General features: G+C 62.1%; 47 protein-coding genes and 4 pseudogenes (2 of these 51 only partly in view). 33 read left to right on the top strand and 18 right to left on the bottom strand.

Going from position 1 to position 57,671, the window contains the following annotated elements:
* Positions 1 to 541 carry the 5' portion of an acyl-CoA dehydrogenase family protein gene (locus DV532_RS10700; RefSeq protein ID WP_056800881.1) on the bottom strand. The gene continues 524 nt to the left of window position 1, outside the view, so only the first 541 of its 1,065 coding nucleotides appear in the window; the start codon lies at positions 539 to 541; its stop codon lies beyond the left edge, outside the window.
* Between the two features lie 99 nt (positions 542 to 640).
* Positions 641 to 1,201: a carboxymuconolactone decarboxylase family protein gene (locus tag DV532_RS10695; protein ID WP_003259243.1), complete on the bottom strand. Its 561-nt coding sequence runs from the start codon at positions 1,199 to 1,201 to the stop codon at positions 641 to 643.
* Positions 1,202 to 1,303: 102 nt separating this feature from the next.
* Between DV532_RS10695 and DV532_RS10690 the strand changes: the two genes are divergently transcribed.
* The gene (locus DV532_RS10690; RefSeq protein WP_056800879.1) at positions 1,304 to 2,215 is read left to right on the top strand and encodes an AraC family transcriptional regulator; all 912 of its coding nucleotides are present in this window, start codon (positions 1,304 to 1,306) and stop codon (positions 2,213 to 2,215) included.
* Positions 2,216 to 2,251: 36 nt separating this feature from the next.
* Here the strand turns inward: DV532_RS10690 and DV532_RS10685 are convergent, their stop codons facing one another.
* On the bottom strand, positions 2,252 to 2,791 hold the full coding sequence (locus DV532_RS10685; protein WP_056800878.1) for an Rrf2 family transcriptional regulator: 540 nt from the start codon (positions 2,789 to 2,791) through the stop codon (positions 2,252 to 2,254).
* Positions 2,792 to 3,050: 259 nt separating this feature from the next.
* On the opposite strand from DV532_RS10685, the gene DV532_RS10680 reads away from it, so the two are divergent.
* Positions 3,051 to 4,253 (top strand): NAD(P)/FAD-dependent oxidoreductase, encoded by a 1,203-nt coding sequence (locus tag DV532_RS10680; RefSeq protein ID WP_056800876.1) that lies wholly within the window; start codon positions 3,051 to 3,053, stop codon positions 4,251 to 4,253.
* Between the two features lie 190 nt (positions 4,254 to 4,443).
* On the opposite strand, the gene DV532_RS10675 is transcribed toward DV532_RS10680, so the two are convergent.
* The gene (locus DV532_RS10675; protein WP_056800875.1) at positions 4,444 to 5,850 is read right to left on the bottom strand and encodes a cytosine permease; all 1,407 of its coding nucleotides are present in this window, start codon (positions 5,848 to 5,850) and stop codon (positions 4,444 to 4,446) included.
* 316 nt (positions 5,851 to 6,166) lie between these two features.
* Here DV532_RS10675 and DV532_RS10670 point away from each other — a divergent pair, with 316 nt between their 5' ends.
* The 9 genes from DV532_RS10670 to DV532_RS10630 all read left to right on the top strand — a co-directional run bounded on the left by DV532_RS10670 (position 6,167) and on the right by DV532_RS10630 (position 13,444).
* Positions 6,167 to 6,652, top strand: a complete 486-nt coding sequence (locus DV532_RS10670; protein WP_056800873.1) for a flavin reductase family protein — start codon at positions 6,167 to 6,169, stop codon at positions 6,650 to 6,652.
* Positions 6,653 to 6,727: 75 nt separating this feature from the next.
* Positions 6,728 to 7,768 (top strand): LLM class flavin-dependent oxidoreductase, encoded by a 1,041-nt coding sequence (locus DV532_RS10665; protein WP_056800871.1) that lies wholly within the window; start codon positions 6,728 to 6,730, stop codon positions 7,766 to 7,768.
* A gap of 272 nt (positions 7,769 to 8,040) precedes the next feature.
* Positions 8,041 to 8,637 carry an amino acid synthesis family protein gene (locus DV532_RS10660; RefSeq protein WP_023632164.1) on the top strand — a complete coding sequence of 199 codons (597 nt, stop codon included), beginning with the start codon at positions 8,041 to 8,043 and terminating at the stop codon, positions 8,635 to 8,637.
* A 68-nt stretch (positions 8,638 to 8,705) separates the two neighbouring features.
* The gene (locus tag DV532_RS10655; protein WP_056800870.1) at positions 8,706 to 9,539 is read left to right on the top strand and encodes an alpha/beta fold hydrolase; all 834 of its coding nucleotides are present in this window, start codon (positions 8,706 to 8,708) and stop codon (positions 9,537 to 9,539) included.
* A complete protein-coding gene (locus DV532_RS10650) occupies positions 9,536 to 11,017 on the top strand; it encodes an aldehyde dehydrogenase (protein WP_056800869.1) in 1,482 nt (493 codons plus the stop codon). Before DV532_RS10655 ends, DV532_RS10650 begins: the two co-directional genes overlap by 4 nt.
* A 13-nt stretch (positions 11,018 to 11,030) precedes the next feature.
* Positions 11,031 to 11,516 (top strand): flavin reductase family protein, encoded by a 486-nt coding sequence (locus DV532_RS10645; RefSeq protein WP_056800868.1) that lies wholly within the window; start codon positions 11,031 to 11,033, stop codon positions 11,514 to 11,516.
* A 129-nt stretch (positions 11,517 to 11,645) separates the two neighbouring features.
* The gene (locus DV532_RS10640) at positions 11,646 to 12,035 is read left to right on the top strand and encodes a carboxymuconolactone decarboxylase family protein (RefSeq protein WP_008100863.1); all 390 of its coding nucleotides are present in this window, start codon (positions 11,646 to 11,648) and stop codon (positions 12,033 to 12,035) included.
* A 90-nt stretch (positions 12,036 to 12,125) separates the two neighbouring features.
* Complete coding sequence (locus tag DV532_RS10635) at positions 12,126 to 12,878, top strand: GntR family transcriptional regulator (protein ID WP_012052005.1); 753 nt, start codon at positions 12,126 to 12,128, stop codon at positions 12,876 to 12,878.
* A 2-nt stretch (positions 12,879 to 12,880) separates the two neighbouring features.
* Positions 12,881 to 13,444 (top strand): NUDIX hydrolase, encoded by a 564-nt coding sequence (locus DV532_RS10630; protein WP_056800867.1) that lies wholly within the window; start codon positions 12,881 to 12,883, stop codon positions 13,442 to 13,444.
* 18 nt (positions 13,445 to 13,462) lie between these two features.
* Here DV532_RS10630 and DV532_RS10625 read toward each other — a convergent pair whose 3' ends face one another.
* Together DV532_RS10625 and DV532_RS10620 are read right to left on the bottom strand one after the other, a co-directional pair.
* Entirely contained in the window at positions 13,463 to 14,095 is a 633-nt protein-coding gene (locus DV532_RS10625) for a LysE family translocator (RefSeq protein WP_056800865.1), read from the bottom strand.
* Between the two features lie 66 nt (positions 14,096 to 14,161).
* On the bottom strand, positions 14,162 to 14,776 hold the full coding sequence (locus tag DV532_RS10620; protein WP_056800863.1) for a LysE family translocator: 615 nt from the start codon (positions 14,774 to 14,776) through the stop codon (positions 14,162 to 14,164).
* 112 nt (positions 14,777 to 14,888) lie between these two features.
* Here DV532_RS10620 and DV532_RS10615 point away from each other — a divergent pair, with 112 nt between their 5' ends.
* On the top strand, positions 14,889 to 15,341 hold the full coding sequence (locus DV532_RS10615) for an Lrp/AsnC family transcriptional regulator (RefSeq protein WP_056800861.1): 453 nt from the start codon (positions 14,889 to 14,891) through the stop codon (positions 15,339 to 15,341).
* Between the two features lie 298 nt (positions 15,342 to 15,639).
* Entirely contained in the window at positions 15,640 to 17,052 is a 1,413-nt protein-coding gene (locus tag DV532_RS10610) for a cytosine permease (RefSeq protein WP_056800859.1), read from the top strand.
* Between the two features lie 51 nt (positions 17,053 to 17,103).
* Here the strand turns inward: DV532_RS10610 and DV532_RS10605 are convergent, their stop codons facing one another.
* A complete protein-coding gene (locus DV532_RS10605; RefSeq protein WP_056800857.1) occupies positions 17,104 to 17,991 on the bottom strand; it encodes a LysR family transcriptional regulator in 888 nt (295 codons plus the stop codon).
* A 111-nt stretch (positions 17,992 to 18,102) separates the two neighbouring features.
* Here DV532_RS10605 and DV532_RS10600 point away from each other — a divergent pair, with 111 nt between their 5' ends.
* A complete protein-coding gene (locus tag DV532_RS10600) occupies positions 18,103 to 19,164 on the top strand; it encodes a YeiH family protein (protein ID WP_056800855.1) in 1,062 nt (353 codons plus the stop codon).
* 132 nt (positions 19,165 to 19,296) lie between these two features.
* Positions 19,297 to 20,670 (top strand): nucleotide 5'-monophosphate nucleosidase PpnN, encoded by a 1,374-nt coding sequence (ppnN, locus tag DV532_RS10595; RefSeq protein WP_056800854.1) that lies wholly within the window; start codon positions 19,297 to 19,299, stop codon positions 20,668 to 20,670.
* Between the two features lie 134 nt (positions 20,671 to 20,804).
* Here the strand turns inward: ppnN and DV532_RS10590 are convergent, their stop codons facing one another.
* Positions 20,805 to 21,947 carry a GGDEF domain-containing protein gene (locus DV532_RS10590; protein ID WP_056800852.1) on the bottom strand — a complete coding sequence of 381 codons (1,143 nt, stop codon included), beginning with the start codon at positions 21,945 to 21,947 and terminating at the stop codon, positions 20,805 to 20,807.
* 128 nt (positions 21,948 to 22,075) lie between these two features.
* On the bottom strand, positions 22,076 to 24,622 hold the full coding sequence (locus DV532_RS10585; RefSeq protein ID WP_056800850.1) for an EAL domain-containing protein: 2,547 nt from the start codon (positions 24,620 to 24,622) through the stop codon (positions 22,076 to 22,078).
* A 275-nt stretch (positions 24,623 to 24,897) separates the two neighbouring features.
* Between DV532_RS10585 and DV532_RS10580 the strand changes: the two genes are divergently transcribed.
* On the top strand, positions 24,898 to 25,218 hold the full coding sequence (locus tag DV532_RS10580) for a hypothetical protein (RefSeq protein WP_082476988.1): 321 nt from the start codon (positions 24,898 to 24,900) through the stop codon (positions 25,216 to 25,218).
* Positions 25,219 to 25,335: 117 nt separating this feature from the next.
* On the opposite strand, the gene pssA is transcribed toward DV532_RS10580, so the two are convergent.
* The gene (gene pssA / locus DV532_RS10575) at positions 25,336 to 26,664 is read right to left on the bottom strand and encodes a CDP-diacylglycerol--serine O-phosphatidyltransferase (protein ID WP_082476986.1); all 1,329 of its coding nucleotides are present in this window, start codon (positions 26,662 to 26,664) and stop codon (positions 25,336 to 25,338) included.
* 112 nt (positions 26,665 to 26,776) lie between these two features.
* Positions 26,777 to 29,035 (bottom strand): catalase/peroxidase HPI, encoded by a 2,259-nt coding sequence (gene katG, locus DV532_RS10570; RefSeq protein ID WP_056800845.1) that lies wholly within the window; start codon positions 29,033 to 29,035, stop codon positions 26,777 to 26,779.
* Positions 29,036 to 29,415: 380 nt separating this feature from the next.
* Between katG and DV532_RS10565 the strand changes: the two genes are divergently transcribed.
* On the top strand, positions 29,416 to 31,269 hold the full coding sequence (locus tag DV532_RS10565; protein ID WP_056800843.1) for an ABC transporter ATP-binding protein: 1,854 nt from the start codon (positions 29,416 to 29,418) through the stop codon (positions 31,267 to 31,269).
* A gap of 88 nt (positions 31,270 to 31,357) precedes the next feature.
* On the opposite strand, the gene DV532_RS10560 is transcribed toward DV532_RS10565, so the two are convergent.
* Complete coding sequence (locus DV532_RS10560) at positions 31,358 to 32,128, bottom strand: IclR family transcriptional regulator (RefSeq protein WP_056800842.1); 771 nt, start codon at positions 32,126 to 32,128, stop codon at positions 31,358 to 31,360.
* Positions 32,129 to 32,284: 156 nt separating this feature from the next.
* Here DV532_RS10560 and DV532_RS10555 point away from each other — a divergent pair, with 156 nt between their 5' ends.
* The 3 genes from DV532_RS10555 to DV532_RS10545 all read left to right on the top strand — a co-directional run bounded on the left by DV532_RS10555 (position 32,285) and on the right by DV532_RS10545 (position 35,248).
* Positions 32,285 to 33,094: a shikimate dehydrogenase gene (locus DV532_RS10555; RefSeq protein ID WP_056800840.1), complete on the top strand. Its 810-nt coding sequence runs from the start codon at positions 32,285 to 32,287 to the stop codon at positions 33,092 to 33,094.
* 117 nt (positions 33,095 to 33,211) lie between these two features.
* On the top strand, positions 33,212 to 33,532 hold the full coding sequence (locus DV532_RS10550; protein WP_056800838.1) for an NIPSNAP family protein: 321 nt from the start codon (positions 33,212 to 33,214) through the stop codon (positions 33,530 to 33,532).
* A gap of 42 nt (positions 33,533 to 33,574) precedes the next feature.
* On the top strand, positions 33,575 to 35,248 hold the full coding sequence (locus DV532_RS10545) for an FAD-dependent oxidoreductase (RefSeq protein ID WP_056800836.1): 1,674 nt from the start codon (positions 33,575 to 33,577) through the stop codon (positions 35,246 to 35,248).
* A 31-nt stretch (positions 35,249 to 35,279) separates the two neighbouring features.
* Here DV532_RS10545 and tssM read toward each other — a convergent pair whose 3' ends face one another.
* Both tssM and DV532_RS10535 read right to left on the bottom strand, forming a co-directional pair.
* Positions 35,280 to 38,885 (bottom strand): type VI secretion system membrane subunit TssM, encoded by a 3,606-nt coding sequence (tssM, locus tag DV532_RS10540; protein WP_056800834.1) that lies wholly within the window; start codon positions 38,883 to 38,885, stop codon positions 35,280 to 35,282.
* Between the two features lie 89 nt (positions 38,886 to 38,974).
* Positions 38,975 to 39,109 (bottom strand): hypothetical protein, encoded by a 135-nt coding sequence (locus DV532_RS10535; protein WP_236707520.1) that lies wholly within the window; start codon positions 39,107 to 39,109, stop codon positions 38,975 to 38,977.
* A 430-nt stretch (positions 39,110 to 39,539) separates the two neighbouring features.
* Between DV532_RS10535 and DV532_RS10530 the strand changes: the two are divergent.
* The 12 genes and pseudogenes from DV532_RS10530 (at position 39,540) to DV532_RS10480 (ending at position 50,950) form a co-directional block, all read left to right on the top strand.
* A pseudogene (locus tag DV532_RS10530) lies at positions 39,540 to 39,894 on the top strand (type VI secretion system contractile sheath small subunit).
* Between the two features lie 17 nt (positions 39,895 to 39,911).
* A complete protein-coding gene (locus DV532_RS30255; RefSeq protein WP_156675990.1) occupies positions 39,912 to 40,073 on the top strand; it encodes a hypothetical protein in 162 nt (53 codons plus the stop codon).
* A gap of 56 nt (positions 40,074 to 40,129) precedes the next feature.
* Positions 40,130 to 40,234, top strand: a pseudogene (locus DV532_RS30885) (type VI secretion system baseplate subunit TssE); the annotation flags it as partial.
* 2 nt (positions 40,235 to 40,236) lie between these two features.
* Positions 40,237 to 40,731 (top strand): annotated as a pseudogene (locus DV532_RS30880) (type VI secretion system baseplate subunit TssF); the annotation flags it as partial.
* Positions 40,728 to 41,333, top strand: a pseudogene (icmH, locus tag DV532_RS10515) (type IVB secretion system protein IcmH/DotU); the annotation flags it as partial. The pseudogenes DV532_RS30880 and icmH, both read left to right, overlap by 4 nt.
* A 67-nt stretch (positions 41,334 to 41,400) precedes the next feature.
* Complete coding sequence (locus DV532_RS10510; RefSeq protein ID WP_056800830.1) at positions 41,401 to 43,563, top strand: type VI secretion system Vgr family protein; 2,163 nt, start codon at positions 41,401 to 41,403, stop codon at positions 43,561 to 43,563.
* Positions 43,560 to 44,492 carry a DUF4123 domain-containing protein gene (locus DV532_RS10505; RefSeq protein WP_056800828.1) on the top strand — a complete coding sequence of 311 codons (933 nt, stop codon included), beginning with the start codon at positions 43,560 to 43,562 and terminating at the stop codon, positions 44,490 to 44,492. The genes DV532_RS10510 and DV532_RS10505 overlap by 4 nt, the downstream gene beginning before the upstream one ends.
* Positions 44,485 to 47,475 carry a T6SS effector BTH_I2691 family protein gene (locus DV532_RS10500; protein WP_120715328.1) on the top strand — a complete coding sequence of 997 codons (2,991 nt, stop codon included), beginning with the start codon at positions 44,485 to 44,487 and terminating at the stop codon, positions 47,473 to 47,475. Before DV532_RS10505 ends, DV532_RS10500 begins: the two co-directional genes overlap by 8 nt.
* 2 nt (positions 47,476 to 47,477) lie before the next feature.
* Complete coding sequence (locus DV532_RS10495; RefSeq protein WP_056800827.1) at positions 47,478 to 48,371, top strand: DUF6708 domain-containing protein; 894 nt, start codon at positions 47,478 to 47,480, stop codon at positions 48,369 to 48,371.
* On the top strand, positions 48,368 to 48,625 hold the full coding sequence (locus tag DV532_RS10490) for a PAAR domain-containing protein (protein ID WP_056800825.1): 258 nt from the start codon (positions 48,368 to 48,370) through the stop codon (positions 48,623 to 48,625). The genes DV532_RS10495 and DV532_RS10490 overlap by 4 nt, the downstream gene beginning before the upstream one ends.
* A gap of 290 nt (positions 48,626 to 48,915) precedes the next feature.
* Positions 48,916 to 49,311, top strand: a complete 396-nt coding sequence (locus DV532_RS10485; RefSeq protein WP_056800823.1) for a histone-like nucleoid-structuring protein, MvaT/MvaU family — start codon at positions 48,916 to 48,918, stop codon at positions 49,309 to 49,311.
* Between the two features lie 313 nt (positions 49,312 to 49,624).
* Positions 49,625 to 50,950 (top strand): MFS transporter, encoded by a 1,326-nt coding sequence (locus tag DV532_RS10480; protein ID WP_056800821.1) that lies wholly within the window; start codon positions 49,625 to 49,627, stop codon positions 50,948 to 50,950.
* Positions 50,951 to 51,058: 108 nt separating this feature from the next.
* On the opposite strand, the gene DV532_RS10475 is transcribed toward DV532_RS10480, so the two are convergent.
* The 3 genes from DV532_RS10475 to DV532_RS10465 all read right to left on the bottom strand — a co-directional run bounded on the left by DV532_RS10475 (position 51,059) and on the right by DV532_RS10465 (position 53,874).
* On the bottom strand, positions 51,059 to 51,874 hold the full coding sequence (locus tag DV532_RS10475) for a sugar phosphate isomerase/epimerase (RefSeq protein ID WP_056800819.1): 816 nt from the start codon (positions 51,872 to 51,874) through the stop codon (positions 51,059 to 51,061).
* Between the two features lie 30 nt (positions 51,875 to 51,904).
* Entirely contained in the window at positions 51,905 to 52,957 is a 1,053-nt protein-coding gene (locus DV532_RS10470) for a Gfo/Idh/MocA family protein (RefSeq protein ID WP_082476984.1), read from the bottom strand.
* A 140-nt stretch (positions 52,958 to 53,097) separates the two neighbouring features.
* Positions 53,098 to 53,874 carry an IclR family transcriptional regulator gene (locus DV532_RS10465; RefSeq protein ID WP_056800817.1) on the bottom strand — a complete coding sequence of 259 codons (777 nt, stop codon included), beginning with the start codon at positions 53,872 to 53,874 and terminating at the stop codon, positions 53,098 to 53,100.
* Positions 53,875 to 54,066: 192 nt separating this feature from the next.
* Between DV532_RS10465 and DV532_RS10460 the strand changes: the two genes are divergently transcribed.
* Positions 54,067 to 55,779, top strand: coding sequence for an FAD-dependent oxidoreductase (locus tag DV532_RS10460; RefSeq protein ID WP_056800815.1), 1,713 nt, complete (start codon positions 54,067 to 54,069; stop codon positions 55,777 to 55,779).
* Positions 55,780 to 55,841: 62 nt separating this feature from the next.
* Here the strand turns inward: DV532_RS10460 and DV532_RS10455 are convergent, their stop codons facing one another.
* Positions 55,842 to 57,671: the 3' portion of an HD domain-containing phosphohydrolase gene (locus DV532_RS10455; RefSeq protein WP_056800814.1), read on the bottom strand. It continues 1,053 nt past the right edge of the window; only the last 1,830 of its 2,883 coding nucleotides appear in the window; its start codon lies beyond the right edge, outside the window; the stop codon is at positions 55,842 to 55,844.

Below are 57,671 nucleotides of genomic sequence, written 5' to 3'. Positions count from 1 at the left end.
CGGACCGCGCCAGGCCCGGTACGTCAGAAGGAATGGCCAGCACGAACGGCGCGCCACCCGCCTCGTCGTCGATGGCCGCCGCCACCACGAAGCCGCTTTTACGCAGGTTGGTCACCCAGTGCAGGCGCCCTTCCAACTGCCAGCCATCGGCTGCCGGGCGGCCACGCACTTGCAGCGCTTCGATGCCAGACAGGAACTTCATGGCGTTGGACAGCCCAGTGGCGCCGGCCAGTTCGCCGCTCAGCAGACGCGGTAGCAAGCGCTCGCGCAGGGGCTGGTTGGGGCTGTGCAGCAGGTATTCGATGAAAGCGCGCTGGCCCCAGCAGACAAAGGCCGCTGCCAGCGAGCGGCTGGCAATGGCGGCGATGGCCTCGACCGCGTCGGTCACCTGCCCGCCCGTGCCGCCCTGGGCCGGGTCGACACCCATGCGCAGCAGCTGTGATTCGGCGATCTGCGCCAGAACCTGCTGCGGCTCGCACTGGCCCCGATCGATAGCTTCGGCATTGGCATCCAGCCAGTGTCGAAATGCGCAATCTTGCATGGTCTTGCTCCTTTGAAAACGCCAGGGCCGCCTGGCGGCCCATTCGCGGCACAGGGCCGCTCCGACAACGATCGCGGTAGGGTCGAGATCACCCGCGCATCATGCAGAAGGCTGCCAACGGTACTTGCCCAGCTCGTCATTGAGCGGCGTCTGGGCGAACACATTAGCAAAGTTGCACAGGGTGGCGAGGCTCACGCCCAAAATCACCTCCAGTGCGTTGCCTTCACTGAAGCCGGCCGCGCGGAAGGCCTGATAAGTGGCCTCGCTGACGTTGCCGCGGGTGGCGATTACTTCACGGGCGAACGCGGCCAGGGTTTCGTAACGGGCATCGGGCAGTTCGCCGCGGGCACGCAGGGCATCGACCACCTCTTGCGGCAGCTTGGCCTTGTTCAGGGCCACGGCGGTGTGGCCGGCCACGCAAAAGTCACAGCCATGCTGGGTGGCGGCAATCAGTTGCACCACTTCGCGCTCGGCCAGGCTTAGCTCGGCTTTGCCATTGAGCGCCGACACGGTTACATAGGTTTCCAGCGCAGCCGGGGCATTGGCCAGCACCCCTAACAGGTTGGGGATGAAGCCGGAATTTTTCTGCGCGTTTTCGAGGAACGGACGGGCCGCTTCCGGGGCGCTCTGCAGCGTGTGTAAAGTAATACGCGACGACATGCGGTGGTCTCCTTTGATGGGTGTCACTACAGTCTGTTGGTTATAAGAACTACCCTCCATATTCATCAGTCGCCTTTCCTTGCTTTTGAGTGTTTGCATTAGATGATTTCGTCCAGCCACCTTGTCGATTGGTTATTAGAGGGCCTGGAGCTCGACGCCAGCCTGTTTCACGTGGGCCGCTACTGCGGCGGCTGGCATGCCAGCACCCAGGGCATGGGCCGGGCCAGCTTCCACCTGGTGGTGCAAGGGCATTGCTGGCTGCACATCGACGGCCAGCCCGAAGCGGTGCGCCTGGAGGCCGGCGATGCAGTGTTCTTGCTCCGCGACCTTGGCTATCGCCTGGCCAGCGACCAGGACACCGCCAGCGCCTGTGCCCAGCCGCGCCAGCCCATGCAGGCACTGGACGCCACAGCAGTCGATGGCGTGGGGCTGGTGTGTGGTTTTTTCCACTTCAAGCCGGGCTTGTCGACGCTGATCGTCGAAGGCTTGGCCGACTGGATAGTGCTGCGCGCCGATGAACCGGCCGGGCATGCCGCGCGGGCGTTGTTCGAACTGATCCTGGAAGAATGCCAGCGCACCGCCGGGCCGTCGCAGGCATTGCTGGAACGGTTGACGCACCTGTTGTTCCTGTATGTGCTGCGCCAGCAGGTCCATGCCGGGCAATCGCTGGGTGGGTTGGTCGCCCTCGCCCGCCAGCCGGCGTTTGTTGGGCTGCTGGGGCTGTTGATCGAGCAACCGGGGCAAGCCTGGACACTGGAAAGCATGGCCGCCTGCACCGGCTTGTCGCGCTCGGCGTTTTTCAAACGCTTCAATGAACTGGCCGGGCAGTCGCCGGGGCAAGTGCTGCTGGCGTTGCGCATGCGCCATGCCAGCCAGCTGTTACGGGCGGGGCATACCGTGGAGCAGGTAGGCGCACAGGTGGGGTATCAGTCGGTGGCGGCGTTTACCCGGGCGTTTGCCAAGGCGGTGGGGGTGCAACCCGGCGCGTATCGGCGCCAACATGAAGGGCGTTGACCTGCACCGGCCCCTTCGCGGGTGCAGGTAGCAGGCTCAGACCTCGCTGACCGGAATGTCCCCAGCCCCTTTACCTTCGCGCCGCTCGCCCATCCAGGCATTGACCTTCTGCCCAAACTCGGCCGGCGCCTTGCGCCCGAAGCGCCGCGCCAGATCCAGGATGGTCTGCTGCGCCAGGGCCTCCTCCATGCGCTTCTGCGCCCCCAGCATCACCGCATGGATCGCGCAGGTGCCTTCGGTCGCCCAGCCCGGCGCCGAACCTTCGAACAGGCTGCAGCGTTCACGCACTTCGCGGCAGTCGAAGATCTTCTTCGGCCCGTCGATGGCATTGACGATATCCAGCACGGTGATTTCATCCGACGGCCGCGCTAGGCGGAAGCCACCGCGTACGCCCTCCGTGGCGGCCACCAGCCCAGCACGGGCCAACTTGGTGAAGACCTTGGCCAGGTATTCCTGAGGCACGCCCTGCAACTCGGCCAGGTCGCGCACGCTGGACTCGCGGGAGTCACCACGCTCGTCCACCAGGAACAGCAGGCAATGGATGCCGTATTCGACGCCAGCACTGTAGAGCGACATATCTATCTCCGACCAATCTTGTCGCAAATAATACGCTGACCGCCAGCGTGCAGCAAAGCACAAAGCTGCCGTCGGTCAGCGTGTTTTTTCTCTTAAGACCAATAAATACAGCGCCAAAGACCCGTTCTCGACGAAATGAAGCACGGGCCCGCCGAAAAAAAGACTTGCCGGACACAACTACGACCAATAGAGTCGTAGTTATTCGAGCGGCACCCCACTTGCCCTCGAAGGCCCCCTTTGAACCTTGCGGAGCACTTTCATGCAATCGAACATTCTGATCATTGGTGCCGGCTTTGCCGGTGTCTGGAGCGCCCTGAGCGCCGCACGCCTGCTCGACCAGGCCCAGCGCGCCGACATCAGCATCAGCGTCCTCGCCCCCCAGCCTGAACTGCGCATCCGCCCGCGCTTCTATGAGGCCGACGTACACGGCATGAAGGCCCCGCTGGGCGAGCTGTTCGCAGCCGTTGGTATTCACTTCATCCCCGGCAACGCCGAGAGCATCGATACCGAAGGCCGCAGCGTCAGCTACACCGACGCCCACGGGCACCCTCAACAGATTGTCTACCAACGCCTGATCCTCGCCGCCGGCAGCCAGGTCGCACGCCCGGCAGTGCCTGGCCTGGCTCAATACGCATTCGATGTCGACCAGATGGAGTCGGCCATGCGCCTGGAGCAACACTTGGTCGGCCTGGCCGCCCTGCCCGCTTCGCCAGCGCGTGACACTGTGGTGGTGTGTGGCGGCGGTTTTACCGGGATCGAGACCGCTACCGAAATGCCGGCGCGGCTGCGTGCCATTCTCGGCGCAGACAGCGCGGTACGGGTGCTGGTGGTTGACCGCGGGGCCAGCGTGGGCGCGGCGCTGGGTGCGGGCATCACGCCTTCGATTGTGGCAGCGTGCGAACAGGCCGGTGTGCAATGGCTGCTCGGTACCTCGGTGGTCGCGGTCGATGCCGCTGGGGTCACCCTGGACAACGGCGAGCATATCGCCAGCAACACCGTGATCTGGACCGCCGGCGTCAAGGCCAGCCCGTTAACTGCCCAGGTTGCCGGTGAGCGCGACAACTTCGGCCGGTTGAAAGTAGACGGCCACCTGAAAGTGCTGGGCCAGGAACACGTATACGCCACCGGTGATACCGCCTGGGCCGCGGTTGACGATGTGGGTAACCACGCCCTGATGACCTGCCAGCACGCCATTCCCATGGGTCGCCATTCGGGCAACAACGCCGCAGCCGATTTGCTCGGTCTACAGCCGGTGGTGTACCGCCAGCCCAAGTACGTCACCTGCCTGGACTTGGGTGACTGGGGCGCGGCCTTCAGCGAGGGCTGGGAGCGCGAACTGAAGCTGCATGGCCAGGAGGGCAAAGACCTCAAGCGCCAGATCAACACGGTGTGGATCTACCCACCAGCGGCTGACCGCACCCAGGCCCTGGCCGCCGCCGACCCGCAGATCGCGATCGCCTGACGCATGGGCCTGCGTAATTCAGTTAAAGGCTGATCTGCAATTGCCGGGGCTGCTAGTACCTATCTCATTTTGAATCAGCAAGGCCCTTGTAGGAGCGGGCTTGCCCGCGAATAGCGGCGCAGCCGGTGCCAGGCCGCGCGTTGGATTGTTCGCGGGCGCGCCCGCTCCCAGGGGGTACCTGGCGCCCCAATCAGTCGTTGACAGTCACAACCCGCCCCGCCTTCTCGGCAGCCTTGCCGCGCGTCGCCAGGCAGTAATACAGCGGCACCGTCACCAGCAAGCCGAACAGCCACGACAAGTCGGCCCCTTCGACGATGTTGGAGTACGGCCCCACGTACAGCGACGTATTGGCGAACGGCAGCTGCACCAGGATGCCGCAGGCATAGGCAATGATCGCGTGGTGGTTGAAGCGGCCATAGATGCCGCCATCAGCACTGAAGATCGAGGCAATGTCGTACTGGCCCTTCTTGATCAGGTAGAAGTCGATCAGGTTGATCGAAGCCCACGGCACCAGCACCAGCAGCAGTGCCAGGATCAGGCCGATGAACTGGCCGATGAAATCCGCCGAAGCATTCAGCGCCACCAGGCCGCAACCCAGCAGAATCACCGACGCCAACACCACCCGCACCTTGATGCTCGGTGTCCACGCGGCGACGAACGTTTGGATCGCGGTGACGATCGACAGCACCGCGCCATACAGGTTGAGGGCGTTGTGGCTAATGATGTTGAGCAGGAACAGCACCATCAGGATCGGGCCCAGCCAGCCGGTGGCCTGCTTGACCGCATCCATTGCATCGGTGCCTTCCGGCACGCACAGCACTGCCACTGCCCCGAAGCTGAAGCACAGGATGGTACCCACGGTGGCGCCGAAGTAGGTGGCCCAGAACGGCTTGGCAATGCCCACTTCACGTGGCAGGTAGCGCGAATAGTCGGAGGTGTACGGCGAGAAGCTGATCTGCCAGATGATGCCCAACGACACCGTGGCAATGAAGCCCGACAGGTTGAACGCGCCCCGGCTGAAGAAGTCGGCTGGCAGTGGCTGGACGAACATCATGATGAAACCAGCCAGCAGCGCGGAGCCCATCACCCAGGTCCCGATACGGTTGAGGATGTGGATGAAACGGTAGCCGATCACCCCGATGGCGGTGGCACTCAGCGCGCCAATAACAATGGCGCCAGGCATCGGCACGCTGGGGGCGATGCCGTGGATGGTCTTGCCCGCCAGCACGATATTGGAAATAAAGAAGCCGACATAGATCAGTGCGGTGAAGAACACGATCAGCAAGGCACCGTAACGGCCAAACTGGCCACGGCTTTGCACCATCTGCGGAATGCCCAGCTGCGGTCCCTGCGCAGAGGCCAGGGCGATGACCACGCCGCCGACCAGATGGCCCAGCACGATGGCGATCAGCCCCCACAACAGGTTCAGGTGAAACACCTGGACCACCATGGCGCCGGTGACGATGGGCAGTGGCGCAATGTTGGTACTGAACCACAGGGTGAACAGGTCGCGCGCCTTCCCATGGCGCTCGGCAGGTGGAACGTAATCGACCGTGTGGTTCTCGACAAACGGGTTTTGCGAAGACGCTTGGGACATAGGTATCAGCTCGAAAGGTCGTTTTTATCGTTGTAAGGAAACCGCATCTAGGCGGCCTCTCAGCTGCGGACCATATTATGGTATTCCAATCTTTTGACAACACTGATCCGTAGGAAAAAATGCCCACTGATCCGCTTGCAAAACCCCTGCGACAAACCGCCTCACCGCACAAGGCCACGGTATACGTGGCCTGCAGCCGTTCATCGTAAAAAACCACGCTTGAAAATTCCGCTTGCAAAATAGGTATTACGGTATACCATCAGACACATCAACGATAAAAACCGCGGACCACCGCAGCCCTTTAGAGGTACAGCAGATGATCGACGCAACCGTCTACAAGAACGTCCTGGGCTCCTTCCCGTCCGGCGTTACCGTCATCACTACCCTGGACGACGACGGCTCGGTCGTCGGCCTGACCGCCAGCGCCTTCTCCTCCTTGTCGATGGACCCGCCGCTGGTGCTGTTCTGCCCCAACTACACCTCCGACTCCTACCCGGTGCTGATCAAGCAGAAGCGCTTCGCCATTCACCTGCTCTCCGGTGAACAGCAAACCGAAGCCTATGCGTTTGCCAAGAAGGGCAAGGACAAGGCCAGCGGCATCGAGTGGTCGCTGAGCGAACTGGGCAACCCGATCCTGGCCGGCGCCACTGCAGTCATCGAGTGCGAACTGTGGCGCGAATATGAAGGTGGCGACCACGCCATCATGGTCGGCAAGGTGCACAACCTGATCGTCCCCGAGCAAGCGCCACGGCCGATGATCTACTGCCGCGGCAAGATGGCCAGCCTGCCAGCCTTTGCCTGAAGCCTATTCTGAATCGAGACCACTGGCGCCCGCCCTGCCAGGCGACAGACACTTTCAAGCGTTGAGGAAAGCCCCATGAAATTTTCGTTGTTCGTACACATGGAACGTTGGGATGAACAGGTCAGCCACCGCCAGCTGTTCGAAGACCTGACCGAACTGACCCTGATGGCCGAGAACGGCGGTTTCAGCACCGTGTGGATCGGCGAACACCACGCCATGGAATACACCATTTCGCCAAGCCCGATGCCGCTGCTGGCCTACCTGGCCGCACGCACCGAGAAGATCCGCCTGGGCGCCGGCACCATCATTGCGCCGTTCTGGAACCCGATCCGCGTCGCCGGCGAATGCGCCCTGCTTGACGTGATCAGCAACGGCCGCATGGAAGTGGGCCTGGCCCGTGGCGCCTACCAGTTCGAATTCGACCGCATGGCCAATGGCATGCCCGCCACCGACGGCGGTAAAGCGCTGCGTGAAATGGTGCCGGTGGTCCGCAAGCTGTGGGAAGGCGACTACGCCCACGACGGCGAAGTCTACAAGTTCCCAACCTCCACCAGCGTACCGAAGCCATTCAACGCCACCCCCCCGATGTGGATCGCCGCCCGCGACCCCGACTCGCACAACTTCGCCGTGGCCAACGGCTGCAACGTCATGGTCACCCCGCTGATGAAGGGTGACGAAGAAGTGCTGGACTTGAAAAACAAGTTCCAGGCCGCCCTGGACAACAACCCAGAGGTGCCACGCCCACAACTGATGGTGCTGCGCCACACCCACGTGCACAGCCCGGCCGAGCCGGAAGGCTGGAAGGTCGGCGCCCAGGCCATCTCGCGCTTCTACCGCACCTTCGATGCCTGGTTCGGCAACAAGACCGTCCCGGTCAATGGCTTCCTTGAGCCAAGCCCTGAATCGAAATTTGCCGAAGTGCCGGCGTTCCAGCTGGAGAACATCCGCAAGAACACCATGATCGGCACCCCGGAAGAGATCATTGCGCGCATCAAGTACTACCAAGAGCTCGGTGTCGACGAGTTCAGCTTCTGGTGCGACAACAGCCTGCCCCATGCCGAGAAGAAGAAGTCGCTCGAGCTGTTCATCAAGGACGTGGTGCCGGCGTTCGCCTGAATTCCCATTGCCTGAAACATTGCGGGACGCAGCCCGCTCAGGTGGGCCCCTGTGGCCTGCGTGAGCGGGTTTTTTTTGAGATTCAGTGACAGCCTGTACCGGCCTCTTCGCGGGTTCACCCGCGAAGAGGCCGGTACAGACAACGACAAAAACCCCGGTACAACGCACCTTTCGTCCCCTCGCAAGAGAAATTTCCAGCCCCCTCTTGCACAACAAATATTATGGTATACCATCAGACAACAAGAGCTGATAACCCTCACCAGGAGCCACCCATGAGTTTCGAAATCCGCAAGATCGTCACCTACTCCGAAGAGACCCGCATCGAAGGCGGCAAGGCCACCGACAAGCCGGTGACCATGGTCGGCCTGGCCGTGGTGATCAAGAACCCATGGGCCGGTCGCGGTTTCGTTGAAGATCTGAAGCCGGAAATCCGCGCCAACTGCTCAGCGCTGGGTGCACTGATGGTCGAGCGCCTGACCGCTGCCATCGGCGGTGCCGACAAAATCGAAGCCTATGGCAAGGCCGCCGTTGTCGGCGCCGACGGCGAAATCGAGCACGCTTCGGCGGTGATCCACACCCTGCGCTTTGGCAACCACTACCGCGAAGCGGTACAGGCCAAGAGCTACCTGAGCTTCACCAACAAGCGCGGCGGCCCGGGCACCTCGATCCAGATCCCAATGATGCAGAAGGACGACGAAGGCCTGCGTTCGCACTACATCACCCTGGAAATGCAGATCGAAGACGCCCCGCGTGCCGATGAAATCGTCGTGGTTTTGGGTGCTGCCGACGGCGGCCGCCTGCATCCGCGCATCGGCAACCGCTACATCGACCTGGAAGAACTGGCTGCCGAAAAAGCCAACGCTCAATAACAACAACCAAGACGGGCCGGGGCGTGGCGTGCTTACCCGCCGCGCCCGACCTTCAAGGAGCGCCCTCCATGATTCAGCCTGTCGCTGAACGCACACCTGCCGGCACCAGCTACCTGTCCGTCGGCCAGGGCCAACCCGTGGTACTGATCCACGGCGTGGGCCTGAACAAAGAGATGTGGGGCGGGCAGATCGTTGGCCTGGCCAATGACTACCGCGTCATCGCCTACGACATGCTCGGCCATGGGCAAAGCCGTGTACCGGCGGCCGACACACCACTGGAAGGCTATGCCGACCAGCTCGCCGAGCTGCTCGACCACCTGCAAATTGCCCAAGCCACCGTGATCGGTTTCTCCATGGGCGGCCTGGTCGCTCGTGCATTCGCCCTCAACTACCCGCAGCGCCTGGCTGCGCTGGTGGTGCTCAACAGCGTGTTCAACCGCACCCCCGAGCAGAGCGCTGGGGTTATCGCCCGTGCCGCCCAGGCTGCCGAGCTGGGCCCCGACGCCAACGTCGACGCCGCGCTCGACCGCTGGTTCAGCCGTGAATACAAGGCTGCCAACCCGGCCCAGGTCGCCGCCATTCGCCAAGTGCTGGCGAGCAACGACCCGCAGGGCTACCACACCACTTATTCGCTGTTCGCCACTCAGGACATGTATCGCGCGGGTGACCTGGGCAGTATCCAGGTACCCACGCTGATCGCCACCGGCGAACTTGACTCGGGCTCCACCCCGGCCATGACCCGTCAGCTTGCGGCCAGCATCCCTGGCGCACGCAGCGTGGTCCTCGCCGAGCAACGGCATATGATGCCGGTGGAAGCGCCGCGCGAAGTCAACAAAATGCTCATCGACTTCCTCAGCCACGCCCGCACCCTCACCGAATCCGCCAAGGGGATTGTTGCATGACCCTCGTTCGTTTCCAGATGTGCATCGACGGCCAATGGCGCGATGCCCAGAGCGGCAAGACTTTCGACAGCCTCAACCCGGCTACCGCCCAGGCCTGGGCACAACTGCCCGACGCCGACGAAGCCGATGTGGAGCTGGCCGTGCAGGCCGCCCAGCGCGCCTTCGACAGCAAAGAGTGGCGCAGCATCACCGCCACCGCGCGCGGCAAGCTGTTGCGTCGCCTGGGTGACCTGATTGCCGAAAACAAGGAACACCTGGCCCAACTGGAAAGCCGTGACAACGGCAAGCTGATCCGCGAAACCCGCGGCCAGGTCGGCTACCTGCCAGAGTTCTTCCATTACACCGCAGGCCTGGCCGACAAGATCGAAGGCGGCACCCTGCCGCTGGACAAGCCCGACCTGTTCGCCTACACCGTGCACGAACCGATTGGCGTGGTGGCCGGGATCATCCCGTGGAACAGCCCGCTGTACCTGACTGCGATCAAGCTGGCCCCGGCCCTGGCCGCCGGCAACACCATCGTGCTGAAGCCGTCCGAACACGCCTCGGCGACGATCCTCGAGCTGGCCCGCCTGGCCCTCGAGGCAGGCTTCCCGGCCGGTGTGGTCAACGTGGTCACCGGCTACGGCCCAAGCACTGGCGCAGCGCTGACCCGCCACCCGCTGGTGCGCAAAATTGCCTTCACCGGCGGCGCCGCCACCGCCCGCCACGTGGTGCGCAGCAGTGCCGAGAACTTCGCCAAGCTGTCGCTGGAGCTGGGCGGCAAGTCGCCGAACATCATCTTCGCCGACGCCGACTTGGACAGCGCCATCAACGGCGCCGTGGCTGGCATTTATGCCGCCTCCGGGCAAAGCTGCGTGGCCGGTTCGCGCCTGCTGGTGCAGGACGAAATTTTCGACGAATTCGTCGAGCGCCTGATCACCCGCGCCAAGCGCATCCGTATCGGCAACCCGCAGGACGACGCCAGCGAGATGGGCCCGATGGCCACCGCGCAACAGCTGGCCGTGGTCGAAGGCCTGGTCGCTGCAGCCAAGGCCGAGGGCGCCAAGCTGCACATGGGCGGCAAGCGTGCCGAGGTTGAAGGTGACGGCTGGTTCTACGAGCCGACCTTGTTCGAGTGCGACAGCAACTCGATGACCATCATGCAGGAAGAGGTATTCGGCCCAGTTGCCGCGGTTATCCGCTTCAAGACCGAGGAAGAGGCCCTGGCCATCGCCAACGACTCGCAGTTTGGCCTGGCTGCCGGCATCTGGACCCGCGACCTGGGCCGTGCCCACCGGCTGGCCCGCGACGTACGTTCGGGGATCATCTGGGTCAACACCTACCGCGCGGTGTCGGCCATGGCGCCGATTGGCGGGTTCAAGAACAGCGGCTACGGCCGTGAGAGCGGCATCGATTCGGTGCTGGCCTATACCGAGCTGAAGACCGTGTGGATCAACCTGTCCACCGCGCCCATGCCCGACCCGTTCGTGATGCGTTAAGAGGAAGCACGAGATGATCGAACCAGGCATCTACAAAGACGTGATGGGCTCCTTCCCGTCCGGCGTCACGGTGGTCACCACCCTGGACGCCGACGGCGGCATCGTCGGTATCACCGCCAGCGCCTTCAGCGCGTTGTCGATCGAGCCAGCGTTGGTGCTGTTCTGCCCCAACTACGCCTCCGACACCTACCCGATCCTGCGGGACAGCAAGCGCTTCGCGATTCACTTGCTGTCCGCCGACCAAACCGCCGAGGCCTACGCCTTCGCCGGCAAGGGCAAGGACAAGGCCAAAGGTGTCGAGTGGCACCTGAGCGAGCTGGGTAACCCGCTGCTGGCCAAGGCCACGGCGATCATCGAGTGCGAGCTGTGGCGCGAATACGACGGCGGTGATCACGCGATCATCGTCGGTGCGGTGCAAAACCTGGTGCTGCCGGCCGAGCCGGTGACGCCGATGGTTTACCACAAAGGCAAGCTGGGCGCCCTGCCGCCCTTGGGTTGACCTTGGGACTGCCGGGGCTGCTTGCCGGCAATGGGCCGCACAGCGGCCCCTGTTTCACCCCTTTTTTAGGGGCCGCGCTAATCGTCTCACCCTCGGTTGCGGCCCCTGTTTTATGCCGGAGTACTGCCCATGAGCAACGAGAAGTACGAAAAAGGCCTGCAGATCCGCACCCAGGTGCTGGGCGAGGACTACGTCAACCGCTCGATCCAGAACGCCGACGACTTCACCAAGCCGTTGCAGGAGCTGGTCACCGAATACTGCTGGGGCCACGTCTGGGGCCGCGAAGGCTTGTCGCTCAAAGAGCGCAGCATGATAAACTTGGCAATGATTTCCGCGCTCAATCGGCCCCACGAGCTCAAGCTGCACATTCGCGGCGCCTTGCGTAATGGCCTGAGCCGTGAACAAATTCGCGAAATTCTGCTCCAGGTCGGCATTTATTGCGGCGTGCCCGCGGCGGTGGACAGTTTCCGCCTGGCCCGCGAAGCGTTCGCTGAAGCCGATGCGGAGTCAACCCGTTAACACCGGGCTGTTCGAACCCACGCAAGGAGCACCCAAGGTTCGTGGTGCTGTTGCGGTTGCGGCCGGGCAGCCTCTTTCAGAGCGCACTTGATGAAACGCCAGCCACTCGACGACAGCTTCAAGGTCAACCGCAACCCCGTTACCCTACGCGAAATCGTGCTCGACAAGCTGCGCGCTGCGATCATGAACTTCCACCTGTTGCCGGGCGACCGCCTGGTCGAGCGCGATCTCTGCGACCGCCTTGGGGTCAGCCGCACCTCGGTGCGCGAAGCCCTGCGCCACCTGGAGTCCGAAGGCCTGGTGGAATTCGCCGACGCCAAAGGCCCACGTGTGGCCATCATCACCCTGGAAGACGCCCGCGACATCTATGAGCTGCGCTGCGTACTCGAAGGCCTGATCGTGCAGCTATTCACCCTCAACGCCAAGGCCAAGGACATCCGCGCCCTGGAACGCGCGCTGGAGGTCAACCGCGAAGCCCTCGAAGAAGGCGAGCTGCAGCAGGTGCTGGACTCGGTACAAGGTTTCTACGATGTGCTGCTGGAAGGTTCCGGCAACCAGGTGGCGGCCCAGCAATTGCGCCAGTTGCAGGCACGTATCAGCTACCTGCGCGCGACCTCGGTCTCGCAGGAAAACCGCCGGGGCGCCAGCAACCGCGAAATGGAAAAGATCGTCGAGGCGATCAAGAGCGGCGACCCACTGGTTGCCCACCAGGCCTCGGTCGATCATGTCCGCGCAGCCGCCAAGGTGGCCCTGGACTACCTGCGCCAGAAGCAGGATGACAACGCCAAGGTGCGCGATATCGTCGAGCCCTTGGCCCTGAAGGAACCTCGTATAGGCCGCTGACCATGCCCAACGCCCCGCGCTACTGCCCACACTGCACCACGGAACTGGCCCGGGGCGTTCCCACCGGCGACACCCACCAACGCCTGCACTGCACCGGCTGCGGCTACATCCATTACATCAACCCGAAAATCATCGCCGGCTGCATCATCGAGCGCGATGGCAAGTACCTGTTGTGCCAGCGCGCCATACCGCCGCGCCCGGGTACTTGGACTTTGCCAGCCGGGTTCATGGAAGCTGGCGAGACCACCGAGCAGGCGGCGCTGCGCGAGGTCTGGGAAGAAAGCGGCGTACGCGGCGAAATCGTCTCACCGTACTCGATCTTCAGCGTGCCGCAGATCAGCGAGGTGTACATCATCTTCCGCGCCATCGCCACCGAGGAAACCGGGCAGTACGGCGCGGAAACGCTGGCCTACAAGTTCTTCGCCCCAGACGAAATCCCCTGGGACGAGATCTATTACCCGGCGATTCGGCAGATTCTGGAGCGCTACATCCTCGAGCGGCAGGCCGGGGTGTATGGCATCTACATGGGCAATGACGATACCGGCAAAGTGCACTTCATTCGCTAGCCTGCTGCAAGCCAGGCGTCAACGGCGCCCTTCAGCCAGCATGCGTACGGCCAAACCGGCCAGTACCGTGCCCATCAGCCAGCGCTGCACTTGCTGCCACAGCGGGCGACCGGCAAGGAACACGGCGATGGACCCGGCCATGATCGCGATCAGTGCATTGACTGAAACGCTGATGGCGATTTGGGTCGAGCCCAGCACCAGCGATTGCAGCAACACGCTGCCATGCCCCGGCTCGATGAACTGCGGCATCAGCGACAGGTACATGACGGCAATCTTGGGGTTGAGCAGGCTGGTGGCGAAGCCCATGGTGAACAGCCGCCGCGGGCTGTCGGCAGGCAAGTCGCGCACCTGGAACGGCGAACGACCACCGGGCCGCAGCGCCTGCCAGGCCAGGTACAACAGGTACAGCGCGCCACCAATGCGCAGCGCGTCATAGGCAAACGGCACCGCCATCACCAGGGCAGTGATACCCAGCGCGGCGCAGAACATGTAGATGACGAAACCCAGGGCTATGCCACCCAGCGAAATCAACCCAGCCTTGCGCCCCTGGCAAATCGAGCGGGAAATCAGGTAGATCATGTTCGGCCCTGGGGTCAGGACCATGCCGAGGCAGATCAAGGCGAAGGTGAGCAGTTGCGTGGTTTCGGGCATGGGGCACATCCTGGTTGTGCGTTGAAGTCGTGCGAGTTTATCCGAAGCTATTGCAACCGGTGAACATCAGTTGAATTGCCCGGCGATCAAGCCAAGGGCCACCGTAATCATCGCCACCCCCGATACCCGCCCAACCAACTTCGCCGCCCCCGGCCGGGTGCTCAGCACCGCTTTGGCGCCATAGCCGACCAGTGAGTAGATCACCAACGAACTGCACAGGTGCACCAACCCCAGCAGCAGAATTTGCAAGGGCACTGGCCAACTCGACTGCGGGTCGGTGAACTGCGGCAACAGGGCCAGGAACAGCAGAAACACCTTCGGGTTCAGGCCACTGACGCAAAAGCCCTTCAACGCCCAGCGCGAACCCGACTCCCCCGCACCGCCCTGCCCGGCCGCCGGCAATGCCGGGCTCAGCAACAGGTTGCCACCCAGCCACAGCAGGTAGCTGCACCCCGCCAGGGTCAGCAGGGTCAGGGCCAGCGGGTGGCCAGCCAGCAGGCTGCCGACACCGGCCGCCACCACCAGGGTGGCAAGAAAATGCCCCGACAACATTCCCGCCACCGCGGGCATCACCCAGCGCCCACGCATGCCGGCCGAAATAGCGTAGGCCCAGTCTGCACCCGGGGTCATCACGAACAGCATCGACACGGCCCAGAACGCCGTCAGAACACTGAGAGCCACTTGAATCTTCCTTTTTCCACTGCGTTGGGATAACGAAAGATTACGGATTACGCCGGAGCATTTTCTTTCGTATATTCCCCCTCATCATTCAATTACTGGAAGATTCTTCTCAATGGACAGGACAGATCGCAAAATCCTTGCTGAACTACAAAAAGACGGTCGGCTGTCGGTGACCGAACTGGCCGACCGCGTCGGGCTTAGCCTGTCACCCTGCCATCGGCGCTTGAAGGCACTGGAGGACAGCGGGGCCATTCTGGGTTACCACGCCCGCTTGGCGCCGAGCGCCCTGGGGCTGAATTTTGCCGCGCTGGTGTTCGTGACCCTGCGCGAAGTCACCCGCCAACCAGTGGCGGACTTTGAAGCAGCGGTGGCCGAGATCCCTCAAATCGTCGAGGCGCAGCGGCTGTTTGGCGACCCCGATTACCTGCTGCATGTGGTGGCCAAGGACTTGCCGGCGTTTCAGAAGCTGTATGACGAGCACCTGACCAGCATTCCCAATGTGAAGCGCTTGAGTTCGACCTTGGTGATGAAAGAGGTGATTCAGGACCGGCTTTTGCCGATGTAGCTGGGTTGCCTGTGCCGGCCTCTTCGCGGGTAAACCCGCTCCTACAAACGCGAGGGCTTGCCTGACCTTGGAGCACCAGCCCGCCTACCTCAAGCCCTCCCGCGCCCTGGAACCCTCGTTGCTATCGTTCCCCGCTTAAGCTTTTGCCAGCCTTAGGTTTTTTAAGGCTTATGGGCACATATTTACTAATTTCTCGTTATCGCCGCGCCCCGCATCATCGCTCCAACAAGAACGCGTCGCCCTTCGCCGGCACGCCCCCGGGCAGTTCCCGCTGCCCTACCTTGCCTTGGAGTCAGTCATGACCAGTGCAGCCAATTCGGCACCCCTCATAGAAAAACACACGATCGGCTATGTACCGCCGGAAGACCGCCATGGAAAGGTAAGGGATTTGTTCACACTGTGGTTCGGCGGCAATATCGCGCCGCTGCCGATCGTCACCGGCGCGCTGGGCGTGCAGTTGTTTCACCTGAACCTGGTATGGGGCATTGTCGCCATTCTGGTCGGCCATTTGGTCGGCGGCGTGCTGATGGCGCTGCACTCGGCCCAGGGCCCGCAAATGGGCATCCCGCAGATGATCCAGAGCCGCGCCCAGTTCGGCACGCTCGGCGCGCTGCTGGTGGTGGTCATTGCCGGGGTCATGTACATCGGCTTCTTCGCGTCCAACATCGTCCTGGCTGGCAAGTCGCTGCACGGTGTGGTCGACGCCGTGCCGGTACCGGTGGGCATCGTCATCGGTGCGCTGGGCTCGGGCATCATCGGCATTATCGGCTACCGCTTCATTCACGTGCTCAACCGCATCGGTACCTGGGTGCTGGGCATCGGCATCGTGGTCGGCTTCGGCTACATCTTCAGCCATGTGCAAAGCGACGACTTCCTCAGCCGCGGCGGCTTCAACCTGGCCGGCTGGCTGGCCACCGTATCGCTGGCGGCGCTGTGGCAGATCGCCTTTGCGCCCTATGTGTCGGACTACTCGCGCTACTTGCCGGCGGATGTGAAGGTCAGCTCGACCTTCTGGACCACCTACCTGGGCTCGGCCTTGGGTTCGAGCCTGTCGTTCATCTTCGGCGCCGTGGCGGTGCTGGCGATCCCGGCCGGCATGGACACCATGGACGCGGTCAAGTTGGCTACCGGCAGCCTTGGCCCGGTCATGTTGGTGTTGTTCCTGCTCAGCGTGATCAGCCACAACGCCCTTAACCTGTACGGTGCGGTGCTGTCGATCATCACCCTGGTGCAAACCTTCGCCCACCGCTGGATCCCCACCGCCAAGAGCCGCGCGGTGCTGTCGCTGGTGGTGCTGACGGCCTGCTGCGTGGTGGCGGTGTTCGCCTCGGCAGACTTCATCGGCCACTTCGTCGACATGGTGCTGGTGTTGCTGGTGGTGCTGGTGCCGTGGACGGCGATCAACCTGATCGACTTCTACGCCATTCACAAAGGTGACTATGACATCCAGTCGATCTTCCAGGTCGATGGCGGCATCTACGGGCGTTACAACCCTCAGGCGCTGATCGCCTATGCCGTGGGTATCGCGGTGCAGATCCCGTTCATGAACACTCCGCTGTACGTAGGGCCGATTGCCGAGCACATCAACGGGGCTGACTTGTCGTGGCTGGTGGGGCTGGCGGTTACCTCGCCGCTGTACGGCTGGCTGGCCAGCCGTGACAGTGCCTATCGCCGTCGGCAGATGACTGCCAAGTTGGCCATGGGGCACTGATTCAGCCTGCACCGGCCCTTCGCGGGTTTGCCCGCGAAGGGCCGGTGCAAGTCAGCCCACCTCTTGCAGGCCAACACACAACTCTAGAAACCGCGCCGCCGCCCGCGACGGCGTTGCCGCATGCGGCACCAGAATGGAAAAGCGCCGCACCAACGCCTGCGGCCCAACCTGCAACCGCTGCAACGCACCATCCTCATGCCGGATCGACATCGCCGAGACAAAACCAATCCCCATCCCGGCCCGCACCGCCTCCTTCACCCCTTCTACACCGGCGATCTCCAGCGCCACGCGCATCGCCACGCCACTGCGCGCAAACGCCCGCTCGACGATCTGCCGCACACCCGAGCCGCTCTCGCGCAACACCAACGGGTAGGCCCCCAACGACGCCAGCGTCTGCCGGCCACTGCCCACCAGTGGGTGCCCACGCGGCACGATGGCAACGATCTCGTCCTCCCGCCACGCCGTCACCGCGGTACCCAACGGCAACTCCTGCCCGGGTGGCCCTTCGACCAGGGCAATGTCAACGCTGCCCAGCGCGGCGACGATTTCTGCCGTGTTGCCATTGGACGTGGTCACCAGCACATCCGGATAACGCGCATGGAAATCGGCAATCAGGTATGGCAATAGGTAGCTGGCCGGCGTGGTACTGGCACCAATGCGCAAGGTGCCGCGCTCCAGCCCGCGCAGGGCCTCGCGCAGCGCGTGGGCCTGGCGAAAGGTTTCACGCAGGCGCTCGGCGTAGGCCAGCAATTGTTCGCCAGCCGCCGTCAGCCGCACGCCACGGCCAGCGCGTTGATAGAGGGGCTCGCCAAAGGCCTCTTGCAGCAGCTTTAGCTGGCCAGACACCGCTGGCTGCGACAAGTGCAGAGCCTGGGCGGCGTGGCTGATGTTGCCGTGCTCGGCGACAGTGGCGAACGTTATCAGTTGTTCCGGGGTCATGAACTAAAAATATCAGCTAAGCGGATACCTGCCATCCTAAATTACGATTTTTTATAAGCTTATAACCCGATTAACGTAGGCCTTGTCGAAACACTTCTCCGGAGGACTCACATGGCCACGGTGCCTTCCAACCCCGCCTTTGTCCCTACCCTCTCAACCCGAGGGCGGCTCAATGGCATCCTGTTCGTCGCGCTGTTTGCACTTGCGGTCACCCAGTTGGCCGCACTCCCCGCCATCGCCAACCTCGGTATCAGCCCGCTGATCGTCGGTATTGTCGCTGGTGCGCTTTACGGTAACGCATTGCGCGACGGCGTCCCGGCGAGCTGGGCGGCGGGGATCAACTTTTCCGCACGCGGCCTGTTGCGCATTGCCGTGGCGTTCTTTGGCCTGCGGGTTAGCCTGCAGGAAATTGCCGAAGTCGGCTGGTCGGGGCTGACCGTGTCGTTGCTGATGGTGGTCAGCACCCTGCTGATCGGCCTGTGGTGTGGCATGAAGCTGTTCAAGCTGGACCGCGATACCGCCCTGCTCACCGCTGCCGGCAGCGCGATCTGTGGCGCTGCCGCCGTGTTGGCGTTTGAATCGGCGTTGCGCAGTGCCCCGCACAAAAGCGCCATGGCGGTCGGTAGCGTGGTGTTGTTCGGCACCCTGTCGATGTTCTTTTACCCGCTGGCGATCAATGCCGGCTGGCTGCACCTGGACACCCTGGGCGCCGGGCTGTTGCTGGGTGGCACCCTTCACGAAGTGGCCCAGGTGGTCGGCGCGGCCAGCAACGTCAGCCCCGAGGCCACGCACATCGCCACTATCGTCAAAATGACCCGGGTAATGCTGCTGGTGCCCGTGCTGCTGGTGGTAGGGCTGTGGATCAGCCGTGCACGCCAGCCAGGCCAGGCCCAAGGCAATGGCCGCATCGCCATGCCCTGGTTCGCCTTCGGCTTCCTCGCGCTGGTGCTGGTGAATTCGCTGCAGGTGTTGCCGGGCAGCGTGACCCAAGCGGTCAACAGCCTGGATACCTTTGCCCTGACCATGGCCATGACTGCGCTGGGGATGGAGACACGCTTCAGCCAGATCCGCCAGGCCGGGCCGCGAGCGCTGGCGACCGGGGCGATTCTGAACCTGTGGCTGGTGTTTGGCGGCCTGGCGATTACCCTCGGGGTGCAGAAGCTGTTGGCATGACTTGAAACCGAGGCGCCTGCTTCGCGGCGCCTCGGTCTGATGACGTTTTTGTTGCCCCCCCTCGTTGCCGCGCGCATTTCTCGGTATGGTGTTGTCAAAGAAGGATGTTTTACCCGCACAGGAAAGACTTAGATGCCTCAACGCCATGTCATCAATGCATCCGTCAGCCCCAAAGGCAGCCTGGAGACGCTGTCACAACGTGAAGTGCAGCAACTGAGTGAAGTCGGTACCGGTAGCCTTTACACCCTGTTCCGCCAGTGCGCCCTGGCCATCCTCAACACCGGCGCCCATGTCGATAATGCCAAGACCATCCTCGAGGCCTACAAGGACTTCGAGGTGCGTATTCACCAACAGGACCGTGGTGTACGCCTGGAGCTGCTGAACGCCCCGGGAGACGCCTTCGTCGATGGCGAAATGATCGCCAGCACCCGTGAAATGCTCTTCAGCGCCCTGCGCGACATCGTCTACACCGAAAGCGAACTGGCCAGCCAGCGCATCGACCTGGAAAGCTCCCAGGGCATCACCGACTATGTCTTCCACCTGCTGCGCAACGCCCGCACCCTGCGCCCAGGCGTGGAGCCGAAGATGGTGGTGTGCTGGGGCGGCCACTCGATCAGCAGTGAGGAATACCAGTACACCAAGAAAGTCGGCCACGAGTTGGGCCTGCGCAAGCTGGACGTGTGCACCGGCTGCGGCCCGGGCGTGATGAAGGGCCCGATGAAGGGCGCGACCATTGCCCATGCCAAGCAGCGCATGCACGGCAGCCGTTACCTGGGCCTGACCGAGCCGGGCATCATCGCTGCCGAGGCGCCCAACCCTATCGTCAACGAACTGGTGATCCTGCCAGACATCGAGAAGCGCCTGGAAGCCTTCGTCCGTGTCGGCCACGGCATTATCATTTTCCCGGGTGGTGCCGGTACGGCCGAGGAGTTCCTCTACCTGCTAGGCATACTCATGCACCCCGACAACCAGGGCCTGCCGTTCCCGGTGGTGCTCACCGGCCCGCGCAGCGCCGAGCCTTACCTGCAACAGTTGCACGCCTTCGTCGGCGCTACCTTGGGTGAAGCGGCGCACCGCTTGTACCAGATCATCATCGACGACCCGGCGGAAGTCGCTCGGCACATGGTCGAAGGGCTCAAGGCAGTCAAGCAGTTCCGCCGCGAGCGCAACGACGCCTTCCACTTCAACTGGCTGCTGAAGATCGAGGAGAGCTTCCAGCGCCCGTTCGACCCAACTCACCAGGCCATGGCCGACCTTGAGCTGCGCCGTGATCTGCCAGCCCACGAACTGGCCGCCAACCTGCGCCGGGCGTTCTCTGGGATTGTCGCGGGCAACGTGAAGGACAAGGGTATCCGCCTGATCGAAGAACACGGGCCGTATCAGATCCGTGGCGACAGCGCCGTGCTGGACCCACTGGGGCGGCTGCTGCAGGCGTTCGTCGACCAGCACCGCATGAAGCTGCCCGGCGGCGCGGCGTATGTACCGTGCTATCAAGTGGTGACCTGATCACTGCGCCTCCGCTAAACCCGGGCATGGATGCCCGTCAAGCGCTGGGCCCCAGGATGGGGCCCGCCGCGCGGCCCTCGCGAACGCACCACATAGCTTTGCTTTATGGCACGCCTAGAAGCACACGCACACTATCAACCAAGGTCAGCCATCGGCCGCTCGACAAAACGAATACTGTCGCGGCCACCCCGTTTGGACTGGTACAACGCCACATCCCCCTGCTCAATCAACGCCGCCAGGCTCGCCGGCGGCTGGTCGAACAGGTTGGCGCCGATGCTCAAGGTAACCGGCTGCGGCGTCGGCGCCATCTTGCCAGCAAACTGCTGAAACTGCTCACGCAACAGCCCGCCCAACTCCATCACCCGCTCGCTGCTCGCCCCACACAGCAAAATGACGAACTCATCCCCCCCCAAGCGCGCCGCTAGCGAGCGCTCGGGCAGTACCGTGCGAATCATCTCGCTTAGGGCAATCAACAAGCGGTCGCCCGCCACATGCCCATGCAGGTCGTTGACCAGTTTGAAGTTGTCGATGTCGATCAACAGCAAAGCCCCAGGTTGCCCCGGGCTCACTTCCTTGAAGAAATGCGCAGCCCGCACCTCCAGCGCACGCCGGTTGTACAGAGCGGTCAGCGGGTCGCGGGCGGCCAACCGGGCAATCCGCTCCTCGCGCCGATAGCGCACGGTGCCGGTCATCGACAAGGCAATCAGCATGATTGCCATCGCACCTTCGACCAACGAAACCTGAATGATCAGCCCCCCAAAGGTGGCCAGGTCAATCAGCGTGCCCGGGGTGATGGCAATGATCGCCTTGGCCACATAGAACAGCCCATGAATCAGCAACACATAGCGCAACTGCACCGCACCCACACTCAGCGACTTGCCATGCGGCCGCAGCAGCCAGCTAGCCTTGAGCGTTAGCGACGCCACCAGCAACGAGTTGACCATCAGCATCACCTTCGACCACTGCGGCCCCACGGGCAACAGCAGCAAGGCAAACCACACCCCCACGATCAGCAGCCAGGTACGCGACAGCCGGCTCTGGGTGAAGCGCAACACCCCCATCAGGAAAAACCAGTGCGCCACCACTAGCAAGCCGTTGGCGAACCAGATACCGATCAGCACCAAGCCGATGCCCCGTAGCAAGGCCAGCGTGGAGCCGACGGTGATGGTGGCAAAACCTGCGCTCCAGAACAGTAGCGATGGTTCGCGAACGCTGCGCCACTCGATCGCCAGGTACAACGCAGCCGCAGCAGCCAGGGCGATAGTGATCGTCAGCATCGTGGATGGATCAAGCGCCATAAACGGATTGGCCTATCTGGTTAACGAGGGAAAAGGCCTGATTGTATGCGCTGGTGATGGCTTTTCAGAGGGGCCACACACACTTGTTTGAAAATCAGCCTGCGCCGCTAGGACATTCCCCCAGGTTCAGGCTCGCCTGGCTCCATCAAACGCACCAACACCCGGTTTTCCACCGGCCGGCTCAGCAGGTAGCCCTGCACTTCATGGCACTGGTCGTCGCTGAGCAAGGCCAGCTGTTCCGCGGTCTCTACCCCCTCGGCAGTAACCGTCATGCCCATCGCATTGCCAAGGTTGATGATCGCCTGCACCACGCTGCGGTCACTGTTACTGGTGCCCAACGACTGCACGAAACGCTTGTCGATCTTGATACTGTCGAACGGATAGGTGCGCAAGTAGCCCAGGGAAGAATAGCCCGTACCAAAGTCATCCATGTTCAGCCGCACCCCCAACTCCTTCAGCGCGTTCATGGTCTGCAGGGCGCCCTCGACATCATTGAGCATGACGTTCTCGGTAATCTCCAGCTCAAGGCGGTGGGCAGGCAGACCGGTGTGGCGCAGTGCTTCTGCCACGTCACGGACCACGTCACTGCGGCTGAACTGCGCCGGAGACATGTTGACCGAGACCATAACCTCCAGCGGCCAGCCACGTGCCAGGGTGCAAGCCTCATGGATCACCCAGTTGCCCAGTTGCACGATCAGGTCAGACTCCTCAGCCAAGGCGATGAAGCGATCTGGCCGCAGCAAGCCAAGCCGCGGATGTTGCCAGCGCACCAGCGCCTCGGCAGAGGCCAACGTCACGCCGTCCACCTTGAAACGCGGTTGAAAATGCAACCGCAGTTCGCCGCGTGGGATGCCTTCGCGCAGCTCACGCTCCAGTTCGCGTTTTTCCAGCAATGCCGTGTTCAACTGTGCCGAGAAGTAGCGCCAGGTATGCTTGCCGGCCTGCTTGGCGCTGTACAGGGCAACATCGGCATAACGGATCAGGTCGCCTGGGGGGCCGGGGTACTCCGCCGACAACACCACCCCAAGGCTGCCGCCAACCTGTACCTTGTGCTGCTCGAAGGTGATCGGGCGCTTGAGCGTTTCGATCAGCCGTGCGCAAAAGCGGTCCACTTCATCATGCTTGCCTGGCCGGCTCAATACGATGACGAACTCGTCACCGCCCAAGCGTGCCACCAAGTCGGTGTCACGGGTCACCTGCCCTAGCCGGTGGGCCACTTCGACCAGCACGGCATCCCCGGCCGGGTGGCCGAGGCTGTCATTGATGGGCTTGAAATTGTCCAGGTCGAGCATCAGCAAGGCCAAGTCCCCATGCCTGGCCTCTTCCAGGTAGCGGAACAACTTGTTGCGGTTGGGCAGGCCGGTGAGCGCGTCGTGTAGCGACAGATGCTGGATATGCGCATGAGCGGCCACTTCATCGGTGATGTCGGTGCAGGTACCGCGGTAACCTTGGCAGGTCTTCTGCGCGATGATAGCCCTGGCGGCGATCCGGCACTCGCGCCGTTGCTCAAGACGATCGTGGTACTGGCAGCGCAGGCTGCCGGTGGCCTCGCTGCCGGCAAGGCCGTGCAGCCAGGTCTCGACCTGGCCGGTTTCGCAGTCGAACAGATCACTGATTGGGCGTTGCAGCCAGCGCTCCAGGGTGTGCCCGGTCAGCTCGGTAAAACGCGGTGAAAGGTAGGTCAGGTGCTGCTGCGCATCTGCTTCCCAGATCCAGTCCGACGCCGCTTCGGCCACTGCCTTGAAGCGCGCCTCACTGGCCTCCAAGGCGAACTTGGAAGCGGCCAGTTCACGGTGGCTGCGGTCAATACCGGCACTGGCACGCAGGGCATAGCGGGCGCAAAGGGCCATGACCATGGCGATAATCAGCCACGCGAATGCCAGGGGCATAAACACGGTGTGAAACAGCTCGGTCCCGGGCTGTTCGATAGGCCAGGTCAGGGCGTACCCAGTCTCCCCCAGCGGCAAATGCCCCTTACCCGTGGGTAGTTGCGACGCGGGTATGACAGCGAAGCCTGGCAGCCCAGCAGCCTGGCCCAGTTGGTTGAGCATGGTTGGGTTCATGACCCGGACAAACACCAGCACCGCACCAGCGGCCGGCAGCGGCTGCGGGACCGAGGGCGGGCGGATGACGGCGGCGGCGAACAGTGCCGGCTGGCCGTTGTACAGCAGGTAACCTGACGCTGCTTGTTGCTGCTGCACCGCCTGCCGCGCCTGCTGCAAAACCTGAGCACTGCTGCCGCTGTGACGGTCGAACCCCTCCTCGCTGAGGCGCCCTTCTAGCATGGCATAGTGGGTGCCATCATCGTCGAGCACAAACACGCCTTGGTAGCCGTCGTCGCTGTACAGCGTCGCGCCCACGTTATCTTCGTCGTACGCCCAGTGCCGATCTACGCGCCTGGCCAGGTGGTCGTACGCGGCTTGCCACACGGCATAGGCGACCAAGTAGCTGCGCTCGTTCTTGTGCATTTGGGCCAATGCCGCCTCTGCGTGAAAATGGCTCTGGACCCGCTCGCGTTCGTCCAACGCCTGGGCGATGCGGTACAGCGAGACCAGGCCTAACGCCAATGCCAACAACAACAAGCCGGAAAACACCAGACTCAACTGCCGAACCACCTGCCTGCGCGGCGAATTATTGCCGAGGGTTGCTTCCATTCAGTGGGCGCCTTTTGCCGGGGACATGCACAGGGATGGACCAGCAGTGGCGCTTGATGATCGATTTACCTGACGACCGGCCACTGCAGCCAGGGAGTCATGAAGACCCGAATGAGTCGTTCTGACCACCGCTTCGCATGGTCATGAAGACTATTGCCGCGCGCAACTGCCGCGTGGCAAAGGTCCCCTACCTGGCATGAAACCTGAACCATTCGCTTTCGCCATTCCTTGCCTTGCGGATAACCATCATGAAAACCCTCCTCCTACCTTTGGCGATGACCTTGTCCATCTCCCTGCCCACCTGCGCCGACCAAGTGCTTTCGGAAAGCTCAGACAACACCGTGGGCTATGGCGCCGGCGGCGTCAGCGGCCTGATGGTCGGTGCCGCCCTCGGTGGCCCGTTCGGCGCGATCGCCGGTGCGGCATTGGGCGCGTTTGGCGGGGCCGCCGTGCAACAAGGCAGCGGGCATAGCGACCCGGCCTACGTGGTCCGCCATGACGACGGCAGCACCCAGCGCTATCGCTCGCCCAATGCCCGCTTCAAGCCCGGCGATCAGGTGCAAGTGAGTGGTCTACGCCTGGCGCCAGCGCAGTAAATTTTAACCAGGATAGCAGGCTCACCCTTGGCCTGTGGGGTGATGGAATGATAGAGCGCCGTCTAGCGCAGCGCTCTATCGATACAAGAAACGCGCAGGGCTTTGTGGTGCAACCCCTTAGAGCACGCGCTTGATCAACGGCTCCAACCGGCTATAGCGCAGCCGACGCAGGAACTTGCGCACTTCCTTGGGGTGCTCGGCCTTGACCCCCAGGGCCTCTGCCGAACCAATCTTCGGCGCATGCTGGCGCAGCGCTGCCAACTCTGCCTCCCGTGGCGCCAGCCACTGCCCTTGTGGGTCATCGATCAGCAGGCCGTTTTCCAGGTCCAGGTTGAAACCGCGCGGGTTGAGATTGTTGCCGGTCAGCAGCGAATAGCGCTGGTCGACCCACACGCCCTTGGCATGGAAGGTATGCCCAGGGTCGTTCCAGATCCGTACCTGCAACTGGCCGCTTGCAAGCGCGGTGTGGCGACGACGGGTGAAGGCACGCAGGTTGTCTTCGTACAGGTAAGGCAACGCACCACTGGCACTGAACGGCTCGCCGGGGGCGATGTAGAAGTCATTTGCCGTACGGTCACCGACGATCAGCTCCACCTGTACGCCGCGCTCCAGCGCCTGATCAAGCTCGCGCATCAGCACCCGTGGCGGGTTGAAGTACGGCGTGCTGATGATCACCTGGGTACGCGCCGCCGCCAGCAAGGCGCACAGTGCCCGGTTCAGCGGGTTGCCGCGGCCCACACCCAACAGCGGAATCACCCGCAGGCCTTGCCCCGTTGCACTGGCCGGCGCCTCATAGGCCATGCGCCGCAGCCGCGCGCGCAAGCGCCGGATGTCACCCCGCAGGCTACGGGTGGAAGGGGGTGCCGGCAGGTCGAGACGCGGCGTGGCGCTGTGATGCAACAGGCGCCGCACCAGGTCGACCATGGCGTCGGCCAGCGCCGGCGACTGGAACAAGTGGTAGCGGTCCAGGCGGTAGCGGTCGAAGCGGTGCAAGTACACGTTGTTCAGGCTGGCACCGGTGTAGATCACGCAGTCGTCGATGATGCTGCCCTTGAGGTGCAGCACCCCGAACAGCTCCCGAGTTTGCACCGGCACCCCATGGATGACGATGTCCAGCCCGTGGTGCTGGCGCTGGGCCTGGTACCAGGCGGCGTTCCCCGGCTGGCGCCCTGCCCCCAGCAGGCCGCGCCGGGCGCGGAACCAGTCGACCACGATGGTGATTTCCAGGCCCGGCCGCGCGGCCTTGGCCTGGTACAAGGCATCCAACACCTCCTGGCCGGCCTCGTCTTCCTGCAGGTAGAGCGCAACGATGACGATGCGCCGGCTTGCCGCGCGGATGCGCTCGAGCAGGCAGGCGCGGTAGGCCTTGGCATCGGGCAGCACCTGGATCGACTCGGCGGTCATGGCGTAGCCTGGCAATGCCGCCAGCATGGATTCGGGGTTCACTAACGATCACCTTCTGTGTGCAATCACTGTCGTACACCAGCTTGCACAGGAAGAGCGAAATGGTCCAGCCCTGGCAAGCATGGGGCGCAAAGCGCCCCAGTGCCCGGTGCCGTTATTTCAGGTCAAAACGATCCAGCTCCATCACCTTCTCCCAGGCCGCCACAAAGTCGCGGACGAACTTGTCACCGCCATCATCACTGCCATACACCTCGCTCAACGCCCGCAACTGGGCATGCGAACCGAACACCAAGTCAACCCGGCTAGCCGTCCATTTCACTTGCCCGGTCTTGCGGTCACGGCCTTCGAAGGCCTCGTTGTCCGCCGAGGTCGGCTTCCATTCCACCCCCATGTCCAGCAGGTTGCGGAAAAAGTCGTTGCTCAAGGTGCCGACCTTATCGGTGAACACACCTTGCCGGTTGCCGCCATGGTTGGCGCCAAGCACGCGCAGGCCGCCGACCAGCACGGTCAGTTCAGGCGCGGTGAGGGTTAGCAACTGCGCCTTGTCCAGCAGCAGCTTCTCGGCCTTGACGCTGTAGCGGGCCTTGGTGAAGTTGCGCAAGCCATCGGCCAACGGTTCCAGCACGGCGAAGGACTCGACGTCGGTCTGTGCCTGAGAGGCATCGACACGCCCCGGGCAAAACGCCACGCGAAGGTTGTGCCCGGCGTCCTTGGCAGCCTTTTCCACGGCGGCTGCACCTGCCAGGACGACCAGGTCGGCCAGGGAGATTTTCTTGCCACCGGCATTGAACTCGCCCTGGATCTGCTCAAGTGCCGCCAATACCTTGCCCGTGCCCTGGTTCGCAGGCCAGTCCTTCTGCGGTGCCAGGCGCAGGCGGCCACCGTTGGCGCCACCACGCTTGTCTGAACCGCGGAAGGTCGATGCCGCCGCCCACGCGGTGGCAACCAGCTCGCCAACGCTCAAGCCCGTCGCCAGCACTTTGGCCTTGAGCGCGGCAATGTCCTGCTCGCCCACCAGCGGATAGTCGGCTTTGGGCAGCGGGTCTTGCCACAGCAATTCTTCGTTGGGCATTTCCGGGCCCAGGTAACGCGCCAGCGGGCCCATGTCGCGGTGGATCAACTTGTACCAGGCGCGGGCGAAGGCGTCCGCCAGCTGCTCAGGGTTGTCTTTGAAGCGGCGGGCGATCGGCTCGTAGATCGGGTCGAAGCGCAGCGCCAGGTCGGAAGTGAGCATGGATGGCGCATGGCGCTTGGCCGGGTCGTGGGCATCGGGCACGGTCCCTGCCCCTTTGCCTTCTTTGGGCCGCCACTGGTGCGCGCCCGCCGGGCTCTTGGTCAGTTCCCACTCGAAGTTGAACAGGTTATTGAGGTACTCGTTGCTCCACTGGGTGGGGGTCGAGGTCCAGGTCACTTCCAGGCCGCTGGTGATGGTATCGCCACCCTTGCCGCTGCCGAACGTGTTGGCCCAACCCAGGCCTTGCAGCTCCAGGCCCGCCGCCTCCGGCTCGGGGCCGACGTTGTCAGCGGGGCCGGCGCCGTGGGTCTTGCCGAAGGCGTGGCCGCCGGCGATCAGGGCCACGGTTTCTTCATCGTTCATGGCCATGCGGCCGAAGGTTTCGCGGATGTCCTTGCCCGAGGCGACCGGGTCCGGCGTGCCTTCAGGGCCCTCCGGGTTCACGTAGATCAGCCCCATCTGCACGGCGGCCAGCGGGTTTTCCAGGTTGCGCTCGCCCCCCAGGTCGCGGCTTTCCTCTTCTGGGTGCTTGGCCGGCTCGGCTACCAGGTCACCCTGGCCTGGCGGCTGGGCCTTGAGTTGTTCCTTGCCGTACCGGGTGTCTCCGCCCAGCCAGACCTTTTCCGAACCCCAGTACACATCTTCGTCCGGCTCCCACACATCGGCACGCCCGCCGGAAAAGCCGAAGGTCTTGAAGCCCATGGATTCAAGGGCGACGTTACCGGTGAGCACGATCAGGTCGGCCCAGGAGATCTTGTTGCCGTACTTCTGCTTGATCGGCCACAGCAGGCGCCGGGCTTTGTCCAGGCTAACGTTGTCCGGCCAGCTGTTGAGCGGGGCGAAGCGCTGTTGGCCGGAGCCCGCACCACCCCGGCCATCGCCGATACGGTAGGTACCGGCGCTGTGCCAGGCCATGCGCACGAACAGCGGGCCATAGTGGCCGAAGTCGGCCGGCCACCAGTCCTGCGAGTCGGTCATCAACGCTGTCAGGTCTTTTTTCAGGGCCTGAAAGTCGAGGCTCTTGAACGCCTTGGCATAGTCGAAATCCGGGTCCATCGGGTCGGACTTGGAAGCGTGTTGGTGAAGAATTCTCAGGTTGAGCTGGTCAGGCCACCAGTCACGGTTGGTGGTGCCGCCACCTGCGGTTTGATGGAACGGGCATTTCGATTCGTTCGACATCTGCGGGTACCTTTGGGTCGGTTATCCAGATTTCCGGTCTATGCCAGGTGTTCTTTCAGCCGAGCGGAGGCGCTCGTGCTACCCCTCATCAGGTCTACACGGGCTTGCGATACTGTCACGGCGGGTGCCTGCGCTCTTGCACACAGGTGCTCAAACGCTGCCCGCTCGCGGAACTCGCGGGGCCAGGGGAAAGACTAGCCGAGCTTGGGCAGAGTTCTAATAGAGTGGCTGTTACGGGCTGATAGGCTGGCTCTGTCAAGCGCCACTGTGGGGTTGTCGGCAACATTCTCGCCATCAAAAAACGCTACGAACCCACGCAGGCCTGAGTGTTCTGTATGGTTAGCGACTGGGCAAACGCTGACCTTGGGAGACAAGCAAGCATGCTGGGTATTTTTGAACGACGGCTCGACCCCTTCCCCCCCGACGAGGCCCCGCCGCCACCGGTTGGCCTAGTGCGCTTCATGTGGGCCTGTACCCGAGGGGCGCGCGGCTACATCCTGGCGCTTGCGCTGCTCAGTGCCGGAGTGTCGATTTACGAAGCCTGGCTGTTCGCCTTCCTCGGCCAAGTGGTCGACCTGCTCGCGGCCTGGCAGGCCGGCGGCACCGCGAGCGCCCAGGAAAGCCATGTGCTGTGGGCGATCGCTATCGTCCTGCTGACCAGTATCGGGTTGGTGGCGCTGCGCACGATGGTGCAGCACCAGGTGCTCGCGATCAATTTGCCGCTGCGCCTGCGCTGGGACTTCCACCGCCTGATGCTGCGCCAAAGCCTGTCGTTCTTTTCCGATGAGTTCTCTGGCAGGGTTACCACCAAGGTGATGCAAACGGCACTGGCGGTGCGCGAAGTGCTGTTCACGGTCATCGAAATCCTGCCCGGCATCGGCGTGTACTTCATCGCGATCATCGCCCTGGCCGGTGGCTTCGCCCTGAAGTTGATGCTGCCGTTCATTGCCTGGATCGTGCTGTTCGGGCTGGCCATGCTGTATTTCGTGCCACGCCTGGGCAAGGTCGGCCAGGAACAGGCCCATGCGCGCTCCTCGATGACTGGGCGGGTGTCGGACGCTTACACCAACATCACCACGGTGAAGCTGTTCTCGCACTCCAAACGTGAAGCGCATTTCGCGCGCGCGGCCATGGAGGACTTCAAGCACACCGGCTTTCGCCAGATGCGCTTGGTCAGCCAGTTCGAGATCGTCAACCAGGCGCTGGTGGTGGGCCTGATCTTGGCTGCAGGCGGCTATGCCTTGTGGCTATGGCACCAGGGCCAGGTCGGCACCGGCGCCGTGGCGGCGATCACCGCCATGGCCTTGCGCATCAACGGCATGTCGCACTGGATCATGTGGCAGATGACCTCGCTGTTCGAAAACATCGGCACCGTGCAAGACGGCATGGCCACCCTCACCCGCGGCCCCAAGGTGCAGGATGCACCGGGTGCCACCGAGCTGGTTACCCGTGGCGGCGCGGTGACCTTCGACCAGGTCTGCTTCAACTACAACGGCGAGCGCCAGGTGCTCAACGACCTGAGCCTGCACATCCATCCCGGCGAAAAGGTCGGCCTGGTGGGCCGCTCGGGCGCGGGTAAATCCACGCTGATCAACCTGCTGCTGCGTTTCTACGACGTGGACAGTGGGGCAATCCGCATCGACGGCCAGAACGTCGCCCAGGTTACGCAAGACAGCCTGCGCAGCGCCATCGGCATGGTCACCCAGGACACTTCGCTGCTGCACCGCTCGATTCGTGACAACATCGCCTATGGCCGCCCCGATGCGACCGAGGCGCAAATCCGCAGCGCCGCGGCCAATGCCCAGGCCGATGGTTTCATCAGCCAGCTCAGCGACCGCCAAGGCCACAGCGGTTACGACACCCTGGTGGGCGAGCGTGGCATCAAGCTGTCCGGCGGCCAGCGCCAGCGCATTGCTATCGCCCGGGTAATGCTGAAGAACGCGCCGATTCTTTTGCTTGACGAGGCCACCAGCGCGCTGGACTCGGAAGTCGAAGTTGCTATTCAGGAAAGCCTGGATGAAATGATGCAGGGCAAGACCGTCATCGCCATCGCCCATCGGTTGTCGACGATCGCGGCCATGGACCGGCTGATCGTGATGGATGAAGGGCGCATCATCGAACAAGGTACGCATGCCGAACTGCTGGCGAAAAATGGCACCTATGCGCGTTTGTGGCAGCACCAGAGTGGCGGCTTCCTAGGGGAAGACCAAGGGGTGGCCGAGGCGGTGGAGTAGACGTGTTGAGCACCATGTCGGAGTGGGGGTTGGTACGGGCTTCGCCGGTGTTCGCAGGCAAACCCGCTCGCACAAAACGCCATTGCGTTCAATCCAGAACCGGCCGCAACAACGCCTGCGCCTCATACAAGGTCGGCAAATAGCGCAGGCGTATCTCATCCACACTCAACCGCGAAGCATGGGTAGTGATGGTCAGCGTCGCTTGCAACCGGCCAGCCCGGTCCAACAGCGGCACCCCCAATACACGCATGCCGATTTCATATTCCTGATCAACGATACAGAACCCCTGCCCCTTCACCCGCAGCAACTCCGCCTCCAACTGCGCCCGATCCGTCTGCGTATAAGGCGTCAATGCCCGTAGCGGGTTGCGGGCGAAATAGTCATCCCGTTGGTCCTCATCCAGCCAGGCCAACCAGACCCGCCCGCCCGCCGTGCAATACATCGGCACTCGCGAACCCGGCCTGATCGACAACGAAGTCACATGGCTGTAACGGCTGCGCACCAAGTGGATGATCTCGTCACCATCACGGGTGCCCACCGACACATGCTCCTGGGTTTGCCGCGCCACCTGCTCGACGATCGGGCGCAGCATGCGCGGCAGCTGCGCCGAGTCCACATAGGCCTGGCCGAGGCGCAAGGCCTTGGGCGTCAGCCAGTACTCGCGGCTGTCGGTTTCGGCAAACCCCTCGTGCACCAAGGTGAGCAGAAAGCGCCGGGCGGCACTGGGGGTAAGGCCGGACAACCTCGCTGCCTGCGGTACGCTCAAGCGCGGCTGATCAACGCTGAACAGCTGCATCAGGGCCAGGCCTTTCTGCAAGCCGGCAATCAGGTCACGGGGATGGATGTCTGGCGTGTTCATGCGTTCGATTCTCAGGCTGAAACCAAAAACGCCCGATTAGTGCGATAACCGGAGTATGGCTGCGATTATCGCACTAACTCACTGACAAGCGCATTGTTCCGCCAAGCCCGCCTGCATCACGCTTACCGCCACTACAACGCCAATAAGGAGGTCAGCATGATTCGTGGTGCTACGGAACTGGTCGCCATCGTCGGGTCGCCCATTGCCCAAGTGAAGTCGCCAGAAAACTTCAACACTTGGTTCGCCAACAACAATTGCAACCTCGCTATGCTGCCCATCGACCTGCACGAAGCCGCGTTGGACGCCTTTGCCGGCACCCTGCGCGGCTGGCAGAACCTGCGCGGTTGTGTGGTCACCGTGCCGCACAAGCAGGCCATGGCCTGCCGCCTGGACAGCCTTAGCCAACGCGCAGCTGCCGTCGGCTCGGTCAACGTAATACGCCGTGAGCGTGACGGGCGCCTGCTGGGCGACAACGTGGATGGCGCCGGTTTTCTGGGCGCCGCACGCAAACATGGCTTCGAGCCGGCGGGCAAGCGTGCGCTGGTGATTGGTTGTGGCGGGGTCGGCAGTGCCATCGCCTATGCCCTGGGCGAGGCTGGCATCGCCAGCATCACCCTCAGCGACCCCAGCGCAGCACGTATGGGCGCTGTACGCGAACTGCTCGGCAAGAGCTTCCCCAAGGTCGTAATCGCCACCCGGGTCGACGGGTTGGAAGACTTCGACCTACTGGTCAACGCCTCCCCTGTCGGTATGGGCGGCAGCGCAGAGCTGCCCCTGTCTGCCGCCCTGCTCGCCACCTTGCAGCCCGACACCTTGGTCGCCGACGTGGTCACCTCACCCGAAATCACCCCGCTGTTGAACCGCGCACGACAGGTTGGTTGCGCGGTCCAGACCGGCCCGGAAATGGCCTTCGCCCAGTTGGGCCACCTGGGCGCCTTCATGGGCGTCACGCCGCTGGAGATCTGACGCCATGCCGACCCGGCCCGGTATTGCCGTGGGCCCTGCCCTCACGTTCGGCTGGCTTGCTGCCAGCCACCTTGCCCCGCGCCTGCAGGCGCCGACCACCCACATGGAGACTCCCGCATGTACTACGAACTGAGAACCTACACCCTCGACCCGCTGAAAATGGCCGACTGGCTGGCGCTGTACCAAAGCCACGCACTGGAGGTGCAAAGCGCGCACCTGGGCAACCTGGTCGGCTTTTTCACCAGCGAGTTCGGCGAGGTAAACCAGGTGGTGCACATCTGGGGTTATGCCAGTCTCGACGAGCGCATGGCACGGCGCGCCGCCATGGCAGCGGACCCGCGCTGGGCGGAGTTTTCGCGGCGCAACCGCGAGCTGGGCGCGGTGCTGCACCTGCAGTCGCGGCTGCTGCGGCCCACCGCTTTTTCGCCGCTGCAGTAAGCCACACACCACCTCCCTGTAAAGCCTGAGCGGACCCCAACAATGCAACCCCTCGAATGTGACGTACTGGTCATCGGCTCCGGGGCCTCCGGCCTGGCTGCCGCCGTTACCGCCGCGCATCACGGCCTGCAAGTGATCGTCGCGGAAAAAGCCAGCCAACTGGGCGGCACCAGCGCCTGGTCGGGGGGCTGGCTGTGGATACCGCGCAACCCGCTGGCCATCACCGAAGGCATCGTCGAGGCTGACGATGCCCCAGAGCGCTACCTGCGCGCGCAAACCCACGCCAGCGAGCTGGACCCACGCCAGTGCGCATTCCTGCGCCATGGCCCGGAGATGGTGGCGTTCTTCCAGCACCACACCGCCGTGCAGTTCCAGTCCGGTAGCCGCATGCCCGACATGCGCGACGGCGACGGCAGCGCGCGCGGTGGCCGTTCGCTGTGCGCACTGCCCTACGACGGCCACCTGCTCGGGCCCTGGCTGCACACACTTCGCCCACCGCTGGGCATTGTCAGCTTGGCCGGCATGGGCATTGCCGGCGGTGCCGACATGGCCGCCTTCTTCAACGCCACGCGCTCGCCCAAGGCCGCGCTACATGTGGGCAAGCGCCTGCTGCGCCACGGCCGCGACCTGCTGCTGCACCGGCGCGGCCTGCAGTTGGTCAACGGCAACGCGCTGGTGGCACGCCTGCTGCGCAGCGCCCTGGACCTTGGCGTGACACTGCTGACCGACAAGCCGGCCTGCCGCCTGTTGGGCGAAGGCCGGGTCGGCGGCGCGCTATTTGCCGACGGCCAGGTGATCCACGCCCGCCGCGGCGTGGTGCTGGCCTGCGGTGGTTTCCCGCATGACCGCCAGCGCATCGCCCAGCTGATGCCGCATGCGCCAGACGGTGACCGGCATTATTCCGCTGCCCCCAGGGAAAACAGCGGCGACGGCTTGCGCCTGGGCGAACAGGCCGGTGGCCTGGTTTCTACGACTGCCGCACAAGGTGGTGCCTGGGCCCCGATTTCGCGGGTGCCACACCGCGATGGCAGTGTCGGCCACTTCCCGCACTTGATCGACCGCGCCAAGCCTGGCTTCATCGCCGTGCGCCGCGATGGCCGGCGCTTCGTTAACGAAGCCGATTGTTACCATGACTTCATGAATGCCCTGTTCGCCGCCACGCCGCGGGGTGAGCCAGTGCAGGCCTGGCTGATCTGCGATCATGCCGCGCAACGCCGCTATGGCATTGGCTGGGCCAAGCCCTTTCCCTTCCCCACCCGCCATTATCAACGCTGCGGTTACCTGCACAGTGGCCGCACACTGGCGCAACTGGCACAGCACTGTGGGATCGACGCCGAGCAGTTGCAGCGCACGGTAGACAGCTTCAACCGCCATGCCGCCCAAGGTGAGGACCCGGTTTTCCAGCGGGGCGTATCGGCCTACAACCAGGCCCAGGGTGAACCGCTGCAGGCCCCCAATCCCTCGCTGCGACCACTGCTGCGTGGGCCGTTCTACGCCGTGAAACTGCTGCCAGGCAGCCTGGGCACCTTCGCCGGCCTGGGTACGGATGCCTCGGCCCGGGTACTCGACCGCCAGGCGCGGCCGATACCCGGTTTGTATGCGGTGGGCAATGACATGGACAGTGTGATGGGTGGGCATTACCCGAGTGGCGGTATTACCCTTGGACCAGGGATGACTTTTGGGTATTTGGTGGGTAAGGCGTTGAGTGACTCATAGTCGTTGCAAGGCTTGCGCAGAAACCGACCCTTCATAATGGCTGCTCGTCCGGTTGCCTCAGCTGCGCCAACTTGGGCGGCTGTTGCAGCAACCCTCGTGGCAACTGGAAGCCTTTGAAAGGCTGCTGGGTAATGGGATTGAAGGCTTTTTCAGCGTTGAGCCGGTAACGCATCACACCATCACCTGTATTGAAACTTAGATCCACGCTGGTTGCCGTCCGCCCGTTGAGCGAGCCGCGGCTGAGCAAACGGAACATCGACCAAGGGCCGCGGTACTCCAGGCTGCTGCTATTGCCGTTTTGCCTGAGCAAGGTGAGGTTGCTGCGCACTTGCTGCCCCTGAGTGTTGGGCCAGAGCACGCCGATAATACGCCGAGGCCCATGGGTGTAGGCTATAAGCTGACCATCCAGATCCAGCAGGCTGGTGCGCTGATTTGCACTGAGGCCCAACGGCTCGACACTGAAGTACACGCTGAGGTTACCTCGCTCATCGAAGAACGTTTCACGTATCCGGTCCGCTGCCGCCAATTGCTCGATTACATCACTGCGGATCAACGAACCACCGTGCTGGTCGCTATGCAACGCCTCAACGTTGTCCCTCAGGAACACTTGCAAATACTGCTTCTGAAACTGTTGCAGCCGGCCACTAGGCCCGAAGAAGGCTTCGAAGTCATCCAGCGAAGCATCGGGTGCCCGGACCACGAACGGATAGCGCCCGGCCAACCGCTGCTGGAAAAAGCTGTACACATCTGCATCCCAGCGCCGCTCCAGTTCTCGCAACGCTTCTATGTTCAACACTTGGGCAGTCTGATCTGCGAGTTTTCTGACCTGTTGATTCAGCGGCTCAGGCAAACCAGTTGCCACGCGTTGCAGCGTACCGATCGGATCAGGGCCAGTCAGCGCGAAGCGCTGAAGTACCGCGTGCAATGCGGCTTTGCCAGGATCTGGGCTGTCCTGCACCACTTTCGCGTACTCGTATACAGCACTTATCGCCACGAGCGTTTCTTCGTAATAACTTGGCTGCTCCCCTTTTGCTTCCAGCAGCGCGTTCAAGCGTGCGAATGCCCGGCGTATGCCCATCGCCTGCGGTTGCTCTTCGCTGACAACATCCCCCAGCGCCACCCGCACATCGGGCACCATCGCCGCCGCGTTCACGGGCTGCATTGCGGTGTTATCGCGTACGGTTTCCAGCAGCCTGTGCAACGGTGCTGCTGGCCCAGCCATTTGCTCCAGAACCGACACGCCATGGTTCAAGTCCTGGAAGTCTGTTATCGCGAAGGCATGTAACGCCCGGCGCCAACTATCGATGTAATCCGCGCTGTACAGCTGGTGAATCCGCTGCGTCAGGGCTCGGCGATCAGCCTCGGAGTAATCCAGTTGCGCGCGCTCGCCCAATGCCCACTGATCGATCATGGCCATTTCAGTGATGTGCCGGCTTTGTGGCTCGAAGTACTCCTTGAAACCTTTGGCCGTGAGCAACGGCGCCAGCAGTGTGTCCCGGTACACCCGACCGGGGCCTGAGGCGGGCTGGTAAACGACATCGAATGCCGGTCCGACCTGGTTGCGGATATCCAAGCCGACATGCAGCTGATCCCCAGCCTGCTGCTTGAGGCTGGCATATACGCGTTGCGCCAAGGGGACTTTGCGCAAGGCCTGTTGCACCTCGCTTACGCGTTGACGGTACTGTGGCAGGTCGGTATCAGCGTAGGCCAAAGCGTATTTCAAGTGCTGCATAAGGTCGCGCTGCAGTTGCCCCTGGCCCGGAAACGCCTGCTGCCAATACCGGGCCAGCCAATCTTCGACCCACTGCGGGCGCCGGCTCGGGCGATCCTCGATCATCCGGTAAACCCTCAGCGCGGCCATTTGTTGCTCACTGCCGGGTGGCACTGCGTTCATGGCTTCGATCAAACCGCTGGCCAAAGCCGGCAAGAAGCGCCTGGATAGCAAGCTCAAATAGGCCTGATCGACCAGCGGGCCAATAATACGGCCCTGATAAAGGCCGAAATCCGCGACACTCGGCCATGCGGCGCGGTAGTTGCCAAACACCGAGACCGCATCACGTATCTGGTCTAACGGCCCCAGCAGGTTGCGCCCGGTGGGGTCCAGGTGCTGGTCCACTTTGTGCTGGCTGTATTCCCGACTCTTGGCAAGCACACTGGTGGCCTGGGTGCCGTTGATGTCAAAGTAGCGCTGCCAGCTGGCAATAGCGATAGCGAAGGCCAGAACGCCGACGCCAGAGCCCACCCACAGTAACTGGCGCTTGCTACGTGCAACCCTGAAGTTGTCCCCGGCAAGGTCTGCCTCCTTGTGAACGATCCGCCGGAAAACGTGTTGGATGAAGTAGACCACCGCCTTGCCATGCACCTTGCCTTCACTCAGCGGTAGCTCCGTTTTGTACGGCTGTGCGGCCTCGCGGATGAACGCATTGCGCATTTCCCCTTGCTGCATGACCGAGGACCAATAGACTCCTCGCACCAAGGCAGGCGTGGTAAAGCGATCGCTGGCCAAGGTTGCGCGCAGAAAACCCAGCAGTATCGGTCGCAATCCGGTCAATTGTGTATGTAACGACTGAAGTCGAGCGCGCTGAAATGGATCAGTCAGCAAATGCAACTGGTCCAAAACCTGCTCATATTGCTCGTTGACCATCCTGTCATAGTGATCAATGAACTCATCCAGCCAAGCATCGAAGGTATCCACAGCATCCAATTTGAAGGTAAACCCCAGCATCTCTTCGCGCTTGGAGGCCGGCAGCCTGGCGTAGAACTGGTCAAATCCATCCAGCAGATCGAACTTGGTCAACACGACATACAGCGGCAAGCGCGAGCCCAACTGGCTACTTACCTCATGCAAACGCGTACGCAACACATGAGCAAGCGCAGTCCGTTGCTCGAGCGTGCCATGCAGCAACGCCGGCAGGTCAACAGCCAGCAACAGGCCATTCAGACCTCTTTGGCTTCGATTGTGCAACAGCCAGCTCAGCAGGTGGCTCCATAACCGGGCCTGGGTTCCGCGCGGCACTGAAGACAACGCCCCATCTGCTGGCCCATCCTGAGTGATGAATGCCCCCGGCGGGTCGATGATCACCGCATCGTTGCTTATCCACCATCCCACCGGGTATTCAAGCTCGTCTACCTGCCGGCCACGGGCCTGAACTCTATCGATGCGGGTAAGGGAAAAGCGCTGATCAGTGTGGTCGATCAAGCTGCTCTTGCCCGCATGCGATTCACCTAGCACTAAGTACCATGGCAGGCGATACAAGGCGCGCCTTCCTCCGCCATTGTTCAGGTACCTGGCAAGCCCTTGGTTCAAGGCCTGCTCCTGCCTGTGAACAATGGGCAGTACAGGGTCCGCTGCGGCGGCAGCATCCTGCCGGTGTTCTGCCTGCAGCTGGCGAAAGCGCGCGCGGAGCAGCATGAGCCAGCACACTAGCGGCACCAGCACGAGCACCAGGCTTGCCACGCTGCGATGAGCCACACTTGCCAGCGGTTGTTGCTCACGCCATGCCCATTGCGGACCAAGCCACCATATCGTAACCAGCATCAGCACCGCGCCAAGCCCAAGCAACAGTGGCAGCGCCAGGCCAATACGCACGGCCAGCGGCAAGACCCCGCGCTTGAATTGCTTCCATATTTGAATCATGAGGGATCCTGGTCCTTGTTCTGTTCGGCCAACGTCGAGGACATCGCGTATTGCTGGAGCAGCTGAAACACATCAGGCTCCCTGCTCGATCACCGGAAGCCCCCGGCCAGCATCGAGCAACTGACCGTTTCCATCACCTGCCAGGACGTTGCAACAGTGGATCCACGCCCTCCCAGCAACTGAACCGTGACCCTTCTGGCGTCGAGGGGCTTTGCAGTGATCAACGGCAGCCTGGAAATGCTCTCAATGCAGCTACGTCAGCGAGCACCGGCGGTGGAAATAACAACAACGAAAGACCAGCACCACGTGCACAGCGGATAATCATCCCGCGTTCACCCTCTGCGAATAGTACAAAAGGCCCACACGGCAACGCGCACTTTCACACAAGCGATAACCAACTAACGCCAATATACGCACCGCCATAGCAAGCTAAACCATCACGAGCCTAGTACATAGCGAGCCAGGCACACAAACAAATATTTACTTACACATTTACACTCGACCCGGAAGGACTTTCCCGCGCATGGTTTTATAGAAACCTGACAACTAACCACGCCACATAGCCATATCTAAGAAATTTCCTACAAACACAAATATAAAATAAACGCGTCTTGTACGAACCATACTACAAACACCGCAGAGAGTTAGACGCCAATGTCAAATAATACGGGATCCGTCGCACCCAAAGAACGCATAAGTGTGCCTGCCACAAGTGACGAGAAGGGTGAAGTTGAGCTACCTCACAAGATGCTTGTACTGGGTGACTTTGGCCTGGAGGACGACCGCGCACTTGAAGACCGCCCGGTCATGCGCATCGATAAACACAGCTTCAACAACGTGTTGAGCGACGCCAATGTCAGCCTGCAGATGCTTGTACCGTCCTTGCCCAGCGCTGCTCCCGACGCTGAACTGGCGTTCGCAAACAACTGCAACACTGTTGAATGAGCAAGCACGTAAACAGCTCGCCAAAGAACTGGACCTGGTGCTTGAGGCACTACAAGCAGACTGAGACAGCGGAGCGTCCCCATGCCAAAGCACAACACTACTACCGTCACCTTTGACACAACGACCGAGTCCTTGAGCAATAACTTATTGGATCAGATCATGGCGGAAGCCAAGTTGACGCCTACTCAAGAGGGTTATACAGATGGACACCATCTTGCATCAACCGGCATTCCAGCAGCTTGAATATTCGCCCGTCACACAGCGTTGATCGAGCCGCGATTCATGGTCAGGTCCGCCTACTGCACTTCAAGTTGGCTTGCCAGGTCGAGGTCAACAACCACACGGAACAGCTGCAACTGGAGCTGCTAGTCAACGGCCACAACCGCTATATCCGAGTGAGGTGACCATGTCGCTAAAGGACCGTTTCAGCGAAGAACTCCGCTACCTGCAAGAACTGGGGATGGACTTCGCCAAGGACAAATTACAGCTTGCCCGGTTTCTCGGCAACAGCAGCAGCGACCCCGATGTCGAACGCCTTATTGAGGCATTTGCGTTCCTGACTGCCAAGCTGCGGCTCAAACTGGAGGACGACCTGCCAGAGCTGACGCACCCCATGCTGCAGATACTGTGGCCCAACTACCTTCGGCCTCTGCCGAGTGCAACGATTATCCAGTTCACGCCACGCAAGCAATCGCTCAGCCAATCACACAGCATCCCGAAGGGTTCGCGCCTGTTCTCCAGGCCCGTAGATGGCACTGCCTGTGAATACCGCACCTGCGCAGAAGTGAAGGTGCACCCTTTCGCCATTTGCGGTGTCGGCGCAACACAAACACTGGATAGCTCGCGGGTGCGTGTTGATCTCGAAACGCTAGTCGAGCGCCCGTTGAATACCTTGGGCTGCCAAACATCCAGGACGTGCACCAGCAAGTACGCAACCAGATCGGCAATATCCAGGAAGAAATGCGCCAACACGCCTATGAACCCGCTCAGCTGCTGGCGTACTCGTACGGCCTTTGTCTGTACATCGATGAAGCCGTGATGGATAGGCCCTGGGGCAAGAACTGCTGTTGGAGCAAGGAACCGCTGCTGAGCATCTTCCATGACGAGACCTGGGGCGGCGATAAAATCTTCACCGTGCTCTCGCGCTTGATGCAGGAGCCTCAGCGTTATCAGGACGTGCTGGAATTCATGTACCTGGCGCTTTGCCTAGGCCTAAAGGGCAAGTACGCAATTGCACCGAAGGGCGACGAAACGCTGAACGCCTTGATCAAGCAACTTCACGGGCTTATCCGGAAACTTCGCGGCCCCACCCCCGAAACAGTCTGCGACCCCTACACCAACGTTGCCCCGCGTAATTATCGCGTGGGAAGGCAATGGCCATGGTGGAGCCCATTGGTAATTTCCGCCGTCGCCATGGCAGTAGCCTATGGAATCTACAGCTATCGCCTACACCTGATTACCGCCGAGGTGGTGGAGTCACTAAACAGCATCCTGCAGCAATAAGAAGCCGGAAGACGGCAGGTCCTCCTGCCCGGACTCCAGCAATTTAATCGGCGGAGAACAACTTCATATGCCTAGCCAATCTGATTTGCATTACAGCTTCGAGGCGCTCGTTGGCAATGCAGATTTCGAAGTAGTGTCATTCACGCTCGAGGAGGCGATCAGCAAGCCATTCGAGTTAGACCTGAAACTGGTCAGCTACCAAAACGACATCGACTTCGGTCACCTGCTCGACAAGCCTGTGCTGTTTACCATTTGGGATGGCGAACGCCCGGTTCGTTACGTGCACGGTCTGGTCAGCCGCTTCAGCCAGGGCGAGAGCGGCTTCTACCGCACCTACTACCACGCACTGGTCGAACCGCAGCTGGCCCGCGCCAAACTACGCTCGAACTGGCGCATCTTCCAGCAAAACACTGTCCCGCAGATTCTCGAACTGATGCTGAAGCGCCAAGGCATCACGCAGTTTGAACTGCGCGCCAGCCTAAACCACCAGGTACGCGAGTTCTGCGTACAGGCCGGTGAAACCGACCTTGATTTCATCGCTCGCTTAGCCGCCGAAGAAGGCTTTGTTTATCGCTTTGAGCACAATAAAAAACAGCACAAGCTAATCATTACTGACCGCCTGCTGTCACTAGGGTTGATCAGCCCTGGTGACTTAAAAGGCGCTGACCAAGGCGTCTACCAAGACAACGATCCAGTCGATCGCAACACGGTGTTGTACCGTTCCAACAGCGGCGGCGACCAGGCAAAGCCCTGCCTCTGGCGCTTGCACTACAGCGAACAGGTACGTACCGCCCGCCAGGTACAGCGCGATTACACCTTCACCAACCCGGCGTACCGTCAGGAACACAGTGCTTTTGGTCCTTACCTTGAGCACCAGTCGACAAGCTATGAATGCTTCGATTACCCCGGCCGCTACAAACGCGATGTTGTTGGCGAGCCATTTACTGAAAACCGTATCACCGCATTGCGCCACGATGTTCGCATTGCCGAGGTCAAGGGTGACGATGTACGCCTGCAACCAGGCCTGAGCTTTACACTCACAGGCCACCCGCGTGCAGACCTGAACGTACATTGGCGAGTAGCAAGTGTCACCCACGAGGGTAGCCAGTTCACCAGCCTGCAAGAAGAGTCTGCCGGTGCTGACCAAAGCACACGCTATGAGCAGGCCGCACAGCTCGTCCCTGGCAGAACCGAGTGGCGCCCAGCACCTCTGGATAGGCCCCGGATCGATGGCCCCCATATGGCCACCGTTGTCGGTCCACCGGGTGAGGAGATCTATTGCGATGAGTGGGGCCGGGTCAAGGTCAGTTTTCCTTGGGACCGCGAGAGCCAGAACAACGAATTCAGTTCCTGCTGGGTGCGCGTATCGCAAACCTGGGCCGGTGGCAGCTGGGGCTCGATGGCCATCCCGCGTATCGGCCAGGATGTGATTATTCAGTACGTCAACGGCGACCCGGACCAGCCGATGATCACCGGGCGTACCTACTGCGGTAACCAACTGCCACCTTACGACCTGCCCCAACACAAGACACGCATGACGATCAAAAGCCAGACCCACAAGGGCGATGGCTTCAACGAACTGCGTTTTGAAGATGAATTGGGGCAGGAAGAAGTCTTCATCCACGCGCAGAAAGACCAGAACATCGTGGTCAAGCACGATGAGACTACGCAGGTCGGCAATGACCGTAAGGAACAGGTCAATAATGACGAATCGATTCTGATTGGTCGTGACCGCACTGAAACGGTTGGCAACGATGAACGCGTCAGCATTGGGCATGACGCCGCTCTCGATATCGGTCGAAACCAGACAATCAAGATTGCCAAGGACCGAGTTGAAACCATCGGCAATCACCGCCACGACCAGATCACAGCCAACCACCACACCAGCGTTGGCGGCAACCTCGAGCAGCAGGTTGAAGGCGATGCCGAGCTTGAAGCCCGCGGCGAAATCCGCAGGCGCACCCGCCGCTATGAGCTGCACACAGCGGAAGCGGTGATCATTCAAGGCCCTGGCGGCTCTATCCAAATCGATGAGACAGGCATAACCCTGGACAGCCCGACAATACGCATCAATGGCCAGCTGCTCAAATCGGCAGATGGGGCAAGCAACTTGTTTTCCATCAGCGGCGCTGCAGACAGTGGCAAACCCTTGGATCGCCAGTGCGGACGCCGTCCGGATGGCTCCTGCCCGTTGCCCGACTGCCGATGCCTCAGAGGGCCAGGTCGATGAAAAAAGCACCCTCAAACATGCCGCCAAGTGTGCATTTCGGGAACGACGCCCGCTTTCTGCTGCTCATGACCATCGTGCTCGAGCACTCGGCCGCCCGGCCAGTATCCCAGATACTCCCGAATGGCGAGCTGGTCCCGGCCTATGCCCCTTCGGTAATTGAACTTATCAATGAAGTCAGCCGCAACACCCAACATGCGTGGCTGTGGCGGGGCAGTGCTGTGGATGACCGTTATGACTTTGGGCCGTTGCTGGTAAACGTGTCAGACGCGCCCGAACTGCTTGCCCATGCAGTTTCTACCTGGATGCCCATTGGCGGTGCCATCGCGCTGAATGCCGAAATGGGCTTTGCCGCGCTGGCAGACCATTTCTCCAGCCTTGTCCAGATCTCGCTTCCGGATCAGGGGCTGGCCACTTTTCAGTTCAAGCCAGACCACCTTGCAGCCTGGCTGGATGCGCTGGATGACGACCATCGGGCCACCTGGCTTGGGCCGGTGTCTTCGCTGGCCTGGCGAGTCAACTGGGGGCCGGCTTACGAGTGGAAAACACTTGAACGCAGCCCGACCACTGCCCGTTCCTTTTCGCAAGCTCCACTGCCCTTGCGCAAACTTGAACTTGAGCGGCTGCAAGCAGGCATGCATGAGCACTTCGTGCTCACGCTGGCACACGAGGTGTTAGCGCTGCCACAACATGGCCGCCACACACTGTCCGACATCAGGCAATGGATTGAAAGCCTGCTGCCGCAACTGAAAGCCCTCAACTTTCGCGACGAGGAAGTCGCCGGGCAGTTCATCAGGCTGATCGCCAGGCACATGTGGCTCATGAGCAACGAAGAGGCCGGAAAGATCTACACCAACCTCGAGGACTCACCTCAGAGCCGCCTCCACGAACTGCGCGTACTGCTCGAAAGCAAGGAGCCCGCCCATGAATGACGCCAGTGTCAGCAGCGCCACCTCCGGCCCGGCCTGCAGTGCACGTATCCCCATCCTGCCGGTGCGCTATGCCATCGTCCCACGCACCGGCGATAGCCCCGCCTGCCGCTACGCCGCTGCCGGCTTCAACCTGGAACAAGGCTTCGCCCCACTGCAGCACTCCGCCTACACCCTGCGCGCGCTGCGACCGGGCTATGTCTACGTGTTCATGCAAGGCGCCCGGGGCCAAAAACTGGTCATTCATGAGTACATCGGCGCCGGCCTCTACAAGGAACTGCGCTACCGCGGGCTGGACGACTACCACCGGCGTGATCGCTACCTGTCCAGCCGCACCTTGGGCTGGGTCTGGGCCGATACCTGCCCCGATACCGCCAGCGAGGTATGGATCGGCTACAGCCCGCACCTGTGGAGCAACGCCATGACCACCCGCATCAGCGGTTCGCCCGCCCTGCGCAAACGGCATATGCGCCAGCTGGACATGGCCGAACTCATCGCCGGCAACCCGGCCCCATCACACCAGCCCCATGTGTTGCCGGTCAGTGCCCTGCAAACCTGGGTCGAAGACTTCAAGCCCACCGAGCGGCGCATGCCCCTGACCTGGAGCAGCGACCCGGTCACCGAAACCTTGCCGATCGGCAACCTCGTGGCCATCGGCCGGCACTACCCCTACACCCAGCCGAAGGTGCCGGTCGTGGTCGCCCTTGCCGACGCCGAAGGCATGGCCCTGGACCTGAGCCTGTCGGTGTCGGCCTACCAGCATCAACTGCGCGACCTGATGCCCGCCGAGCAGCTGCAACACCTGAAACCCGCAGAGCGGCCCGAGCAGGAGCGCGTGCCGGCCTGCTACCGGCTGGATGCCGAACAGCTGAGCCTGCAAAGCCGTGATTTCCACCACCGCAACCTGGTGGCCATGTTGCTGAACAAGACGCTGGAAAGCCTGTACCCGGCGGATGCCCCTTCGCCGGAACTGGCCGCGTTCAGGCTTGGCACGGCACGCAGGGGGCCCGCCCTGTCTCCAGCCGAGTCACAGTTCCAAGCCCTCACCCATGAAGATTACTCCCCCAGCGGCGCGCGCCTGGCACAGCGCCTCGATCTCGACAAATACCGGCGTTTCCTTACCGAACGCGATGCGCTGGAACGACGCCTCGCAGCCCTGCGCAACCAGGCCTTGCAAGCCAGCAACGATCATGACGCCTGGCTCGCGACGGCCGAACCCCAACATGTCGATAACCCCTACAGCCTGGCTGCCGCCCTCGCCTGCTACGACCGCGACGAACTCATGTCGGCCCGCGGGCTGGAAATCTCCCTGGCACTGCTGATTCAGCCAATGGGCCAGCCGGCCCCCGGCACTGAAGAACAGGATCGGCGCTTCAAACGTCTCGAACAGTGGCTGGACCAGCACGACAGCCCGCTCTACACCGCCTTGGCACCGTTCAACCCGTTCAAGGACAAAGCGGATTCGATCGGCAGTTTGTTCGGCGCCAGCGACAACGTGATCGAAGGGTTGGCGGGCCGTTTTCCGGCGATGGCCGACATTACCGACCTCACCGCCCAGTCGGTCAATACCGTGGTGCTCAAGCGCCTGCGGGGCCAGACCCGCTGGGATGCCAGTCATGGCCTGCGTCAGCAGGTGTTGTTGGCGGCGCGTGAAGCCAATGCCGAGAAAGCGCTGGGGCTGTTGGCGGCGCGCTATCAGATTACCGGGCAGGCCATCGCGGAAAATCCGTTCAGCCAGGAGGTGGAGAAGTACCTGAAAAGCGGCATGGCGCAGGTTGAAGAGATGAAAGCGCTGCGCGTCTCTGGAAGCCGAACTGTGTCAATCGAATTGACCACCACCGCGCGGGTGAAACCCAATTTTCTCGGGTTACTGACATCGGGTGTTGGCGGTGGATTGAACGCAGGGATGCTGTGGTTCAACGTGATCTCGCTCAAGACCGCCTACAACAGCCTGCAGCAGAGCAATGCACCGGAATACACCATGGGGTTCGCTTCATCGATTTTCGGGGTCATGGGTGCGGCGGCAGCGACGCTGGTGAGCGTGCGCGCAACGCAGAAAGCCGTGATGCTGAGGTTGAGTTCAACAGCACCTGGAATGGCTTTTGGCAACGGGGTTATAAAATTCTTAAGCAGTAATTTGTTTGCGCGCTTAGCAGGATACCCGGCAATAGCATTCAGCTTGTTTTCTGATGTCTCCAAGGCAAGGCGTCAGCGAGCGAACGGCAATCTAGCAGCTGGCGCATACACGCTGACGGGTGGCTTAACCATGGCGGTTGGTTCAGCCGTCGTTCTTGAAGCTGGACTTGCAATTGCGGGCGCAACCTCGGTAGTACCCTTCGCTGGATGGGCCGCAGCGGCGCTTGTACTCGTAGGGGTAACAATCATTGCAGGAGGTCTCTACCTTCACGCCAAGGCACATGAACACCTTCACAGCCCTATTGAATTTTGGGCAGCACGCAGCATCTTCGGCAATCGCAATAACGATGGCGAGGTCCGTCCTGAAATCACCTTGGACCATGAGAACAAACTGCCTGCATTCTCGTCAATGCACGCGGAAATCAAAGCTTGGCACAACGAGCATTACGGGCCAAAACTCCTTTCAGCTGAGCAGGCCGTCTCACTCGGTGTAAACAACGCCGACACTCGATGGCACCATAACAACCACTGGGCACCGCCAGACTGGACAGCGATAACGCGCAATGAAGTAGCCACGCCTCAGCCAACTGCAGAGTTCACAGTGCTACTACCAGGTTTCGTGTTAGGGGTAAGTGAATGGTCAGGAAGCTTAAGCACATTTCGTGACGACCACGGGTTGGACGTATTCCCAATTGCATCCACTGGACATCTTGTAGCTGCAGGTTTGATTCTGCACTTCGAGAACAGGCTATCCAACCAAAACCATGTCTCTTTGCATCTAGCTTACGGTGTCAATCAAGGGCTGGACGAAGACAATGACATCCATTCAGTTTTCCGTATTGAGCGCTGATCATGGCAACCATTTGGATATTCAACACCACATCCGACTCAGGTCCTAAACCTGCTATTGGCGGGCAGCTATTAAATTTATCTAACAATACCTTATGCCTAAGAAACCCATGGGTAACAGACTCCGTTTTCATGGGAAAGCTGTACTGCGCAATGATCATCATATTGATGATGGGTATTTACCCTGATCTGTTTTCCAGCGAAGCCTGGGGCCCATATACCTTCAGCCCCATCTTGATCGCTGGAACAGTAATTGGACCTTTTATCTTCCTTCCTTTTCTGGCCTATCGAATTTATCTCATAAAAGGACTATCAACCTTCTGCCTCAACCGCAATGCCAGAAAAATCTACTATCGACGTTTGAGCAAGGTATTAGTTTTCGACTGGAATAATACCGGCGGAGGTATTTTCAAACGCACTGAGTTCGGTGGTTCATCCTTCAGCACCAGCTACGCCCTTGCCTTCGCCCCTCGCCGGGAAGACGGCAGCCTCCACCAAAAAGATTGCCTCTGGGTTGACAGCAACGAACCCACAGAACCCGGCGTCAAGCACGTGGCGGAAGTCTGGGAATACCTCCGCCACTTCATGGACCACGGCCCGGACAAACTCCCCCCACCCGGCGAACCCAACTGGTGGCACAAGCCGCTGCACGCCATCTGCCTGACTCCGGCAGAAGCCTGGCGCCACTATGCTCCCTGGCGAACCGGCGAACCCGGTGAAATGCAGGGCAAGAAGAACTGGCAACTGCCGTTCTGGGCCGTGCTGTTCCCCTACAACCTCATCGTCGCCATCTGTTGGTACTTCGTCTGCAAACTGTTCAAGGTCCGTGCGGCACCACCGCCTCCAGCAGCCTTCGAAGAAGCCCCGGTTAAACCAAGCAAAAGGAAGCGCAAATGAAACCCATCGTACTCGTAGGTCATCGCCATAGCTGCCCGATCCATGGCGAAGGGATCGTGGAAACTGGCGCAAGTGCAACATTCGTGGACGGCCGGGAGGTCGCGCGCGTGGGCGACCGTGTCAGTTGCGGCGCCATCATAGAAAGCGGTGCTAGCTGCACAATCATCGAGGGCCAATCCGCGGCTAGGGAGGGCGACACAACCAACCACGGAGGAACGCTGGTCGAGGGAGACCCGGGTTGGCTCGTTGACTAGCGGCAAAAGCCAACTATCTGGACGAAGTAAAGTCTGTCAGACAAACGTTTTGGGCCGTCTGCGGCCCAACGTCGTCGGGCGCCCCAAAGGCACAACCTCATTAGCAACTTTATTAATACACCAAATTTCCATTGTAAGAAGATACTTACACCCTCAACTAAAAAACAAACAAAATCACGGACTACGACACCAGCATTACCCGCCAAGAAAATTTTCACAAATTATTTCCCTGCTTGCATTCTCCCCCAACAGCCACTAACACTACCCCCATCAACCGATGGAGAAACACCATGTCCCGCCTCGCCGAATATCGCGCACTCGAGCGCTTGCTCGCTAGCAAAAGGTCCGAACTGTCCGTCATAAAAATCGACCCCCGCCTAAGACGTGAATTCGAGTTCGAGAGCAAACTCCATGATTTGCTTGCCGAATACCAATTCGGCCTATCGGAAGTACTGGCCCTCAGCGAAAGTGAGCGCAAGAGTAAGAATAACGGTGACAAAACTCGAAACTATTGGTTACCCCCTTCACCACTCCCACGTTTCACAGCGCGGCAAAGCAAATATTACAGAAACCCATACACCGGTGAGGTAGTAGAAGCAAAAAGCACGTTGCATAAAACCGTCAAAATATGGATTCAGCAATACGGCCGGGTGGAAGTCGAACGCTGGGCAACTGTGTGGATGTGATTGCACTTAAAACAGTTAATGCCCTGCCCAAAACACTCTCCACTATCAACCCTCACCTCCCACTTACCCTGCACCGGCCTGCCGCATCGAGCAACGAGGGCCTACGCCGTCTACCCTCAATGTACGTTGCCCGCCTATCGCACCCGCAGGCCAACGCTACCGTTCGATAACCGAACACTAGCCCCTCCCTTGAATTGACGCTGCTGTTTTCACTGCTCACCATGCACCGGCCTTGCGTGCCCCACCCTGCCTGGGAACCGGCCACGTACCGGTAGCACCGCAGCTGAATACAATTTCAAGAAATGAGCAGTCTATGAACCATTCCAAGACCATCCCCGCCGCCCCTCGGATGCCCCAGGGTTCAATCGGCGACAAGCTTCGCGGCGCCTTCGGCGTCGGCAAGACCCGTTGGGGCATGCTCGCCCTGGTGTTCTTCGCCACCACCCTGAACTACATCGACCGTGCCGCCCTCGGCATCATGCAGCCCGTCCTGGCCAAGCAGATGAGCTGGACGGCGATGGACTACGCCAACATCAACTTCTGGTTCCAGGTCGGTTACGCGATCGGCTTCCTGCTACAAGGCCGACTGATCGACAAAGTCGGGGTAAAACGCGCGTTCTTCTTCGCCGTGCTGCTATGGAGCCTGGCCACCGGCGCCCATGGCCTGGCCACCTCGGCGGCTGGTTTCATGGTCTGCCGCTTCATCCTTGGCCTGACCGAGGCCGCCAACTACCCAGCCTGTGTGAAGACCGTGCGCTTATGGTTCCCGGCGGGTGAGCGGGCCATCGCCACCGGCCTGTTCAACGCCGGCACCAACGTCGGCGCCATGGTTACCCCGGCCCTGCTGCCGCTGATTTTGGCCGTGTGGGGCTGGCAGGCCGCGTTCATCGCCATGGGCAGCCTGGGCCTGGTGTGGGTGGTGCTGTGGCTGCTGAAGTACTACAACCCTGAAGATCACCCCCGCGTGCGCCAGAGCGAGGTGCAGTACATCCAGCAAGACGACGAGCCCGAGCCAACCCGCGTGCCGTTCAGCCGCATCCTGCGCCTGCGTGGCACCTGGGCCTTCGCGGTGGCCTATGCGATTACCGCACCGGTGTTCTGGTTCTACCTGTACTGGCTGCCGCCGTTCCTCAACCAACAGTACAGCCTGGGCATCAATGTGACCCAGATGGGTATCCCGCTGATCATCATCTGGCTGACCGCAGACTTCGGCAGCATTGGTGGCGGCATCCTGTCGTCCTGGCTGATTGGCCGTGGCGTGCGTGCGACTACAGCGCGGCTGGTGTCGATGCTGATCTTCGCTTGCACCATGGTTAGCGTCATCTTCGCCGCCAACGCCAGTGGCCTGTGGGTCGCGGTGGCGGCCATCTCGCTGGCGGTGGGCGCGCACCAGGCGTGGACGGCAAACATCTGGAGCCTGGTGATGGACTACACGCCCAAGCACCTGGTGAGCACCGTGTTCGGCTTCGGCAGCATGTGCGCAGCGATTGGCGGCATGTTCATGACCCAGATCGTCGGCAGCGTGCTGACCGCTACCGACAACAACTATGCCGTGCTGTTCACCATGATCCCGGCCATGTACTTCCTGGCGCTGGTGTGGATGTACTTCATGGCACCGCGCCAGGTCGAGCGCGCATAAGCGCGCAGCCACTTACCTCTACGGGGCCCTTGCGGGCCCTTTTTTTGCGCAGGCCGATAGGCGCTTTATGTGCAGGCGCGGCCTAGCTCAGGGCATGCGCACCTACAGTCAGACCGTGGCCAACACCGCCCTGGCCTTCTCCAACGCCATGCGCGCGCGCTGTTCGCCGCTGATGCCCTGCTCCAGCAACTGCCGCGTGGGGATTTCCAGGCTCAGCGGCACGTTCGCCGGCAAGCTGCGCAACAGGCCGACCAGGTCGGCGTCGCCCTCACCCGGGAAGCGCCGCTCATTGCGGGCCTGGCGCAAAATCTCGTCCATGGTGGCCGGCACTGGGCCGGCGACGTCGCACAGCTGGGCATAGCGCATGCACTGCGGCGCCAGGTGCGCCAAGTCGTGCAACGCAGAGCGGGAGCGGTTGAAGTGGAAGGCGTCCACCAGCACGCAACCATTGGCGCGGTCGGCGTTGGCTACCACCCGCATGGCCTGGCGCAGGTCGCGCACTTCGGTCCAGGGCATGAATTCTAGGTGCGGATGAATGCCGAAACCCGCCGCCAGGTCGCACAACGCGGCGAAGCGCTCGGTCAAACGCGCCTCATCCGGGTCGTTGCCGGCCACCAGCAGTTCAGTGCCACCCAGCTCGGCTCCCACCGCCAAGATCGGCTCGAAATCGGCCACGCAGGTTTCCGGTTTCAGGCGCAGGATCTCCAGGTCAAGCACCTTGATGCCCGTGTCGCGCAGGCGGGCCTGGGTGTGCCGGCGCAGGTCGGCATCGGCCACCAGCGGAAAATGCTGCTCCTGCTCGGTGGCCGGCACCAGGCGCAGGCCAACGTGGCTGTAACCGGCGCGGGCCGCAGCCTCTACCATGTCCGGCGGGGACAGTTCCAGGACCGTCAGGGCCGCCAGGGAGAAAATTCGATCAGTCATCAATCGTCACCAGAATAAGTAAAGGATGCACTAGCCAATTTGCTCGGGCGCACAGGCCCGGCCGCTTTGCGCTGCCTGGCGGATGGCCTCGACCAACGCCAGGGTGCGGCCACCGTCGGCGGCATCGATCAGCGGCGCTTGTTCACCCCGGGCAACCCGCACGAAGTGCTGCAGTTGCAGGGTCAATGCTTCGCCGGCGGGAATGCTTTCCTCGCGCTGCAACAACGGCGTATGCCAACCCGCCCCCACCTCGGCGTAGTGCCAGCGCTTGAGCTGGGGAATGCTCAGCGCGCCCTGGGTGCCGGCCAGCAGGTAACACGGCTGGCCATCCTGGCGCGGATAGACCGGGCTTTCACCGGAGTCCAGCTCCCAGCTCCAGGGCGCGGCCACCGCGTCGGAGCCGGTCAGGCTGCCCAGCGCACCATTGGCGAATTGCAGCAGCACCGCCGCGCTGTCTTCATTGGCAAACCCGCGTACATCGTTGCGGGTGAACGCCTGCACCTGCACCACCTCGCCGCACAGGTGGCGCAGCAGGTCGAGGTCATGGATCAGGTTGGTCAGCAAGAAGCCAGCGCCCGGCTCGCGGCGCCAGGGGGTTTCGAAGTAGCTTTCGGGCTTTTGCAGCTGCCACAGTGCGGTGACGTTGATCAACCGCCCCAGCTTGCCGTCGGCGATCACCTGATGGGCCTTGGCGATCAGCGGGTTGTGCCGACGGTGGTGGCCGACCAATACCGGCACATTGCGCCGGCGCGAGGTTTCCACCAGCGTGCGCACTTCATCCAGGTGCACGCCCACTGGTTTTTCCACCAGCACCGCTACGCCGGCCTCGACGCAGTCCAGGGCGGTGGCGACGTGCAGGTTGTTCGGGTTGGCAACGATCACTGCCTCGGGCCGCACGCTTTCCAGCATGCGCCGGTGGTCGGCCAACCACGGTACGCCGCATTCGGCGGCGAAGGCCTCGGCTTGCGGGCTTGGGTCGGCCACGGCGCACAATTGGGCCTGCGGCACATTGAGCAAGTGCTGGTAATGCTGACGGCCCATGCTACCAGCGCCGATCAAGGCAATACGAAGGGGTGGGTTCAACAGCCTGTCCTCTTGTCATTGTTGTTTCAGTGATTCTGAAACTGCGTTCCACAATCAACGCTGAACAATTTAGAACCAAGTCCCGCTTTTCAGAACTAGCGGCAGCACAGACTGTGCGGTAATCGACCAGTAACGTGCCCTCAGGCGAAGAGCTCGCTGGCCGGGCTGGCCGCCGATAGCTCCTGCGCCGCCGCCAGCAACAGCGGCGCGAGCTCTGCCAAGCGGCTTTGCGCCAGGCGGGCACTGGGCCCGGCGATGCTCAGCACGCCGATCACCTCGCCACTGTGCGGGCGCCGCACCACCGCCGCCAAGGCCGCGGTACCGATGGCCGAGGTTTCTTCGACCCAGGCATAACCGCGCTCGCGGGCGCGGTGCAGGTAGGTGCGCAACTCGTCGGTGGAACGTGGTGCATTCGGGCCGAACTGCGCCGGGTCGGCAATGCCCTGGCGCAGCACCATTTGCAACGCCTGCTCATCGTCCAGGCTGGCCAGCCAGGCATGCCCGGATGCGGTATAGAACAGTGGCGCGTCGCGGCCCATGTCTGGGTCGTAACGCAGCCCGGAGCGGGCGCCCTGGGACTTGGCGATCCAGGTTTGGCGACCACCGTCGATCACACCAAGGCGTACCAACTCGCCGCTGTCCTGGGCGAGGCGGTCGAGAATCGGCTGGATGATGTCGGCCCCGCTGTTGGCCAGGTAACGAAAGCCCAGTGCCACCAACTTGGCCGACAGCTGGTAGCGGCTGTTGTCCCGGTTCTGCCGCACATAGCCCAGCCGCACCAGTTCGGTGAGCATGCGGTGGGCGGCGCTCTTAGGGATGTCCAGCCGCTCGGCCAGGGTTTGCAGTGCCAACCCCTGCGGCTCACCGGTAAGGCTTTCTACAAGACTGAAGGCGCGTTCGATCTGACTACCAGCCATGACACAGGTCCCTGAAATTTTCGAATTCTAGAAGATGATTCCACAGCCTCGACAGCCATCGCAGCCAGGGCCGCACGAAGTGTCCGGTTATCGCCCATTTCCGGCCCGTGTTGACCGCGGCACCCTTGCGGGCCGATGCCCTGCCGATAAGAATGTGGAACCTTGTTCCAATAACAATACAGGAAACCCGTAATGCCTTCCGCTCCCTTGCAAACCGAATGCGATGTACTGGTCATAGGTTCTGGCGCCGCCGGGTTGGCTGCGGCGGTGACGGCTGCCTGGCATGGGCAGAAGGTGATCGTGGTAGAGAAAGAACCGGTGCTCGGTGGTGCCACGGCCTGGTCCGGCGGTTGGGCTTGGGTGCCACGCAACCCGCTGGCACGCCGGGCCGGCATCGAGGAAGACATCGAGCAGCCGCGCACCTACCTGCGCCATGAGCTGGGAGCCTATTACAACGCCGAGCGCGTCGACGCGTTTCTCGAGGCCTGCCCGCACATGGTGGCGTTTTTCGAAAAGCACACGGCGTTGCAGTTTGCCGACGGCAACGCCATCCCGGACATGCATGGCGACACGCCGGGCGCGGCCCAAGGCGGGCACCAAGTGATTGCCGCACCCTATGACGCCCGCGAGGTGGGCGCGCTGCTGCCACGCCTGCGCAAGACCCTGCGCGAAACATCATTCATGGGCATGCCGATCATGGCCGGCGCCGACCTTGCCGCGTTCCTCAACATGACCCGCTCACCCAAGGCCTTGCTGCATGTGTGCAAACGCTTTGGCCGCCACCTGTACCACCTGGCCCGGTATGGCCGGGCGATGCACCTGGTCAACGGCGTGGCACTGGTGGCACGCCTGGCCAAGTCGGCACAGGACCTGGGTGTGCAGCTGCAGGAGTCAGCGCCGGCCAAACGCCTGCTGGTCGAGGATGGTCAGGTACGCGGGGCGCTGGTGGCGATGCCGCAAGGCGAGCTACTGATCCGCGCCAAGGCCGTGGTGCTTGCGGCGGGTGGTTTCCCCAACGACAACGCCCGGCGCCGGCAACTGTTCCCGCGTGATGCCAGCGGCCACGACAACCTGGCCCTGCCCCCCAAGGGTTGCTCGGGTGACGGCCTGCGCCTGGGCGAGTCGGCCGGCGGTGTGGTCGCCACCGATTTGAAGTCGCCGGTGGCCTGGGCGCCGGTTTCGCAAGTGCCGCACCGCGACGGCAGTGTCGGCCACTTCCCGCACATCATCGAGCGCGGCAAGCCGGGCATCATCGGTGTGTTGGCCAACGGCAAGCGTTTCGTCAATGAAGCGCATGGCTACTATGACTACGTGTCGGCCATGATCGCGGCGGTGCCACAGCATGAGGAAGTGTGCTCGTGGCTGGTCTGCGACCATCGCTTCCTGCGCCGCTATGGCCTCGGCCATGCCCGCCCGGCACCGCTGCCGGTGTGGCCGCATGTGCGCAGCGGCTACCTCAAGCAAGGCGCCACGCTCGAAGCGTTGGCTACCGCCTGCGGCATCGACCCTGACGGTTTACGGGCCACGGTCAGCGACTTCAACCGCCATGCCCGCAACGGCCAGGACCCGGCATTCGGTCGCGGCTCCACGCCGTTCAACCGCAAGCAGGGCGACCCGCAGCACAAGGGGCTCAACCCTTGTGTGGCGCCCATCGAGCATGGGCCGTTCTACGCGGTGAAGGTACAGCCCGGCTGTTTTGGTACCTTTGCCGGGCTACGAACCGACGGCCATGCCCGGGTGCTGAATGAGGCTGGGCAACCGATCGTTGGCCTGTATGCAGCGGGCACAGACATGGCCAGTGTGTTTGGTGGTTGGTACCCGTCTGGCGGCATCAACCTGGGCCCGGCGCTGACGTTTGGCTATGTGGCCGGGCGGCATATTGCCGGGGCGCAGGGGTATGAATGAGGTGAGCGCTCACTGACCGCTAACTGGCTGATGTGCAGCGATCCACCGAGGCTGATTTGTACTCAGGCTGGGCAGTGCATCTGCCCCAGCCAATACGCCACATCCACCTCATCGATCTGCTCGGCGCGCAAAAAGCGCTCAGCATACTGGCGGTACACCCCACTGCTCAGGAACAGCTGCAGCAGTTGCCCGTCGATGTGCCCGTCGCGGGCCATGAACACCAGGATTTTCACCGACTCGGACAAGGTCTTCGGCGCCTTGTAAGGGCGGTCGGCCGCGGTCAGCGCCTCGAAGATATCGGCAATCGCCATCACCCGCTCGGCAATCCCCAAGTCGCGCTCGGCTAGCCGGCGCGGGTAACCGCTACCGTCCATTTTTTCGTGGTGGTTACCTGCGATGGCCGGTACCCGTTTGAGCTGGCGCGGGAATGGCAGCGAGCTGAGCATGATGATGGTCTGCACGATGTGTTCGTTGACCTTGAAACGTTCCTCGTCATTCAGCGTGCCGCGGCGGATCGCCAGGTTGTACAGCTCGCCGTGGTTGCTGGCGTGGGCCGGCAGGCGCATGTCGAAACCCCAACGGTTGCGCGGGTCGTCCTTGGCCACCGGCGGCTTGCGTGGCCCCCAAGGCACGCAGTGTTCCGGGCGGTCGGCAAGCAGCGGTTCATCTACCGGCAATACTGGCGGCGGCACGCCGGCAAAGCGCTCTGCCTCATCACGGGAAATGCCCAAACGGTTGTCGAAGTGGCGCTGCCAGCGGCGCTGGCCAATCTGCTGCAGGCGTTCGATGTCGGCATCCTGCATGAACTCACCGCCGATATTGGCCTGGGCGATGAAGGCAAACTCCTCCTGCAACTGCGCCTGGCTGCGCGCCAGGGTGGCTTGCAGGACCTGCGGTTCGGCACCGCTTGCCAGGCCTTGCCAGTAGGCCAACTCGGCATCGCGCCACAGCACCTCGAAGCGCATGCGCACCTCGTGGATGCGGTTGTTCAGGCCCTCAAGCTTGGTCGCCTTGTCTACCACGTACTCAGGGCTGGTGACCTTGCCACAATCGTGCAGCCAGGCGGCCACACGAAATTCGTAGCGTTCGCTCTCGGTCATGCTGAAGTTGGCGTAGGGGCCGCTGTCGGCCGCCACCGCCTGGTCCAGCAGCATTTGCGCCAGCTGCGGCACCCGCTCGCAGTGGCCACCGGTATAGGGGCTCTTGGCGTCGATGGCATCGGCCAGCAGCTTGATCATGGCATCCAGCAGGCGTTGCTGGGCTTCGGTCATTTGCCGCGTTTCAATAGCCACCGCCGCCACCCCGGACAGCTCCTCGACAAAGCGCCGAAACGGCTGGCCCACCTGCTCGTGGGCATGTTCATCGCCCAGTTGCAGCACCAGAATACCCAGCAGCGCCTGGCTGCGATCATTCAGCACCACTGCCAGGCTGTGCTCGCGCAATCCGAGGGCTTGGGTCACCGCAGCCGCCAGGTGTGGTTGGGCTGCCTCATCCACGGGCAGCTCGCCCGGGTATTGCTCGCCGCGGCAGGAGGCGGCCAGGCGCAGCAACGCATGCTCGGCATCGAACAGGTACACCACGCCGGTGTTGACCCCGGCAGCCTCTACCAGGTGGGTCAGCACACCGTCGAGCATGCGCGCAAGGTCGCGCTCACGGCTGAGTGTGAGGGTGATCGCCTGAAAGCTGCGGATGGTGCCCGACATGCGGCTCAACACACGGCTCAATTCACGCACTTCGGTCACTCGCGAATGCACCCCCACTTCGCGGCTGAAATCAAAACCGGCCACGCCTCGCACCTGTTCGGCCAGTAGCCGCAAGGGGCGACCGATGCGCCGGCCGAGCACGCCGCCGAGTACCAGCAGCACAGCCATTAGCACTGCGGTCCAAAGCAA

It is taken from the genome of Pseudomonas sp. Leaf58 (assembly GCF_003627215.1).
Taxonomy (GTDB): Bacteria; Pseudomonadota; Gammaproteobacteria; order Pseudomonadales; family Pseudomonadaceae; genus Aquipseudomonas.
Note: the sequence above shows the minus strand (reverse complement) of the source record. Positions and strands in the feature narration are given on the sequence as shown.

Excerpts from the sequence above, each read along its gene's own strand:
- DV532_RS10695 (WP_003259243.1), bottom strand. The coding sequence starts at position 1,201 with ATGTCGTCGCGTATTACTTTACACACGCTGCAGAGCGCCCCGGAAGCG.
- DV532_RS10690 (WP_056800879.1), top strand. The coding sequence starts at position 1,304 with ATGATTTCGTCCAGCCACCTTGTCGATTGGTTATTAGAGGGCCTGGAG.
- DV532_RS10685 (WP_056800878.1), bottom strand. The coding sequence starts at position 2,791 with ATGTCGCTCTACAGTGCTGGCGTCGAATACGGCATCCATTGCCTGCTG.
- DV532_RS10680 (WP_056800876.1), top strand. The coding sequence starts at position 3,051 with ATGCAATCGAACATTCTGATCATTGGTGCCGGCTTTGCCGGTGTCTGG.
- DV532_RS10675 (WP_056800875.1), bottom strand. The coding sequence starts at position 5,850 with ATGTCCCAAGCGTCTTCGCAAAACCCGTTTGTCGAGAACCACACGGTC.
- DV532_RS10670 (WP_056800873.1), top strand. The coding sequence starts at position 6,167 with ATGATCGACGCAACCGTCTACAAGAACGTCCTGGGCTCCTTCCCGTCC.
- DV532_RS10665 (WP_056800871.1), top strand. The coding sequence starts at position 6,728 with ATGAAATTTTCGTTGTTCGTACACATGGAACGTTGGGATGAACAGGTC.
- DV532_RS10660 (WP_023632164.1), top strand. The coding sequence starts at position 8,041 with ATGAGTTTCGAAATCCGCAAGATCGTCACCTACTCCGAAGAGACCCGC.
- DV532_RS10655 (WP_056800870.1), top strand. The coding sequence starts at position 8,706 with ATGATTCAGCCTGTCGCTGAACGCACACCTGCCGGCACCAGCTACCTG.
- DV532_RS10650 (WP_056800869.1), top strand. The coding sequence starts at position 9,536 with ATGACCCTCGTTCGTTTCCAGATGTGCATCGACGGCCAATGGCGCGAT.
- DV532_RS10645 (WP_056800868.1), top strand. The coding sequence starts at position 11,031 with ATGATCGAACCAGGCATCTACAAAGACGTGATGGGCTCCTTCCCGTCC.
- DV532_RS10640 (WP_008100863.1), top strand. The coding sequence starts at position 11,646 with ATGAGCAACGAGAAGTACGAAAAAGGCCTGCAGATCCGCACCCAGGTG.
- DV532_RS10635 (WP_012052005.1), top strand. The coding sequence starts at position 12,126 with ATGAAACGCCAGCCACTCGACGACAGCTTCAAGGTCAACCGCAACCCC.
- DV532_RS10630 (WP_056800867.1), top strand. The coding sequence starts at position 12,881 with ATGCCCAACGCCCCGCGCTACTGCCCACACTGCACCACGGAACTGGCC.
- DV532_RS10625 (WP_056800865.1), bottom strand. The coding sequence starts at position 14,095 with ATGCCCGAAACCACGCAACTGCTCACCTTCGCCTTGATCTGCCTCGGC.
- DV532_RS10615 (WP_056800861.1), top strand. The coding sequence starts at position 14,889 with ATGGACAGGACAGATCGCAAAATCCTTGCTGAACTACAAAAAGACGGT.
- DV532_RS10610 (WP_056800859.1), top strand. The coding sequence starts at position 15,640 with ATGACCAGTGCAGCCAATTCGGCACCCCTCATAGAAAAACACACGATC.
- DV532_RS10605 (WP_056800857.1), bottom strand. The coding sequence starts at position 17,991 with ATGACCCCGGAACAACTGATAACGTTCGCCACTGTCGCCGAGCACGGC.
- DV532_RS10600 (WP_056800855.1), top strand. The coding sequence starts at position 18,103 with ATGGCCACGGTGCCTTCCAACCCCGCCTTTGTCCCTACCCTCTCAACC.
- ppnN (WP_056800854.1), top strand. The coding sequence starts at position 19,297 with ATGCCTCAACGCCATGTCATCAATGCATCCGTCAGCCCCAAAGGCAGC.
- DV532_RS10590 (WP_056800852.1), bottom strand. The coding sequence starts at position 21,947 with ATGCTGACGATCACTATCGCCCTGGCTGCTGCGGCTGCGTTGTACCTG.
- DV532_RS10585 (WP_056800850.1), bottom strand. The coding sequence starts at position 24,622 with ATGGAAGCAACCCTCGGCAATAATTCGCCGCGCAGGCAGGTGGTTCGG.
- DV532_RS10580 (WP_082476988.1), top strand. The coding sequence starts at position 24,898 with ATGACCTTGTCCATCTCCCTGCCCACCTGCGCCGACCAAGTGCTTTCG.
- katG (WP_056800845.1), bottom strand. The coding sequence starts at position 29,035 with ATGTCGAACGAATCGAAATGCCCGTTCCATCAAACCGCAGGTGGCGGC.
- DV532_RS10565 (WP_056800843.1), top strand. The coding sequence starts at position 29,416 with ATGCTGGGTATTTTTGAACGACGGCTCGACCCCTTCCCCCCCGACGAG.
- DV532_RS10560 (WP_056800842.1), bottom strand. The coding sequence starts at position 32,128 with ATGAACACGCCAGACATCCATCCCCGTGACCTGATTGCCGGCTTGCAG.
- DV532_RS10555 (WP_056800840.1), top strand. The coding sequence starts at position 32,285 with ATGATTCGTGGTGCTACGGAACTGGTCGCCATCGTCGGGTCGCCCATT.
- DV532_RS10550 (WP_056800838.1), top strand. The coding sequence starts at position 33,212 with ATGTACTACGAACTGAGAACCTACACCCTCGACCCGCTGAAAATGGCC.
- DV532_RS10545 (WP_056800836.1), top strand. The coding sequence starts at position 33,575 with ATGCAACCCCTCGAATGTGACGTACTGGTCATCGGCTCCGGGGCCTCC.
- tssM (WP_056800834.1), bottom strand. The coding sequence starts at position 38,885 with ATGATTCAAATATGGAAGCAATTCAAGCGCGGGGTCTTGCCGCTGGCC.
- DV532_RS30255 (WP_156675990.1), top strand. The coding sequence starts at position 39,912 with ATGCCAAAGCACAACACTACTACCGTCACCTTTGACACAACGACCGAG.
- DV532_RS10510 (WP_056800830.1), top strand. The coding sequence starts at position 41,401 with ATGCCTAGCCAATCTGATTTGCATTACAGCTTCGAGGCGCTCGTTGGC.
- DV532_RS10505 (WP_056800828.1), top strand. The coding sequence starts at position 43,560 with ATGAAAAAAGCACCCTCAAACATGCCGCCAAGTGTGCATTTCGGGAAC.
- DV532_RS10500 (WP_120715328.1), top strand. The coding sequence starts at position 44,485 with ATGAATGACGCCAGTGTCAGCAGCGCCACCTCCGGCCCGGCCTGCAGT.
- DV532_RS10495 (WP_056800827.1), top strand. The coding sequence starts at position 47,478 with ATGGCAACCATTTGGATATTCAACACCACATCCGACTCAGGTCCTAAA.
- DV532_RS10490 (WP_056800825.1), top strand. The coding sequence starts at position 48,368 with ATGAAACCCATCGTACTCGTAGGTCATCGCCATAGCTGCCCGATCCAT.
- DV532_RS10485 (WP_056800823.1), top strand. The coding sequence starts at position 48,916 with ATGTCCCGCCTCGCCGAATATCGCGCACTCGAGCGCTTGCTCGCTAGC.
- DV532_RS10480 (WP_056800821.1), top strand. The coding sequence starts at position 49,625 with ATGAACCATTCCAAGACCATCCCCGCCGCCCCTCGGATGCCCCAGGGT.
- DV532_RS10475 (WP_056800819.1), bottom strand. The coding sequence starts at position 51,874 with ATGACTGATCGAATTTTCTCCCTGGCGGCCCTGACGGTCCTGGAACTG.
- DV532_RS10465 (WP_056800817.1), bottom strand. The coding sequence starts at position 53,874 with ATGGCTGGTAGTCAGATCGAACGCGCCTTCAGTCTTGTAGAAAGCCTT.
- DV532_RS10460 (WP_056800815.1), top strand. The coding sequence starts at position 54,067 with ATGCCTTCCGCTCCCTTGCAAACCGAATGCGATGTACTGGTCATAGGT.